This is a genomic window from Paenibacillus pinihumi DSM 23905 = JCM 16419, from assembly GCF_000422505.1.
In the GTDB taxonomy this organism is placed as follows: domain Bacteria; phylum Bacillota; class Bacilli; order Paenibacillales; family Paenibacillaceae; genus Paenibacillus_D; species Paenibacillus_D pinihumi.
On the sequence record NZ_AULX01000020.1, the window covers coordinates 115,344 to 173,014 of the forward strand.

At 50.4% G+C, this 57,671-nt stretch carries 45 protein-coding genes and 2 CRISPR repeat arrays (2 of these 47 cut by a window edge); of the genes, 9 read left to right on the top strand and 36 right to left on the bottom strand.

What is annotated here, in order from left to right:
* Positions 1-666 carry the 5' portion of an LLM class flavin-dependent oxidoreductase gene (locus H583_RS0106385; RefSeq protein ID WP_028559743.1) on the bottom strand. Its footprint begins 393 nt before the window's first position, so the window shows 666 of its 1,059 coding nt (coding positions 1-666); the start codon lies at positions 664-666; its stop codon lies beyond the left edge, outside the window.
* A 127-nt stretch (positions 667-793) separates the two neighbouring features.
* Positions 794-1,504: a TioE family transcriptional regulator gene (locus tag H583_RS0106390; protein ID WP_028559744.1), complete on the bottom strand. Its 711-nt coding sequence runs from the start codon at positions 1,502-1,504 to the stop codon at positions 794-796.
* Between the two features lie 233 nt (positions 1,505-1,737).
* Here H583_RS0106390 and uvrA point away from each other — a divergent pair, with 233 nt between their 5' ends.
* Complete coding sequence (uvrA, locus tag H583_RS0106395) at positions 1,738-4,233, top strand: excinuclease ABC subunit UvrA (protein WP_028559745.1); 2,496 nt, start codon at positions 1,738-1,740, stop codon at positions 4,231-4,233.
* Positions 4,234-4,634: 401 nt separating this feature from the next.
* A CRISPR array of direct repeats spans positions 4,635-5,330; the repeat unit is 32 nt; unit sequence GTTTCAATCCACGCACTCACATAGAGTGCGAC.
* A 395-nt stretch (positions 5,331-5,725) separates the two neighbouring features.
* Here uvrA and thrS read toward each other — a convergent pair.
* The 4 genes from thrS to H583_RS35160 all read right to left on the bottom strand — a co-directional run bounded on the left by thrS (position 5,726) and on the right by H583_RS35160 (position 11,462).
* Positions 5,726-7,639, bottom strand: a complete 1,914-nt coding sequence (gene thrS / locus H583_RS0106405; RefSeq protein WP_028559746.1) for a threonine--tRNA ligase — start codon at positions 7,637-7,639, stop codon at positions 5,726-5,728.
* 404 nt (positions 7,640-8,043) lie between these two features.
* Positions 8,044-9,378 carry a hemolysin family protein gene (locus tag H583_RS0106410; protein ID WP_028559747.1) on the bottom strand — a complete coding sequence of 445 codons (1,335 nt, stop codon included), beginning with the start codon at positions 9,376-9,378 and terminating at the stop codon, positions 8,044-8,046.
* Between the two features lie 113 nt (positions 9,379-9,491).
* The gene (locus tag H583_RS0106415; RefSeq protein WP_028559748.1) at positions 9,492-10,640 is read right to left on the bottom strand and encodes a metallophosphoesterase; all 1,149 of its coding nucleotides are present in this window, start codon (positions 10,638-10,640) and stop codon (positions 9,492-9,494) included.
* Positions 10,641-10,730: 90 nt separating this feature from the next.
* A complete protein-coding gene (locus tag H583_RS35160) occupies positions 10,731-11,462 on the bottom strand; it encodes a TVP38/TMEM64 family protein (RefSeq protein ID WP_051236090.1) in 732 nt (243 codons plus the stop codon).
* Between the two features lie 268 nt (positions 11,463-11,730).
* Here H583_RS35160 and H583_RS0106425 point away from each other — a divergent pair, with 268 nt between their 5' ends.
* Genes H583_RS0106425 through H583_RS0106435 form a run of 3 tightly spaced genes read left to right on the top strand, consistent with a single transcriptional unit; the run spans position 11,731 to position 15,460 of the window.
* On the top strand, positions 11,731-12,825 hold the full coding sequence (locus H583_RS0106425) for an endospore germination permease (protein WP_036708678.1): 1,095 nt from the start codon (positions 11,731-11,733) through the stop codon (positions 12,823-12,825).
* Positions 12,822-14,297 carry a spore germination protein gene (locus tag H583_RS0106430; protein ID WP_028559750.1) on the top strand — a complete coding sequence of 492 codons (1,476 nt, stop codon included), beginning with the start codon at positions 12,822-12,824 and terminating at the stop codon, positions 14,295-14,297. Before H583_RS0106425 ends, H583_RS0106430 begins: the two co-directional genes overlap by 4 nt.
* Positions 14,298-14,299: 2 nt before the next feature.
* Entirely contained in the window at positions 14,300-15,460 is a 1,161-nt protein-coding gene (locus H583_RS0106435) for a Ger(x)C family spore germination protein (protein WP_028559751.1), read from the top strand.
* A gap of 38 nt (positions 15,461-15,498) precedes the next feature.
* Here the strand turns inward: H583_RS0106435 and H583_RS35975 are convergent, their stop codons facing one another.
* The 11 genes from H583_RS35975 to H583_RS0106490 form a co-directional block, all read right to left on the bottom strand.
* Positions 15,499-16,509, bottom strand: coding sequence for a M15 family metallopeptidase (locus tag H583_RS35975; RefSeq protein ID WP_081667017.1), 1,011 nt, complete (start codon positions 16,507-16,509; stop codon positions 15,499-15,501).
* A 149-nt stretch (positions 16,510-16,658) separates the two neighbouring features.
* Positions 16,659-18,332: an ABC1 kinase family protein gene (locus H583_RS0106445; RefSeq protein ID WP_028559752.1), complete on the bottom strand. Its 1,674-nt coding sequence runs from the start codon at positions 18,330-18,332 to the stop codon at positions 16,659-16,661.
* A 94-nt stretch (positions 18,333-18,426) separates the two neighbouring features.
* Positions 18,427-18,759 carry a phasin family protein gene (locus H583_RS32110; RefSeq protein ID WP_051236093.1) on the bottom strand — a complete coding sequence of 111 codons (333 nt, stop codon included), beginning with the start codon at positions 18,757-18,759 and terminating at the stop codon, positions 18,427-18,429.
* 150 nt (positions 18,760-18,909) lie between these two features.
* The gene (locus H583_RS0106455; protein ID WP_036708686.1) at positions 18,910-21,135 is read right to left on the bottom strand and encodes a heavy metal translocating P-type ATPase; all 2,226 of its coding nucleotides are present in this window, start codon (positions 21,133-21,135) and stop codon (positions 18,910-18,912) included.
* A 297-nt stretch (positions 21,136-21,432) separates the two neighbouring features.
* Positions 21,433-22,404, bottom strand: coding sequence for an ABC transporter substrate-binding protein (locus H583_RS0106460; RefSeq protein WP_028559754.1), 972 nt, complete (start codon positions 22,402-22,404; stop codon positions 21,433-21,435).
* A 54-nt stretch (positions 22,405-22,458) separates the two neighbouring features.
* Positions 22,459-23,478: a FecCD family ABC transporter permease gene (locus H583_RS0106465; RefSeq protein ID WP_028559755.1), complete on the bottom strand. Its 1,020-nt coding sequence runs from the start codon at positions 23,476-23,478 to the stop codon at positions 22,459-22,461.
* A 7-nt stretch (positions 23,479-23,485) separates the two neighbouring features.
* Positions 23,486-24,490: a FecCD family ABC transporter permease gene (locus H583_RS0106470; protein WP_028559756.1), complete on the bottom strand. Its 1,005-nt coding sequence runs from the start codon at positions 24,488-24,490 to the stop codon at positions 23,486-23,488.
* A gap of 137 nt (positions 24,491-24,627) precedes the next feature.
* Positions 24,628-26,298: a helix-turn-helix domain-containing protein gene (locus H583_RS0106475; RefSeq protein WP_054706695.1), complete on the bottom strand. Its 1,671-nt coding sequence runs from the start codon at positions 26,296-26,298 to the stop codon at positions 24,628-24,630.
* A gap of 218 nt (positions 26,299-26,516) precedes the next feature.
* A CRISPR array of direct repeats spans positions 26,517-27,418; the repeat unit is 32 nt; unit sequence GTTTCAATCCACGCACTCACATAGAGTGCGAC.
* Positions 27,419-28,152: 734 nt separating this feature from the next.
* On the bottom strand, positions 28,153-29,973 hold the full coding sequence (locus tag H583_RS0106480; RefSeq protein WP_028559758.1) for an ABC transporter ATP-binding protein: 1,821 nt from the start codon (positions 29,971-29,973) through the stop codon (positions 28,153-28,155).
* On the bottom strand, positions 29,970-31,697 hold the full coding sequence (locus tag H583_RS0106485; protein WP_028559759.1) for an ABC transporter ATP-binding protein: 1,728 nt from the start codon (positions 31,695-31,697) through the stop codon (positions 29,970-29,972). The genes H583_RS0106480 and H583_RS0106485 overlap by 4 nt, the downstream gene beginning before the upstream one ends.
* Positions 31,694-32,044 carry a MarR family winged helix-turn-helix transcriptional regulator gene (locus H583_RS0106490; protein WP_036708689.1) on the bottom strand — a complete coding sequence of 117 codons (351 nt, stop codon included), beginning with the start codon at positions 32,042-32,044 and terminating at the stop codon, positions 31,694-31,696. The genes H583_RS0106485 and H583_RS0106490 overlap by 4 nt, the downstream gene beginning before the upstream one ends.
* A gap of 299 nt (positions 32,045-32,343) precedes the next feature.
* Between H583_RS0106490 and H583_RS32115 the strand changes: the two genes are divergently transcribed.
* From H583_RS32115 to H583_RS0106505, 3 genes are read left to right on the top strand one after another with little or no spacing between them, the layout of a single operon-like run.
* The gene (locus H583_RS32115) at positions 32,344-33,819 is read left to right on the top strand and encodes a spore germination protein (RefSeq protein ID WP_051236095.1); all 1,476 of its coding nucleotides are present in this window, start codon (positions 32,344-32,346) and stop codon (positions 33,817-33,819) included.
* Between the two features lie 28 nt (positions 33,820-33,847).
* On the top strand, positions 33,848-35,020 hold the full coding sequence (locus H583_RS0106500) for a Ger(x)C family spore germination protein (RefSeq protein WP_028559761.1): 1,173 nt from the start codon (positions 33,848-33,850) through the stop codon (positions 35,018-35,020).
* On the top strand, positions 35,017-36,111 hold the full coding sequence (locus tag H583_RS0106505) for a GerAB/ArcD/ProY family transporter (protein ID WP_081667019.1): 1,095 nt from the start codon (positions 35,017-35,019) through the stop codon (positions 36,109-36,111). Before H583_RS0106500 ends, H583_RS0106505 begins: the two co-directional genes overlap by 4 nt.
* 153 nt (positions 36,112-36,264) lie before the next feature.
* Here H583_RS0106505 and H583_RS0106515 read toward each other — a convergent pair whose 3' ends face one another.
* The 9 genes from H583_RS0106515 to H583_RS0106565 all read right to left on the bottom strand — a co-directional run bounded on the left by H583_RS0106515 (position 36,265) and on the right by H583_RS0106565 (position 43,758).
* Complete coding sequence (locus tag H583_RS0106515; protein ID WP_028559764.1) at positions 36,265-37,329, bottom strand: LLM class flavin-dependent oxidoreductase; 1,065 nt, start codon at positions 37,327-37,329, stop codon at positions 36,265-36,267.
* A gap of 40 nt (positions 37,330-37,369) precedes the next feature.
* A complete protein-coding gene (locus H583_RS0106520) occupies positions 37,370-37,918 on the bottom strand; it encodes a GNAT family N-acetyltransferase (protein ID WP_028559765.1) in 549 nt (182 codons plus the stop codon).
* A 253-nt stretch (positions 37,919-38,171) separates the two neighbouring features.
* Positions 38,172-38,387, bottom strand: coding sequence for a hypothetical protein (locus H583_RS0106525; RefSeq protein ID WP_028559766.1), 216 nt, complete (start codon positions 38,385-38,387; stop codon positions 38,172-38,174).
* 168 nt (positions 38,388-38,555) lie between these two features.
* Positions 38,556-40,466 carry an ATP-dependent DNA helicase gene (locus tag H583_RS0106530; RefSeq protein WP_028559767.1) on the bottom strand — a complete coding sequence of 637 codons (1,911 nt, stop codon included), beginning with the start codon at positions 40,464-40,466 and terminating at the stop codon, positions 38,556-38,558.
* Between the two features lie 93 nt (positions 40,467-40,559).
* Positions 40,560-41,087: a hypothetical protein gene (locus H583_RS0106540; protein WP_028559768.1), complete on the bottom strand. Its 528-nt coding sequence runs from the start codon at positions 41,085-41,087 to the stop codon at positions 40,560-40,562.
* Between the two features lie 737 nt (positions 41,088-41,824).
* Positions 41,825-42,280: a DinB family protein gene (locus H583_RS0106550; protein ID WP_028559769.1), complete on the bottom strand. Its 456-nt coding sequence runs from the start codon at positions 42,278-42,280 to the stop codon at positions 41,825-41,827.
* Positions 42,281-42,444: 164 nt separating this feature from the next.
* Positions 42,445-42,576: a chemotaxis protein CheB gene (locus tag H583_RS38085; RefSeq protein ID WP_081667025.1), complete on the bottom strand. Its 132-nt coding sequence runs from the start codon at positions 42,574-42,576 to the stop codon at positions 42,445-42,447.
* A 66-nt stretch (positions 42,577-42,642) separates the two neighbouring features.
* Positions 42,643-43,239: a P-loop nucleotide/nucleoside kinase family protein gene (locus H583_RS0106560; RefSeq protein WP_028559771.1), complete on the bottom strand. Its 597-nt coding sequence runs from the start codon at positions 43,237-43,239 to the stop codon at positions 42,643-42,645.
* A 15-nt stretch (positions 43,240-43,254) separates the two neighbouring features.
* Positions 43,255-43,758, bottom strand: a complete 504-nt coding sequence (locus H583_RS0106565) for a CYTH domain-containing protein (RefSeq protein WP_028559772.1) — start codon at positions 43,756-43,758, stop codon at positions 43,255-43,257.
* A 187-nt stretch (positions 43,759-43,945) separates the two neighbouring features.
* Between H583_RS0106565 and cdaS the strand changes: the two genes are divergently transcribed.
* On the top strand, positions 43,946-44,563 hold the full coding sequence (cdaS, locus tag H583_RS0106570; protein WP_028559773.1) for a sporulation-specific diadenylate cyclase CdaS: 618 nt from the start codon (positions 43,946-43,948) through the stop codon (positions 44,561-44,563).
* A gap of 146 nt (positions 44,564-44,709) precedes the next feature.
* Here cdaS and H583_RS0106575 read toward each other — a convergent pair whose 3' ends face one another.
* The 7 genes from H583_RS0106575 to H583_RS0106605 form a co-directional block, all read right to left on the bottom strand.
* Positions 44,710-45,492 carry a carbohydrate deacetylase gene (locus H583_RS0106575; protein WP_028559774.1) on the bottom strand — a complete coding sequence of 261 codons (783 nt, stop codon included), beginning with the start codon at positions 45,490-45,492 and terminating at the stop codon, positions 44,710-44,712.
* 216 nt (positions 45,493-45,708) lie between these two features.
* Entirely contained in the window at positions 45,709-46,587 is an 879-nt protein-coding gene (locus H583_RS0106580) for a radical SAM/SPASM domain-containing protein (protein ID WP_028559775.1), read from the bottom strand.
* A gap of 174 nt (positions 46,588-46,761) precedes the next feature.
* Positions 46,762-47,505 (bottom strand): DUF3105 domain-containing protein, encoded by a 744-nt coding sequence (locus tag H583_RS0106585; protein ID WP_028559776.1) that lies wholly within the window; start codon positions 47,503-47,505, stop codon positions 46,762-46,764.
* A gap of 139 nt (positions 47,506-47,644) precedes the next feature.
* Positions 47,645-48,502, bottom strand: coding sequence for a M56 family metallopeptidase (locus H583_RS0106590; protein WP_028559777.1), 858 nt, complete (start codon positions 48,500-48,502; stop codon positions 47,645-47,647).
* Entirely contained in the window at positions 48,502-48,918 is a 417-nt protein-coding gene (locus H583_RS0106595; RefSeq protein WP_028559778.1) for a BlaI/MecI/CopY family transcriptional regulator, read from the bottom strand. The genes H583_RS0106590 and H583_RS0106595 overlap by 1 nt, the downstream gene beginning before the upstream one ends.
* 107 nt (positions 48,919-49,025) lie before the next feature.
* Positions 49,026-49,535, bottom strand: a complete 510-nt coding sequence (locus tag H583_RS32120; RefSeq protein WP_245585858.1) for an S-layer homology domain-containing protein — start codon at positions 49,533-49,535, stop codon at positions 49,026-49,028.
* Between the two features lie 262 nt (positions 49,536-49,797).
* On the bottom strand, positions 49,798-51,297 hold the full coding sequence (locus H583_RS0106605; protein ID WP_028559779.1) for an IMP dehydrogenase: 1,500 nt from the start codon (positions 51,295-51,297) through the stop codon (positions 49,798-49,800).
* Between the two features lie 306 nt (positions 51,298-51,603).
* Between H583_RS0106605 and H583_RS0106610 the strand changes: the two genes are divergently transcribed.
* The gene (locus H583_RS0106610; protein WP_081667021.1) at positions 51,604-52,587 is read left to right on the top strand and encodes a hypothetical protein; all 984 of its coding nucleotides are present in this window, start codon (positions 51,604-51,606) and stop codon (positions 52,585-52,587) included.
* A gap of 182 nt (positions 52,588-52,769) precedes the next feature.
* On the opposite strand, the gene H583_RS0106615 is transcribed toward H583_RS0106610, so the two are convergent.
* The 3 genes from H583_RS0106615 to H583_RS0106625 all read right to left on the bottom strand — a co-directional run.
* Positions 52,770-54,563, bottom strand: a complete 1,794-nt coding sequence (locus H583_RS0106615) for an ABC transporter ATP-binding protein (protein WP_028559781.1) — start codon at positions 54,561-54,563, stop codon at positions 52,770-52,772.
* Complete coding sequence (locus H583_RS0106620; RefSeq protein WP_051236097.1) at positions 54,560-56,368, bottom strand: ABC transporter ATP-binding protein; 1,809 nt, start codon at positions 56,366-56,368, stop codon at positions 54,560-54,562. Before H583_RS0106620 ends, H583_RS0106615 begins: the two co-directional genes overlap by 4 nt.
* Before the next feature lie 153 nt (positions 56,369-56,521).
* On the bottom strand, positions 56,522-57,671 hold part of the coding region annotated (locus tag H583_RS0106625) for a non-ribosomal peptide synthetase (protein ID WP_028559783.1) (this coding region is incomplete at its 5' end). 3,229 nt of the annotated region lie beyond the right edge of the window; 1,150 of 4,379 annotated nt are visible.

Genomic DNA, 57,671 nt, shown 5'->3' on the forward strand with positions numbered 1-57,671 from the left:
TGCAAGTGCAGCCGCTTTTTTATACAATTGGACAAGCGGAGCAAAATGCGCAGGACTTCCTCCGATAATCGCAAGCGCCAGCGGCAATCCCAGCGTTCCTGCCCGGATGACCGACTCAGCCGTCCCTCCGCTTCCAATCCATACAGGCAGCGGTTGTTGTACCGGACGCGGATATACGCCAAGGTTATGAATAGCAGGACGGTGTCCGCCTCTCCAGCTGACTTTCTCGGAAGCCCGGATAGCCAGCAGCAGCTCCAGGTTTTCCTCGAACAGCTCCTCATAATCTTTCAGGTCAAATCCGAACAGCGGGAAGGATTCGATAAAAGAGCCTCTCCCCGCCATAATTTCCGCCCGCCCGTTCGACAGCCCGTCCAGCGTAGCAAAATCCTGAAAGACCCGCACCGGATCTGCGGAAGAAAGCACAGTTACTGCGCTTGTCAGCCGGATGCGTGTGGTCATGGGAGCCGCAGCGGCGAGTACAACGGCGGGATTCGAGGCAGCGAAATCCTCACGGTGATGCTCTCCTACCCCATATACATCCAGCCCGATCCGGTCGGCCAGTACAATCTCCTCCACAATTTCGCGAAGCCGCTGCGCATGGCTGATGACCTCTCCTGTATGAACATCCGGTGATGTGTCGACGAATGTGCTGATTCCAATTTCCATGCTGTACAATCCTCCTCGTATATGACCATCGCAGGCTCAATGGAAGCTGCTTATTTTCTTTGAAAGAACCGATCATTCTTATCATACCCCATGTACATCTTCCCTGCATTAATGATTTTCCAGTTTCTTACGCATCCAACAATTCGGTCACCTTACACAATTCAACCAGCCGGGCAGCACCGTTAAATTGATCCCGGTTACGCTGGTGAATGCGGCCCAAGGCATCCTCGGTTACCTTTTTTGCTTTTTCAATACTGTGATGCTCTACCGCCTGAACGATTTCCCGCATATGATCCAAAAAATAAACCGTTCTCCGCAGCATGCGGATGAGCAGAATTTGCCGGATATGCACCGCTGTAAAGATCCGGTAGCCATTTTCGGGATCACGGTCAGGCGTTATTAGCCCTTCCTTCTCCCAATGCCGGATCGCCGAAGACTGGACAGCCGTATAGGCTGATACTTCGCCGATGGACATATAGGCTTTCTGCTTTTTGTTCCCTGCGGGCGGGAGATCGGGGTTTTGCAGCAATGCCAGCGTCTGGTCGGCAATAGTCTTTTCATGGTGCAGTTCAGCCTGTTCCTTATTAATAAGCCAGAAGGCGCTGTCCATCTCCCCATTCTGAATATGAACCATGGCCTTGCAGGCAACCGGAACCCCGTAAGCCGGAATCAGGGCACGCAGACAACGGAAATATTCGAGATGCACCCTCGTGTACAGCCGGTATCCGTTGCCGGCGCGCTCCGGGGACGGAACGACTCCCCAAGCCTCATAATGCCGCAAAGCGCTGGTGCTGATATGAAGCTCTCTAGCAATATCGATTGGCCTGTAATATTCCATCCCGTCTCCCCCTTCTATTAGTTATCTAACTATAGCAAATACAACCCGCAGCTTCAAACACTCTAGTAGAACATTAAAGCGCGTCGCAAATGTTATGCCTAGAAACTCAAGATATTTAAATAAAAAAATAAACCAACCTTGGCACTTGCATGAGAGTTGTAAACTTATATAGCAAACTTCTTTTCTGGAACATCAGAATTGAAAACGAGAATGAATGACGGAGGTTCGAACGTATGAATCAAACCATTGAAATTCGGGGTGCACGGGAAAATAATCTCCAGAACGTAACGCTTCATATTCCCAAATACAAGCTGGTCGTGCTGACCGGGCCTTCAGGCTCCGGGAAATCGACTCTCGCCATGGATACACTCCAACGGGAATGTCAGCGCCAGTATATGGAATCGATGGGAATGACAGCGGAGACGATCGCCAAACCGAAGGTGGATGCCATCATCGGCCTCTCGCCTTCAATCAGTGTCGGCCAGCATGTGACGAATCGGAATCCCCGCTCTACAGTAGGCACCATAACCGACATTCATACCTATTTGAGAGTCATTTACGAAAAGCTGGGTGAGCGGCCGTGTCCTCACTGCGGCACACGATTTGTCCCTGGACCGGATCATGAAGCCTCCGGAGCAGATGCTGGAGATGATGATACTCATCATTTCATTGCCTGTCCTCATTGCGGCGGAACTATGGAACAACTAGTGAGAAGGCATTTCTCCTATAACACCCCGGAGGGTGCCTGTGAGGAATGCGGAGGGCTGGGTCATACGCTAACCTTGAATCTGGAAGCGGTATTTGATGAGGAACGCAGTCTGAACGGCGGATGCGTCACGATCTGGTACGATAGCTTCATCCAGCATTACAGCTCCATTCTGGAAGCGGCATCGAAGCATTATGGTATCGTATTCGATCCCGACCTTCCGCTCAGGTCTTATAACCATGTACAACGGGACCTGCTGTATTACGGGGTCGAGAGCGAGAAATTTTCCAGCCATTATCCGGATGCCAATCCGCCCAAGTCCGTGACGGCAGGCAAATTTGAAGGTGTTGTAACCGGGATCTGGAGACGGTATAAGGAAAAAGGCAGTGAATCCGGAGAATCCGCATTGTTCAGCGAGCATGTCTGCCATTCCTGCAACGGGGCGAGACTGAAAAAAGCAATTTGCGAAGTAACCGTTGGCGGCGCAGCCATCTCTGACATTTCCGGCTGGTCGCTCCAGAATGCGGCAGCATGGCTTGACAAGCTCATGGGAGAGCTGCAGCCTGAAGAAAAGGAGCAGGTGGAAACGCTGCTTCATGATTTAACGCTCCATACGAAACGAATCGTCGATGTGGGACTTGGCTACTTGTCCCTCAGCCGGCAGTCCATCACATTATCCGGCGGAGAGGCACAACGGCTTCGTCTTGCTTCCGTTCTCGGCTCGGGCTTAACGGGAGTGCTCTATATTCTTGATGAGCCTACAGCCGGACTGCACCCGCGGGATACAGCCGGGCTGATCCAGGTGCTCAAGCAGCTCCGGGATCTGGGAAATACAGTACTCGTCATCGAGCATGACGTTGAAATGATGCACGCGGCCGACCATGTTATCGATATGGGACCCGGGGCAGGAAGCTTCGGCGGACGGGTTGTCGGGGAAGGCACACTCGCTGAGCTGCTGAATCACTCTGCTTCCGTGACTGGTGCATTCCTGCGCGAGGAAGAAAAGCGGACAGCAAACATGAAGACCAGGCGGACAGGTAACGGAAGCTTTATTAAAGTTCATGACGCTCATGACCGGAATCTGAAGCACATCGACGTCTCCTTCCCTCTCGGCTGTCTGGCGGCATTGACCGGCGTCTCCGGTTCCGGAAAATCGACGCTGCTGTTTGACCTTGTAGCTGCCGGAGGAACCGATGAACAGCTGCGCAGCGGGTGCAGGAGCATCACCGGCTTGAACGCCGTCGACAGCATCGTGACCGTCGACCAGTCGCCGATCGGCCGGATGAGCCGTTCCAATGTCGCGACCTATACCGATGTATTTACAGCAATACGCTCCCTGTATGCCGCACTTCCCGCAGCCAAACAGGCTGGACTGACCGCAAAGCACTTCTCTTTCAATACACAGGGCGGACGATGCGAGCACTGTCAGGGACTTGGCGCTGTGCCGATGGATATGTTCTTCCTGCCGGGCCTTGAGGTCCGCTGCCCGGTCTGCCGCGGCAAACGCTTTAAAGACGAGGTGCTTGCTGTTACCTATAAAGGACTGTCCATCTCCGATCTGCTGGATCTGACCATTGAGGAAAGTCTCCCCCTGCTTCAGGGACAGACACGAATGGATGCCCAAATCGCTCTGCTAAGTGAAGTCGGGCTTGGTTACCTGCATTGGGGACAGTCCATCCGAACGTTGTCGGGTGGTGAAGGCCAGCGGATCAGACTGGCCAAGGAGCTAAGCGGCAAAACAAAACGCCATACGCTTTACCTGCTTGATGAGCCTTCCACAGGACTTCATCCACGGGATACCCGCCAGTTGCTCGTGCTGCTGAACAGACTGGTGGATGCGGGCAACAGCGTTATCGTCGTAGAGCATAATCTGGATGTGATTCGTGAATGTGACTGGGTGATTGATATCGGTCCGGAAGGCGGGCATGATGGTGGAGAGCTCGTAGCCGCCGGGACACCGGAAGCAGTCGCCGCAGTCAGCGCTTCGCATACCGGCAGATATTTGAGACAGGCGCTTGTCTAGCATCAGCCAAGCATCAAGAAGAGGGGCTATCTGGAGAGTCAGTGGGAACTGACATCTGGATGCCCCGTTTTTGTTGAATGTTATCCGGCTTTCAAGTCTTACGAGAACAAACAGATCCATATGATTTTGGATCTGGAATCGTTGATCTCCAAGCACCATGCAGCTCGCGTGCTTGATGAAATTTGAAGCCATCCCGGACGAGCAGTTATCTGCTCATTATATGGGGGCAATTGCAGCGCATTGAAGAAGCAGCTGAAGCTCATCCGGGAAGATTTTCTCCTATGGTTAGCACAGCTTCACTGGAACACGGTGTGGGAAGAGTCAAAGGCAAAAGGCGATTAAATGTCGCACTCACATAGAGTGCGACATCATCATAGAACATTCGTTCGTGTTCCGCAAGGGTTTCAATCCACGCACTCACATAGAGTGCGACGCGTAATGCGAGCAAGTCGCCCATAGAGCTGCGGGTTTCAATCCACGCACTCACATAGAGTGCGACGGGATATTACGCCCAAGAGTTGAATCAATGTTGATGTTTCAATCCACGCACTCACATAGAGTGCGACGTTTCCTACTTTCCAACATTCAATTTTGCCATCCAGTTTCAATCCACGCACTCACATAGAGTGCGACGGTTGAAAACATGCGAGCGAAATCTACTAGGATGGTTTCAATCCACGCACTCACATAGAGTGCGACAATATCGCCCTTTACAATCTTCCTATCCTCCAAATGTTTCAATCCACGCACTCACATAGAGTGCGACGTGAATTCCAATGGAGTAACTTATCATCAGTTCATGTTTCAATCCACGCACTCACATAGAGTGCGACCGACTTGTACTTGTGTCCCATCGGTATAATTATGGTTTCAATCCACGCACTCACATAGAGTGCGACCGCGGCGCTGTTCATCAAGGCGACGATTTTGATGTTTCAATCCACGCACTCACATAGAGTGCGACAAGTTACAATGTACAGTTGCAAGTCTATATAGATGTTTCAATCCACGCACTCACATAGAGTGCGACAGAATCTGTTGCTGCACCTCTGGCGGCAATGAATCGTTTCAATCCACGCACTCACATAGAGTGCGACAGCGAAAATGAGTGGAATTATCCCCTTAAGGGGAGTAATTCCAAGAAAATCTTGCAAAAACAATACATTCAAGAAAATAAAAATCATTGACTTTTTTACTTATCTATGATTTTTATGCATTTTCGACAAATTTCGAGGTGCGAAGGACCCGGGGATTTTATGGGAGCTTCACATTCGCACCAGAAATATTGCATCTCAACTATCTATTTGTTTGATATTCCAATTTAGAGTGATTCTACTAATTTATACTTTATAGGGCTGACACATAGGTGTCAACCCTAACACCGGGCTAATAATATAGACATGGGAACCAAGGCTAACATGTCTTACTCTATGGAAAACGGCGGACTTACTCGACAGTCCCTCTTGTTAAATAACTCGCTACACGAATTCACTCATGTTCTCAAGCGAATCTCTTCCTTAATAAGTTCTACAAACTGCTGGATTTCGATTGAACCAAGATCTCCTTCTCCCCGCTTTCTCAGTGATACGGTAGAAGAATTCTTCTCGTTTTCTCCAAGCACAATCATATACGGTACCTTCTCCAGCTGGGCTTCGCGAATTTTGTAGCCGAGCTTTTCGCCCCGGATATCAATATCGACACGGATGCCGGACTTCTCCAGCGTCTTTTTCACTTCAAATGCATAATCAGCATATTTGTCGGATACTGGCAGCAGCTTTACCTGCACTGGTGCCAGCCAGACCGGGAAAGCCCCGGCATAATGCTCCGTCAAAATCCCGATAAAACGGTCAAGCGAGCCATACACCGCACGGTGGATAACAACAGGACGATGCTTCCCGCCATCCTCGCCAATATAGGAGAGATCGAACTTTTCAGGCATCTGGAAATCCAGTTGAATCGTTCCGCACTGCCAGCTCCGCTTGAGCGCATCCAGAATGTGAAAATCAATCTTGGGACCGTAAAATGCTCCGTCACCCTCGTTCAAAGTATAGGCGACACCACGGTTATCCAGCACATTTTGCAATGCCTGCTCCGCCTCGTGCCACAATTCATCCGATCCCATGGAATCTTCCGGTCTTGTCGACAGTTCAATTTTGTATTCAAAACCGAAAACCCGATACACCTGGTCAATCAGCTCCATAACCTTTCCGATTTCGTCCTCAATTTGCTCCCGGAGTACAAACAGATGGGCATCATCTTGACAGAATGTCCGTACCCGCATCATTCCGCTCAGCGCTCCGGAGAACTCATGACGGTGCACCTGTCCGAACTCGAACATCCGGATCGGCAGCTCCCGATAGGAGTGCAGGCTGTTCTTGTAAACGAGCATATGGCCCGGACAGTTCATCGGTTTCAGCGCGTGCTTCGCCTCATCAACCTGGGCGAAATACATATTGTCCTTATAGTGATCCCAATGACCGGACTCCTCCCAGATTCGCTGGTTCATCATGAGCGGTGTACGAACCTCTTCGTATCCGCGCTGCAATTGCAGCGCGCGGGAGAAATTCTCCAGCTCAGTGCGAACAGCCATTCCTTTGGGCAAGTAAAAGGGCATTCCCGGCGCTTCCTCCGAAAACATGAACAGCCCTAGTTCCTTGCCCAGCTTGCGGTGGTCGCGCTGCTTCGCCTCTTCCAGCAGATGCAAATGCGCCTCCAGCTCCGCCTTTTTCGGGAATGAGGTTCCATAGACACGCTGCAGCATCTTATTGCCCGCATCCCCCCGCCAGTAGGCGCCTGCCACGCTCAGCAGCTTGAACGCCTTGATCCGGCCTGTTGCGGAGAGATGCGGCCCCCTGCATAAATCTATAAACTCGCCTTGCTCATAGATACTGATTTCCGCCTCCTCAGGCAAAGCATGAATGAGCTCCAGCTTGAGCGGCTCATCCAGTTCTCCGAATAACTGAAGCGCCTCATCACGGCTGACAACCCGTCGCACGATCGGAAGATTCTCACGAACAATGCGCTCCATCTCCTGCTCAATTGCAGCCAGGTCATCAATAGACAGAGGCTCCTCAATATCGATATCGTAATAAAAGCCATCCGCGATTACCGGGCCGATCCCAAGTTTGACATTTTGATCTCCATAGATTCGTCTGATCGCCTGAGCCATCAAATGCGCTGTGCTGTGCCGATATATTTCCAACCCTTCCGGGCTATCCAATGTGATGATTTCCACGAGGCCGTCATGCTCGATCTGCTGGTTCAGATCAACCGGCTTGCCATTTATTTTTCCGGCGACTGCGTCCTTTTTCAATCCCACACTAATCGATTCCGCCACGTTGAACACTGTGGTGCCTTGCGGATACCTCCTGACTGTCTGATCTGCCAACATTACATTGATCTCCATGATCTTTGCCTCCATTTCCGAAATATTGGTTATATGTGAACGCAAAAAAACGCACTGTCCCGAAAGGGACGAGTGCGTTCAGCTCGTGGTTCCACCCTAGTTCAACCTGCATACTGCATGCCTCCGGCTGTTCTCCGCAGGTCAGATGCAAGGTCCTCTGGTATCCGGTAACGGGGATAAGACGGTGTTCGCTTAATGCTGTGAAGAACAGATTCACAGGGTTCAACGACACGGCTGCAAAGGGGTAATCTCTCTTCCGTAGCTGGAGAAGCTTTCAGCCTGAACTTCTCTCTCTGGACAGCCCGTGAAGGAAATCATGTCTTTGGTCAATGCCTCGTATGAAATTATGAATTTTATATTACAGAATGAGGATTTGAAAAGTCAAGAAAAAAATCTTATACGTATTATTCCCGTTCCTCTTCAGCGCCTTCCTCTTCGTAGGCCTTAAGCTTCAGTTTTACCTTTAAAATCTGACGATTGTCCATCTCCGCCACCTGCCACTCATGGCCGGAATATCGGATCAGTTCCTCTGACTGGCCGGTCATCATCGTCTCAATCTGAATCCAGCCGCCAAGAGTTTCAACTTCGCGGTCCGGATCAAAGCGTACGCCAAAGCGCTCCTCCAGATCGGACAGCAGTACACGTCCGTTAATAATATACTCCATCTCCCCGGACTGTACGATATCCGGCTGCTCATCTTCATCAAATTCATCCCGTATATCTCCGACGATTTCCTCCAGAATATCCTCCATCGTGATAATTCCGGCGGTACCGCCGTATTCATCAATCACAAGCGCGATATGCACGCGCTTGCGCTGCATTTTCATCAGTACATCCTGCAGCGGTGTAGCTTCATGAATAATATGGATATCATGAATATGGTCCGCAATTACGGTTTCCCGCCCCAGGGCAAGATGAGTGACCATTTCCTTGGCGTTAATCGCCCCGACTATATCGTCTTTGCTTCCGTTTCGGGTGACCGGATAACGCGTGTAATGGTATTCATCGATCAGTTTTAATAATTCCGACATATCCATGGACTGGTCGATCGCGATCATTTGCGTGCGGGGAACCATAATGTCCTTTGCCACACGCTCATCGAAAGCGAATATATTTTGCATGTATGAAAGCTCGGTCTGGTTAATCTCACCGCTCTTGAAGCTTTGCGCCATAATGATTTTCAGCTCTTCCTCCGAGTGTGCCTGTTCATGCCCGGCCGGCTTTACGCCGAACAGACGAAGAAAAATACGTGCGGAGCCATTAAGCGCCCATATCAGCGGGAACAACAGCTTGCCGAATGCAACAAGCGGCCCTGCGAGCAGCAAGGTAACCCGTTCAGCATACTGAATTGCCAGTGTCTTGGGTGCCAGCTCTCCAAGAACAACGTGGAGAAACGTCATGATCGATAACGCAAGCGCATAAGAGATGAAGGTGCTCATTGCCGCCGGGATGCCCAAATCATGAAACAGCGGGTGCAAAATCTTCTCCACGGTCGGTTCACCCAATGTACCCAGCCCAAGAGCTGTAACGGTAATACCAAGCTGACAAGCGGACAAATAATAATCAAGGTCCGTAGCGAGCTTCTTGGCGGCAATGGCCTTCTTGTTTCCTTCGGCAATCAGCTGGTCAAGGCGCGATACCCTTACCTTCACAACCGCGAATTCCGCTCCAACGAAAAATGCGGTCAGAGCAATCAGTACTGCAATTAATACCAGGTTAATCAAGATGGATAGGTCCAATTCGTTCCCTCAATTCGAGGGATTCACCTCCGTAAATTTTAGATCAGGACAAGTTTTGGCATGTCCTGGATTACAACTAATACGCACAAAGACGGGCTGATGTTCCAACTTTTTTAGGAGTCAAAGTTGACGGTAATATCCAGAATCTCCGACCGGCTGCCCAACCGGATCGGAGGTCCCCATGTTCCGAAGCCTGACGAGACAAATACATGCAGTTTGCTTTTGCGCATATAGCCCCAGTCCAGCTCGAAGAGCCTTCTTGTAATCAAGTGGTTCGGGGCAATCTGGCCGCGGTGTGTATGACCGCAAAGCAGCAGGTCGGCTCCCGCCTCCGCTGCCCGCCCGAATTCATAAGGCTGGTGGTCCAGCAGTATGACTGGCCGCGAAAGATCCAGTCCGGACAATAGCTCGGCTGAGCTGAGCCGTCCCTTCGGATCCATCGCTTCCGCCGAACGGTCCTTGCGCCCGGCAACATAATAGCCGCCGGCAAGCTCAACCGTCTCATCCTGAAGCACCTTGATGCCAATCTTATGCATCACCTGGGTGTAGGTCTCAATCGACCGGCCGTAATACTCATGATTGCCGAGTATTGCATACACACCGTGCTTGGCTTTGAGCTGCTTCATCGTGTCGCCGAGATTGTTGCGGAGGAACGGTTCAATGCTGTCATCAAGCACATCGCCCGGCAGAAGAATAACATCAGGCTGCATCGCGTTAATCTTGCGCACCAGCTTCTGCAAATGCCGCTTGCCGACAATATTGCCCAGGTGAAGATCGGAGGCTGCAGCAATTCGCAGCTGCTTCAGCCCTCCTGCCTGCTTGTCCACCTGGACCGTGTGCTTGCGGACTACCGTATCCCAAGCGTTGCGTGATCCGACAGCCATAAGCACAAGGAGCAGGACAAGCACAATTCCCCCTGCAATCTTGATGAACCCGGTCGTATCCGCCCCCGTAAGCCGCATGATGCCATAAATAATATCGGCAGGCACCAGGAGAAGGATGAGAAACTCCATTACGGCAAAATAATAGGAGCCAATTACCTTGAGCAGCCGTGCAGGCGCGCGCAGCGGTCCGGGGTAGCGGACGTATCCGATCAAGTAGGACAAAGCTACTATGCCGAAAACAATCCAAAATAGCGGCATGCTGATGCCGGGCCACCATTCGCGAAGATAGGCCAGAATATGGGCGCCGATATAGCCGTTTATCAGCAGCACGGCCGTCAGCATTATTACAATCGAAGCAATCATTTGTCTGGCTTTCATCCGGCATGTCTCCTGTTCTCTTTTAACCATGAAATAGATTTATAGAATCGGCAATTGGCCATCTATTCCATTATATAGGCAAGCGGACAATCAATCCAGTTGTTCCGGGCTCTGGCGTACTGCTCCCTTGCTTCCTGAAGCCGTGCCTGGCAGAGCTGGCGGCAGCAATTCTATACGCCCCTTCTTGAGCCGCCTTCTGTAATACCAATAGCCAGAGAACAGTATCGCCGCCACAATTACAAGCCCGTAACTGGCTATGCTGTCTGACGCCAGTCCTACCGGGATGAGCGACAAGGCAAAAAAGTAAATGAAATTCCCGATCACAGTGGCCATGATAAATTTGCCGACCGGGACAGAGCTGAGGCCGGCTGCGGCATTGATGATGCTCGTTGGCATCATCGGAAACAGCCTCCCGATCAATACCGCCTGAAAGCTGTTTCTCTCAATCCTCTCTATGAGCTTCCGATTCATGTGCTTTGCGATAAAGCGCTGAAAGCCCCCGCGCACAATGTAGAACGCAGCTACAGCACCTGCAATGCTGGTCATCCAGCTCCACAAATAGCCGTATACAAAGCCGAACATTGAAATATTGACGGAAATTAGCAGGAGCAGCGGAATAATCGTGAACAGATTTTGTATAATCATGAGCACCATCGTAATCGACAGAAGCAAAGGCAGGTTGCCGCCGGCAAGCTGCAGGATGGATTGAATGTCCGCATGAAAAATCAGATTGAGCATGTCGGCATTCCATATGAGAACCGCTGCACCTATAGCAATAGCGGCAGCAGTTAATGTTAAGCATGCTTTCAGTTGAGGTTTCATGGCCGTTCACCCTTTACTTATGCAGATAAGTTATGCGGCTATTAACATAGCATATCAATTTGTACTCTCTGTGAACTTTCCATATTGTTTTGGCTTCCGCCTGGTTGCCATATTGATTCTCGGACCTTTTGGCCCGCCAGCAATGTGCGGATTTCCATTGACTCCGGTAATGCTCAAATATGTGCTGTTTGGGGTCTATTTGCATATTTAAACAAAACTAATGGAACAATATAGCAGTAACAAATACGATTGCAGGAGAACGACATGAATGAATAATGCGATGGGAAAGATCAGCTTCCTGCAACTTGCCATGATTGTCCTGCTTATGAATGGCCTTATGACACATGTCACCATCAACCCGATGGTACTCGAAGCCTCAGGCCGGGACGCCTGGATATCCGTTCTTGCTACCGGGGCATTATATTTGCCATGGTGTGCGCTGCTTGTTCTATTCATGCGCAGCTCCGGCCAGCAGAAGCTTCAACCCTGGCTGGCGGCAAGGACCGGCACGCTATTGTCCTGGATCATCATTCTGCCTCTAATTGTCCAGCTCTACATGATCGGCGGAACAACGGTATTGCATACTGCGGGATGGACGTTAATTAATTACTTGCCCTCCTCTCCGATACTGGTGCTTGCCCTGCTCCTGTGCCTTGTGTGCCTGTACTATGCGATCTCCGGTATTAGCTCAATTGCCATCAGCGCCGGTGTTCTGCTGCCGCTTGTCGTTCTGCTTGGCTATTTTGTGTCCTTTGCCAATAATGATGTGAAAGATTTTCAGCTTCTTCAGCCTGTCCTGGAAAATGGCTGGCAGCCCGTGCTGAACGGGATGCTGTATACGGGAGGCGGCTTCGTGGAACTGGTCCTGATCTTAGCCATCCAGCACCGACTCAGGAAACAAGTGAAGGTCTGGCAGCTTCTGCTGTTGGGGGCGATGATTATATACATTACGCTTGGGCCGATCATTGGCGCGATTACGGAGTTCGGGCACTCGGAGGCGGCCAAGCAAATGGAGTCACCCTATGAACAGTGGCGGCTGGTCAGCCTGGGGAATGACATCGAGCATGTCGATTTTCTGTCCGTGCTTCAATGGCTGGCAGGTGCCGTGGTGCGAATCAGCTTCTCTGCCTTTTTGCTGACCGATTTGCTGCCTCTTAAACGATCATCTATGCGCTACTGGGTGTTGATTCTTATTACGGTCAGCTATGTCATCATTGCCATGTTTCCGATTGATATTTTCGGGTTTTACATTTGGATGTCGCAGTTCTACATCCCGTATTCTTTAGCTGTTGCTGCTTTTATTACAATCATTTGCATCTGCCTGGCGCTATTTTCCAAAACAACAGGGGTGAAGCCTTCATGACAAAATCCAGCAAAAGCAAACAGGAATATAACTGGAACCGGCAGACGCTGGAGGCCCTGTTTGCCCGTACCGCAGATGTAGATATTGAAAGCTACCGACTGAGTGAAAAGGAACAATCTGAGATCATGCTCATTTACAGCAATGGGCTTTGCGATGCCAGCGAAATCAGCAAAACGATTTTGCCCGAGCTGGAGAAACTGGAAGCCACCAAAGGGCTGGAGTCTTTGCATAAGGGAAACTTCTATGGCTCTCTCCCGATGACATCTGTTGATCCGGCTGCACCTCCAAAACAAATTTCGGAATGGATTTTTGACGGCGAAGTGCTGCTGCTTATCCCCTTTACGAATGCCTTGTTCAAGATGAATATCGGCCACCGTCCGGAGCGGAATCCGGAGGAATCGACAACAGAAATTACGATTAAAGGTCCCAAGGACGGCTTTATCGAGGACTTAATGACCAATGTAGCCCTGATCCGAAAGCGTGTGCGCAGCGAATCACTCTGCTGTGAAATCAGCACATTGGGCCGCAGAACCCGTACGAAGGTAGCTTTATTTTATTTTGGCGATATTATTGATCCCAAGGTGCTCAAAGAGGCCAAGAACAGGCTGCAGAAGATTGATATAGACGGGCTTTACAGCATCAATCAGTTGGAGGAGCTGATGGTTGACCAGAAGCTGACACTGTTCCCGCTGCTTGATTTTACAGGGCGTCCGGATAAGGCGGTCAGCAGCCTGCTCGCTGGCAGATTCGTCATCATTCTGGATGGCAATCCGATGGTCCTGATCGGTCCGGGCAATCTGTCCCTGCTCATGAAATCGCCTGAGGATCTGTATTTCAGCTTCCAATACATATCCTTCGCCCGTCTGATTCGTGCACTCAGTCTGCTGATTTCCATGCTGCTGCCCGGCGCATGGGTGGCGCTCTCGTCCTTTCATCCGGACCAGCTACCTTTCCGCTTGATGGCTACCGTCGCTTCCGGCCGTATCGGACTGCCATTTTCCGGCCAGATTGAATTATTTATTTTACTGCTGCTTCTGGAGATATTCCGGGAAGCCGGATTACGATTGCCGAGCTCAATCGGGCAGACGCTCACCGTAGTTGGCGGACTCATTATCGGTGATGCGGCGATACGGGCCGGACTTGTATCTCCAAGTGTCGTCGTAGTTGGCGCCGTCACTGCCGTAACCAGTGTGACGCTGGTCAATCAGTCGCTGAGCGGAAGTGTGAGCGTGATCCGGTTCGGCCTGTTTTTCATTTCAGCTTTTATGGGAATGTACGGATTGCTGCTCGGCATTGTGCTGCTGGTTGGCTATATGAGCCGGCTTAGATCCTTTGGAGTTCCATATTTGGCCCCAATGTCACCATTCAATGCCGCTGACCTGCTGAAATCGGTTTTGAGGCTCCCATGGATATGGATGAAAAAACGACCTGAGACGCTGAATGTTACCGACCCGGACAAAGGGGAGGGGTAACTATGAGCATGTGGGCAAAGCGGCTTCTGCCTGTACTGATCCTGCTCCTGATTGTGCCGGGCTGTGGAGAGAATTCGAAGTCTATACAGAACCTGGCATATGTGACTGCGATCGGGCTGGACTATAAAGACGGGCGCTTCATTTCCTATGCCCAGGTACTGAATTTTAATGATGTGGCGAAAACAGAGCAAACCGACATCGGGCGCAATGTTCCCGTATGGATTGGCCATGGCGAGGGGAGAACCGTCAATGAGTCATTGACTTCTATCTATCCGACCGCACAGCTCAGAATGTATTGGGGGCATGTGAAGGCCATCTTGTGCACAGAAAGGCTCCTGAAGCAAATTGATGTCCTGAGTCACGTCTATGATGCCATTAACCGCTACCGCGAGGTGCGTTACAATATTAACGTATATAGTACAAGGGAATTGCTTCCGATTATCCTGTCTCAAAAGTCCGTTCTCTACTTCTCTCCGCTGGACACGCTGCTCGACAGCCCGGATCAGACCTTTATTCAAAACTCGGTTATTCCGCCGCAGTATGAATACAGGCTCATTTCAGAACTGAATGAGTCCGGACAAACGGCCATGCTCCCGTCAATATCCATCACGAACGGCCGATGGACCGAAGACACGAAGAAGAAGACATTGCTGGTCATCGACGGGGTAACCTTCTTTTTCAAGCAGAAATTCAAGACCTGGCTGTCTGTAGAGCAATTGGAAGGGTTGAAATGGATGAAAAAGGAAACGAAGCGGGCGATTATCAACATTCCTTATAACCGCAATCCGTCTGCTACCCTTGTCATTATCAAGCCCCGGCATAAAATTCAAACGATTGTGGAAGATGATCGGGTACGTTATACCATTCAGGTCAAAGCGCGAGGATATGTCGATGAACTGATTACGGATATGTCAATCCAGAAGATGGAACAGCAGGCCGCCGAGGTACTAAAGGAACAAATTATGACGACGTATGGCCACGGACTTGCCCGGCAGACCGATGTGCTGAACCTCAATTACAAGCTCTACAAGAGCAAACCTGATGTATGGAAACGTATGGACCGGGCCGGCAAGCTCAAGCTGGAAAAGGATACGATCAAGGATATTCAGGTGAAGATCAGGCTGGTTCATACCGGAAAATACAAGGGGACCGTCCATAAATAGACGTCCCCCAGGTTTGTTGCCGCATTATGAGCTGCCCGCTACTCCACATCGAAATCAAAATAGGTTTTGGGAAACGGTTCGCTGTTCAAGGTGTAGTGCCACCATTCTTTGCTGTATGCCCTGAACCCGCTCTCCTCCATCGCTTTCTTCAGCACATTGCGATTGGCAGTTTGCTGCTTGGTAATGAGTGTAGTCCCGTGATGTGAAATCTCTCCCAGGAAATCAAAGCTGCCGCCCATATCGACATCCTCCCCTGTATCCTTGTGGACGATGCCCAAATCGACAGTGCTTCCTCTGGAATGGGCGGACCTGCTGGAGAGGTACCCCATCTTGAACAGCCGGGACTTGTTGATATCCGGATAAAATTCCCTCTTCATGCCGTCATCGCCACTCTCTTTGGACCAGCGGATAAAGTGCGCAACAGCTTTTTCCGGACGGTAACCGTCATAGATTTTCAATTCATACCCGAGCGGAGCAAGCTTCTCGCTGGCCTTCTTCAGTGCCTTCGCCGCCTTCTCCGTCATAATGGCAACCGAGGCTTTGTAGCCGTCAATCCGCTCTCCGACAAAATTATAATCGCTATTATAGCGGATATCATAATGGGCGGATTCGAGCACATCGTCCAGATAGACGAAGCCTTTAGGCAGCTTGTGCTGCTTCACCACCACGTTGTCATCCTGATCCTTGGAAGTGCTGTCCCCTTCTTCCTCTTGCCCCTGATGTTCACCCTCGCCATGGCCTTGAGCCGAGTCAGCATTCCCATTGCCAGCCGTTTCTCCGGAAGGACTCCCGGCAGCCGGTACATCCACGTCGTCAGACGCATGGGACGGCTTGTCTGAACCGATGTTTGCCTGAAGCGTTTCATTAGGGGCAGTGTCAGCGGGGGCAGTGCCGCTGTTCCCATTATTCGTGTTGTGCACACTTTCCGTATCGGCAAATGCCGGTTCCTGCAGTGAAGATGTGCCCGTTTGTGCAGAACACCCGCCTGCGAGCAGCAGAACTGCCAGCCCCCAGGCAGCCAGCAGTCCTGTTTTCCTGATTCCAGTCATTCATTTCTCTCCTTGTCTCCAAATCTATAAAAGCTGAGCAGCTGATATAGATCTATCTATTTTGCTATAAACCATTCTACTATAAAAGTTCGTTCATGCCTAAATAGCCCTGCCGTCATAACTGCCGGCAGGGCCAAATTGAAAATGTATTAGAAGCGGCCAGAGCGGAAGATTGCATAAATCAGCCACAAGAATAAAGCTGTCGCAACCAGAAAGCCCATTTCAAGAATCGGAATTTTCCACAGCAATGTATTTTGGTGCCGCATCGATGAGCCGATTATGAGCCCGCCCATCACAATGCTGAGCGACAGGAGCATGATCGCAAATGACATCCGGTTGCTGATCCGGTCCAGCTTTCTCATCACCTGATCCAGCTCCGGGGTTGACAGCTCCACCCCGATTTTCCCCTTGCGGACAACCGCTGTCATGCTTTTCAAAATATGGGGAGCCTCATAAAACAAGTCCATATATTCCGGTATTCCCTCCAGCCATTTGCGTATGGCGGCTACGGGGTCCAGGCTTTCCTTGAACAAGCGGCGCCCGAAGGGCTCGGCCGCATCGAATACACTGAATTCCGGGTCCAGCGCAGTAACGACGCCTTCCATCTCCAGCAATGTTTTGCCAAGCAGCGCAAGCTCCGGCGGGATCGTAATCCGGTGGCGGAGAGCCAGTGTGAACAGATCATTGACCGCCTCCCCCATGCTGATTTTGCTGAGCGGCACTTTATAGTATTTATCCCGCAGCAGGTCAACGTCCGCCCTCAAGACTGAGCGGTCCGTCTCCTCAGGGATAATCCCCATTTTGGATACAGCCCGGATAATGCCGCTGGAGCTCTGGTTGCGGAGCGAGATGACGAAAGCAGCCATCTGCCGTTTCAATTCTGGGGTTAATCTGCCCACCATGCCATAGTCCAGCAGAGCCAGACGCCCGTCCGGCTGCACAAGCACATTGCCCGGATGGGGGTCACCGTGGAATAATCCTTCAATGAGCACCTGATTCAGAATGAGCTTGGCAAAACGCTCAGCAAGCACACGGCGGTCATGCCCGGCCTCATCGAGCCGCTGCTTGTCATTTAGCTTGATCCCGTCGATATATTCCATTGTCAGCACCTTGCGGGTGGAATAATCCGCATAGACAGCAGGAATAATCAATTGCTCCTTTTTGTAGCTCTGGGCAGCAATTTGCTCCGCATTTCGCGCCTCTGCATCATAATTCAGCTCCGCCAGCAGCGCCTTGCCCATTTCCTCCACCACTTCCGACAGCCGATAGCTTTTGGCCCACTCCAGCCGGGCCTCTGCAAGACGGGCGAATTGCCGGATCATATCGAGATCCGTCTCGATCACAGAACGGATATTAGGGCGCTGCACCTTGACAACGACATCCGTTCCGTCAGGCAGTATCGCCCGGTGCACCTGTCCGATTGAAGCTGCTGCCAGCGGTGCCGGATCGAACCAGGCAAACAGCTCATCGACCGACGCGAGCAGCTCCTGCTCAATAATCATGGCCGCTTCTTTCTCATCAAATGGTGCGACATGGTCCTGGAGCTGCTCCAGTTCGGAAATAATGTCAGCCGGAACGAGATCGGGACGGGTGCTCGCTATTTGCCCCAGCTTCACATAGGTCGGCCCCAGCTCCTGCAAAATTCGGGACACCCGCTTGCCGATTGTCATTTTGCTGGCTTCCCCGGGCTCTTGATGGCGGACAAAGGGAAGCTTCTCGGCAACACCAAGCTCACCCGCGATGTACCCGAAGCCGTTGCGGGCAAGAATCATTCCGATCTGGCGAAAACGGTGAAGCTGGCGGAATTTTTTAGCACCCAGCATACGCTTGCCTCCCTTCCCTGGCTGTAATCGGCTGCTGCTGTCGGACAGGCATTATAAGAGGAAGCAGCTCATTGTTACTACCCCGGACACTTTCTTAATCTGAAATCTGCACATCTCCGGATGAAGAAGGACCCGTGTTGTTCTCCCGTTCCAATCTGGAAATTTGCTGCTCAAGCCGTTCAATGTCTGCGCGGGTAGCGAGATTCAAATCGGCAATCATCGCCTCTACCCGCTCCTTAACCATGTCATCGATCCGGCGACGGGATTCCTCACCCTTGCTGATCAGTTCATCGACAAATGATGAAGATTCGCTGCGTCCGATCTCGCCCTTTTGCACCAATTCGTCGACCAGCTTCTCCACCTGCTCCTTGCTGGTAACAACAATCCCGAGTCCCAGTGACACTGCCTTGTTTATCAGGTCTCTCATTTTGGAATACATCTCCTTTGGCTTCAGTCTGCGGCTCCAATTCTTGCCTTACGCCTATGGATTAGTTTACATATAAAACCAAAAACTATTCACAGAAGCATACAACGGTGCGGGCAGCCTTCCGATCAGAATATGGACAGCATATATGAATTACATCCTTTGCAAGCGCAAGGCATTCCCGACCACTGTAATCGAGCTGAGTGCCATTGCAGAGCAGGCCATCCAGGGCTCCAAGAATCCGAGCGCTGCAAATGGGACGGCTATTCCGTTATAAGCAATGGCGAGCGCCAGATTCTGCCGGATGTTGGACATCGTCCGCCTGCTCATGCGGATGGCCTCCGCAATTGCGGTGAGATTGCCTCCAAGCAGACTGACATCGGCAGCTTCCTGAGACATGTCCGAACCGGTGGACAGCGACATGCCCACATCTGCCGCGGCAAGCGCAGGCGCATCATTCAACCCGTCCCCGACCATCAGCACACGTTCGCCCTTGCTCTGCAGTTCCCTGACAATACCCAGCTTGCCGGCAGGCGGAACCTCCGCGTATACGCTGCTGATTCCCAGCTCCTCCGCAACGGCATGGGCGGTGCGGGGATGATCGCCGGTTACGAGTGAAGCTTCCAGTCCCAACTTGCTAAGCCGTCCAATTGCCTGCTTGGAGGAGCGTTTCATTGCATCCCGGATCGCCAGCAGTCCGAGCAGCCTGCCGTCCGCCGCCACATAGAGCACCGTCTTGCCGGCAGCCTCCAGCTTGCCCGCCGTGTAGGGCTTGACTGATGCACTTCCGGAGCCGGCATGACGAAGCGTCTGCTCCATCAGCTTCCAGGAGCCAATCACAATCTCCTGCCGGTCGACCACTGCCCGGACTCCATAACCGGGCAGTGCCTCGAATCGGTCCGCAGGCATCAGGCGAGCTCCGTCAGATTGTGCAGCATGGACAACCGCCCGGCCAAGCGGATGCTCAGAGTGCTGCTCTGCGGAAGCCGCTAATGCGAGCAGTCTGCGCTCCGTAGTCGCTGCGGCATGAAGATCGGTCACTTCAGGCATCCCTTGCGTGAGCGTGCCTGTCTTGTCCAGCAAGACAGCAGTCACTTGGTGGAGAGTTTCCAGCGAGCTGCCTTCCTTGAACAAAATCCCCTTCTGCGCCGCTCTCCCGGAGCCGACAAGCACCGAGATCGGAGTAGCCAGTCCAATCGCACACGGGCAGGCAACAATCAGTACCGTGATCATCCGCTCCAGGGCTGTCCCGACATTGCCCCGGTCAATGAGTATGATCCAGAACAGGAAGGTCATGGAAGCAAGTGCAATCAACAGAGGGACGAACATATCCGCCACCTCGTCCGCCTTCCGCTGAATCGGAGGCTTCGAGCTTTGGGCATCCTCCAGCAGACGGATGAGTCTGGCTACGGAGGAATCCATCCCTGCACGTTCTGCCCTTACTCTCAACCTGCCGCCCTGGTTCATCGTTCCGGCAACAACCCTGTCTCCAACCTGCTTCTCGACAGGCACCGCCTCTCCGGTCATCATCGATTCATCCACACTGGATTTACCGTCCACGATCAGTCCGTCAACCGGAATTCTGCTTCCCGGCACAATTGCGATGCTGTCCCCCGCTTCCACTTCATAGGGAGCTATACGGAGCGTCTCTCCCTCTCTCTCAATCTGAATGCTTACCTGCTGCATACTATGCAAGTCCATTAGGGCGTTCATCGACTTTTTGCGGGCAGCAGCTTCTATTAACTTGCCAAGCAGCACAATTGTAATGATGATGGCTCCGGTTTCAAAGTACAAATGGTAGGAGGCGTGCGCAGCCTGCTCCGTCGCAAACAACGGCGAAAGAACGTGGTATAAACTATAAAAGTAGGCACTGGAAGTACCTAATACAATTAATACATCCATATTGGCACTGCCGCCTCTGACCGCCTTTAATGCTCCTTTGTAAAAGGGCAAGCCGATGATAAACTGGACAGGTGTTGCTAAAGCAAGCTGAATCCACGGGTTCAGCAACAGTTCCGGTACATGAAGCTGCCCGGAGATGCCGCTGTGATGAAGCATGACCCAGAACAACGGCATCGTCAGCAGCACGGACAGGACAAAACGCAGCACGCCGCTTGCTGCACCGGCATTAGCAGCGGGAACGGAATTGATTTCCTGTACACCAAATCCGAGCTTCTCCACCTTCCTCCTGACCTGCTCCCTGTCCACCTGATCCGAATCCATCACGACATACGCACGCCCGATTGCCAGATTGACTCTTGCCTCGTTCAGTCCTTCCAGCTTTAGCAGCGCTTTTTCTATTCTGGCGGCACAAGCCGCACAAGTCATTCCGGTTACCTCAAAGGTGTAATGATCAATATGCTGCATCTCCCTAGCCATCCGTTTATCGCCCCCCGCCGCTTCGTTAATGATCCGTGCCCATGCTCTTGAACTATCCTATGCATGTCCGAGTCTGGCTAGTATGCCTCTTTTGAATCAGCGATGAATTGAATGCTGCAAGTGAAGTGCAGAATTCAAAGACAAACAAGTGTAAACGGCTGTACGTTTTTAACAGGCACAGTGTCGTTCCCCCCGAAAATAGAAACATTTATAAAAGTGATACTTAGAAACTCATAGATCAAAAAAAGCGCCCTTCCCGCTCAGTCTCAAGCGTGGAAGGGCACTGCAACAACATTTTTATTTGGTGAACAATTTCTCCGCATCGTCCAGAGCCATATCATGGCCGATCGATGAATAATCCAGCCATTTTTGACCGTCCAGCACGTAGACATGTTTATTTTTGACCGCCTTGAGGTTTTGCCAGACCGGATTTTTCTCCATCTCGTCAAAGTTTCGTTTGGCTTCGTTGCCCTTGCTGATAATAACAAAGATTGCATCCGCATTGTAATCTGGCAGTACTTCTTTGGAGATCACTTCATACGGCTGATCGGCAGCAATTTTCTCTACCCCGTCCGCCATGTTCAGCTTCAAATCCTCAAACATGATCGGCCCCAGAGGCCGGCGTGTACCCATGACACGCAACTCTTTTGCTGTCATGCGGATCGCCATCACCTTCGCATCCTGGCCCAGCTCGTTATGAATCAGCTTGCTGACCTGTGCGGCTTTTTCCTCATAATGCTCGATAAACTGATCAGCCTGCTGTTCACGTCCGACATGCTCCGCTATCCGCTTCAGATGATCTCTCCAAGTTCCGGAATCCATATCTATCGAGATGGTTGGCGCAATTTTCTCAAACTTGGATTTGTCATTGCCGGAATATACGTCATCGATATAGATAATATCCGGCTTCAAGCCCAGTACTGCTTCCATATCCGGGTCCGCAACGACACCAAGCTTCGCCACCCCGTTAAGACGATCTGCTACATGCGGAAGGAAGTCCTTCACATCTCCGCCTATGACCGAGCCGACCGGCGTAATTCCGAGCGCCAACAGGTTATTCGTAATATGAATCGACATCGAAGCAATTTTGGCATCCGGCGAGTGAACCAGCAGGTCTGACTTTCCATCGCCGCTCTCCTTGCCTGTATTGCTGGTATTTGAAGCCCCAGTGTTAGAGGCGCCTGTTTTGGAAGTATTAGCTACTTGTCCGCACGCGGACAGCACACTGATTATCATGATGGTCATTAAAGCTATCATCCATTTTTTCATGTTTTTTCGTTCCTCCGTATGTACATCTAATCTTTGTTGTGTGGTGCTGATGTATCAGGTTTTCGTTTTAAACAGCAAATAAAGGAAATAAGGCCCGCCGATTGCAGCCACGACGACGCCCGCAGGAATCGCATTGGGTTGAAAAACGGATCGCCCGATCGTATCCGCAAGAACGAGAATGACAAGGCCAACCATACCCGCTACCGGTAAAAAAAAGCGGTGCTGCGGTCCTGCAAGACGTCTGGCGATGTGCGGCGCAGCCAGACCGATAAACCCGATCCCGCCGACCATCGCAACACTTGCACAGGAGATGGCAACTGCAATAGACAAGAAAATAATCCTGTCCCTGCTGACCGGACTGCCCACGCTAGCCGCTGCATCATCCCCCATCGCGAACAAATCAAGTGTTCTGGAACGGGAATAGACGAATGGTACGAGCAGTACGATCCACGGAAGCAGCGCCCATACATGCTCCCACTCCCTTCCCCAAACGCTCCCCGCCAGCCAACGAGCTGCGAACGCATAAATATTCGGGTCCAATCTCAGGGACAACAACAGCGTCAGCGAGCTGATTCCGGCAGCTACAGCAATGCCGACCAGGATGAGCCGTGCCGGTATAATTCCTCTGTGTCTGTCATAGGCAAACAAGAAGATGATCACCGCAGTAACTGCCCCACCCATAAACGTGAACAGGGGAATCAGCAGTGCAGCTGGCCCCTCCATGGAACGGAAGAAGGAAACGAACAGCATCAAACCCAAGGCTGCTCCTGCATTAATTCCAAGAATTCCCGGGTCTGCAAGCGCATTGCGCGATACGCCCTGCAAGATTGCTCCTGAAATTCCAAGTCCGATCCCAGCGAGCATTGTCACTATGATACGCGGCAACCGATATTCAAACATCACCAGGTTCTCATCAGACGAGCCCCCGCCCAGCAAAGTCCGCAGCACTGCCAAGGGCGTCAGTCGGAGCGAACCTGTATTCAGGCTGATTGCAATGACAGCAATCGCGATAACCAGCAATGCGGCGCTGGCAATCAATGCCCGTCTTACCCGGCTCCTGCTCAGTTGCTCTATGTTCACGCTACAGCTCCCTCCTTTCCTTGCGTGCTAAATAAAGAAAGAAGGGGACGCCGACCATCGCGACCATCGCCCCGATTGCGAATTCACGCGGCGGGTTGACCATTCTTGATGCAAAGTCCGCCCAAACCAGCAGAATTGCGCCGAAAATTGCTGAAAGCGGAGTAATAAGCCTGTAGTCCACCCCGATCAGCCTGCGGACAATATGCGGTACGACCAGGCCGACAAAACCGATCGCCCCAGCCACAGATACAGAAGCTCCGGACAAAATGACTGCAGCAGTCATGCCCAGCAGCCGGATTCGTCTTGTTTTGACGCCCAAATTGACAGCAGACTCCTCGCCAAGTGACAAAAAGGTAATTGAACGCCCCATCGTCACTGACCATGCGATCGTAATCAGGATGACAGGTACAAGCATCCGCAGATGCTCCCACGTTACCCCGGAGACTCCCCCTGCGTACCAGAAAGCCAAATCCTGGCTGAGTTCAAAGTAAATCGCAACACCCGTGCTCATGGAATGCAGGATTGCAGCGACAATTGCCCCGGCTACCGTCAACTTGAGTGAGGTCAGACCGCCTGGTGTAGCAGAGCCAAGCATGACGATGAACAAGGTAGCCAGTGCCGCCCCGATAAATGACATCACCATTAGGCTCGAATAGGAAATACCGGGCAAAAAGGCAAAACTCAGTGCAACAACGAAAGCCGAACCTGCGTTCACGCCGAGAATTCCCGTATCCGCCATCGGATTTCGGGTTACACCCTGCATGATGGCTCCGGCAACAGCAAACGCCATTCCGGTAAATGCTGCCCCGAGTACACGGGGAAAACGCAAATCATGGACAATTTGATGTGAAGACAAGGCGGCATCATATCGAAATACGGCCTCCCATACTGTTTCTAACGTCAATTCCTTGGCCCCGTATGATGTAGCCAAAAAAATGGTTGCCAAAAGTGCTGCAATGGCAGCGATAAACCACAGACATACTGCAAATGCTCTATTCCTTTTCATCATGCTCTGGCTCCCGGCTGCCTCCCTCACAATTACGATGAAGCTGATAATCATTATCAATATTTATTATAGCCAACTCTGTACTCCGGTACATGGCGTATTCCAAGATTGAAAAATGGACAATTCCCAGACTTCGATTACAAGCTGTCTGAACGGGTGAGCAGCTGCCCGATTTCCTCGAGTTGCTGATTAATTCCGATTGGCGCATAAATCTTCCATTTGCCCCAGTCAATAAAATAGACTCTGCCCCTGCGGACAGCCGGATGACAAACCCAGGCTGGATTTGTCCGCTGCCACTGGCGAATTTGCTCCTGGTCCTCCCCGTTCTGCACGGCTATAAACAGAAAATCCGATTCATAGTGGAGCAGTTCATCCGGGGTTATAGCTGTCCAGGTATGGCCGGTACCGGCTGGATGACCCTTTAATTGCTCACGGACTCTGTCCGGAGGTGTCAGCTGCAATGACCTGTAAAATACATGCCCGATATTTCGCGCTCCATAGACACGCAACTGTCCGTTGCGGTATAGGCAGAGAGTCACAACACCACCCCCTGTTGTGAAGCGTATTTTGTTCCTGATCTGTCCGGCCTTATGTTCATGCTCATCCAGCCATTGCCGCGCAGCCTGCTTCCGGTCCACCAGCTCGGCAATTTCCATCAGGTGGGTGTAAATATCCTTAGATGCCCAAGGGATTGCCACGATCGGGGCAATGTCGTTAATTTGCTCCCGGGCTTTTGACAGTACATTGTCCTTGCACAAAATGAGATCAGGCTTTTCATCCAAGAAGGCTTGCCTTGTAATTGTCCATGCTTCGGAACCATGTTCCGGCAAAGCCAATGATTTGGTAATAACCGGCATATGGGGATGCGCCTGGGCAGCGCATGGCCGAATGCCGAGGGTGTATAAGTGATCGGTATATGGGAAGGACAATGAAATGATCTTCAAATCTTTCTTTTTCACAAACATGCGCGGTGAATACCCGCTCGTCCCTTTGAAACGGCGGCTGAAATAAAACTCGTCCCCGTAACCGACCTCTGCTGCAATGTCACGAACAGGTTTATCCGTAAGCAGCAGCATTTCCTTTGCTTTATTGACTCTAAGATGGGTGAGATAGGTAATCGGAGTTTTGTCCATCGCTTGCTTAAACACTTGTGAATAGTATGTAGGATGGAGCTGTGCCAGTTCTGCCAGCTTGTCCAACCGGATATCCTCCCGGTATCTCGACCGCATGTAATCCAGTGTAGTGCTCAGACGAATTTCCATTTCATTATGTCGTGCAGGTTCGGCATACCGGATAATCCCATCCAGCATATCGTGCAGATATTGCTGTGCCAGGAAACGGTTTTTCCCGTTTGTGCTGCTGCCTTCCGCGATCAGCAAAAATAACAGCCGTTTGAACCAGCTCCCTGCGATTTTCAATTGGCCTTGAACAGGAAAGCCCCGTTCCCGCTCATACAATTTGGAGACAACTGAGTTGTCACTCAGACGGTACAAGTTAAACATGACCCCGTACAGCTCCGCATTTTGATCATGATCAAAAGTCAGCTTCAACTCCGTGCCAGGAGGATAAATATGCAGAGTATCCCGTTCCAGTCGGGATAGAGCGCCGTTTATGATCAGTTGTCCTTCCCCTTTTGCTGCATGCAGCAGCATATGACAAGTGAGCGTCAACCCTTCTTCTCCCCAATCCGGGGCAGTGTCCGATACCCAGGCCGCTTCAATATCATATAGCGTCCCCTTCAAAAATCCGCCATCCCTTGCTGTCTCCATGTTGTGAGTCATCCTTCCATTTGCCGGTCTGGCAGCCATATGAAAAACACCACCTGGTGAGGTAGTGTAATAAGTGCGTTCAAGAATTAAATTTGAATTGATGAGTTAACTTGATAATTATTATCAGTGATTAAATCTATTCTACTTGCAGTGTGAGAAGATTTCAAGTTCTAACTCATGGAAGTAGGGGGATGGGGAGCTAAGGGATGAAGGTTTTTTCAATTGCCCAGTGAGGTCAGTATCTGGAAATGAAAACAGTTTCAATACACACACTCACATAGAGTGCGACTCGTGCCCCCGATACAAACACATTAGCCAGATTGGCAGTTTCAATCCACGCACTCACATAGAGTGCGACGAGACACACATATGATTACGGATGGATTGGCGAGTTTCAATCCACGCACTCACATAGAGTGCGACATATAGCTTTAATTAAAAAAACTATTGGTAATACTGTTTCAATCCACGCACTCACATAGAGTGCGACATAGCGAATCCTGCGAAATTCATAACGATACTGTGTTTCAATCCACGCACTCACATAGAGTGCGACTTAATATGGCTGCTTGGAGGTAAGACCGGAATGCCTGTTTCAATCCACGCACTCACATAGAGTGCGACACTCATTAACAAACCAATCAGTCTGATTCACAATGTTTCAATCCACGCACTCACATAGAGTGCGACAGGGAAGGTTGATCATGACGGAGGACGAGATTGCAGTTTCAATCCACGCACTCACAAAGAGTGCGACTATGCGCTTAATACGCTGAAGAGCATGATGGGTGTTTCAATCCACGCACTCACATAGAGTGCGACTGTTTCCCCAAGCTTGAGCAATAACCTCGGCAAGCCGTTTCAATCCACGCACTCACATAGAGTGCGACGGGCAATATTCAATGGCAAAAGCACCGAAAAAATGTTTCAATCCACGCACTCACGTAGAGTGCGACCGTTGACCCTTCCATTCTGCAAATGGGGCATCAAAGGTTTCAATCCACGCACTCACATAGAGTGCGACCTGAGCATTGAAGGTGTGGAACAGAACCTTACAGCAGTTTCAATCCACGCACTCACATAGAGTGCGACGACATTCTCAGCGTAATAGAGGCGAAGAGGACACAGTTTCAATCCACGCACTCACATAGAGTGCGACAGCGAAAATGGGACAGAATTATCTATTTTAAGTGATAAAATGCTTCATCTCAAGAAAAATGATGCAGAAAAAATATGATGCAGCTATTGACATTTAACTGAGAGTATTAATTTCTATTGATTTCGACAAATTTCGAGGTGCGAAGGAACCGGGAAAATCATGGGAGCTTCACATTCGCACCAGAGAATTCAAAAGAATTCCGCAGGTTTTTTCTATCCCTCTATCTGGTGATGTACTTCCAATCATAAGTGATGAAAGTCTATAATACAATCTCATTTTTGCATGAATTCCGATTTTTCCAATGCATCCCAGGTAAAGTTTCTTTCAGTCCCTTACTAGTCATTAATAAAAAAATAGCCAATACGGTTTTGTAAGCTGAACAGTCTTTGATGCAGCGAATCACGCTGGCAGAGAGATGAAGGGTTCTGGAGAAACGAAGTGGTTGCCTTTAACGACCGGTTTCTTACCCTATAACCTATTAATCAGAGAAATCGGTCTTTAATAAAATATAAGAGCGATCATATCAATTACAGATCGTCTTATATTTCTACACGAAACGATACTGCCTAATAATTATAGGCAGATTCGTTTACGCTGGGCAAACAGAAGAACCCTTCAACTCGGAGCCCACCTCAAACTGACGCCCCAACCACGCATTATAAATAACCATCAGTGAACATAAGCCAGCAAATAAAAAAGACCGGACAGCAAATCACTGCCCGATCCAAAATCATTTAAACCGCCTCGTCCTGCCCCTCCGAAAACTGGCTGTTATGCAGATCGGCGTAGAAGCCTTTCTGTCTCAGCAGTTCCATGTGCGTCCCCTGCTCGATAATTTCCCCCTGATTCATGACGAGAATCAGATCGGCGTCCTTGATCGTGGACAAGCGATGCGCAATAACGAAGCTGGTGCGGCCCTGCATCATTTCGTTCATCGCCTTCTGAATGTTCATCTCGGTCCGCGTATCGACACTGCTCGTCGCCTCGTCCAATATCAGAATGAGCGGATCAGAGGTGATCGCGCGCGCAATGGTCAGCAATTGGCGCTGCCCTTGCGATATATTAGAGGCATCCTCAGTCAGCACCGTGTCATAACCGTCCGGAAGTGTGCGAATGAAGTCATCGGCATACGCCCTGCGTGCGGCTTGGACAACCTCCTCCTCTGTCGCCCCTTCCTTGCCGTAGGCGATGTTGTCCCGGATCGTCCCGTTGAACAGCCATGTATCCTGAATAACCATCGCGAACCTGCTGCGGACCTGCTCACGGCTCATATCCTGAAAGTCCGCTCCCCCAAGCTTCAGCCGCCCGCCATTAATTTCATAAAAGCGCATCAGAAGATTGATCATGGTCGTCTTCCCCGCTCCTGTAGGACCGACAATCGCAATCGTCTGGCCTTCCTGAACCTCCAGATTCAAATTCCGGATAATTGGATTTTCCGGATCATAGCCGAAGCTCACATTTTGGAAAGATATGCTGCCGTGAAGCTGGTTTGGATCGACAAGTGCAGGAAGCTCGCTCGCCTCTTCCTCCTCGTCCAGTACCGCAAATACCCGTTCCGCTGAGGCAAGGGCGGCCTGAATCATGTTGGCAATGCTCGCCGCCTGAACCATTGGCTGATTGAGTTGTTGAGAATACTGGATGAAGGCCTGTACATCCCCGATCCGGATATTGCCGTTCAGCACAAGAATACCACCAGCTATACTGACCAGCACATAACCGATATTTCCGATAAACATCATCATGGGCATCATAAGCCCTGACATGAATTGAGCCCTCCAGTTCGTCTCATAGAGACGTTCATTGATTTCGTCAAAGGTATCGAGTGCTTTTTCCTCATAGCCGTACGCTTTGACAATCTGGTGGCCGCCGTAGATTTCTTCGATATGTCCGTTGACCTGTCCCAGTGTCGCCTGCTGGCTGATAAAGTATTTCTGCGATCTCGTTGCGACAAAACGGATAACGATCGCGCTTAGCGGAATCGTCACGCAGACGACGAGTGTCAGTAACGGGCTGATGAACAGCATCATGACAATAATCCCGATAATCGTAATGACAGACGTAATAATCTGTATTAGCGCCTGCTGCAGGGAGTTATTGATATTGTCTATATCATTTACCGCTCTGCTAAGAAGATCTCCGTAAGGATGCTTGTCAAAATAGCGCAGCGGCAGCCGTGTCAGCTTCTCATTGACCTCTTTGCGCATCGTTGCTATAGTTCGCTGGGATACGCCGGCCATCAGGTACTGCTGGAGAAAAGTGAATAATGCAGAGACGGTGTACAAGACGAGCAGCCAGATCAGCAGCTTACCGAGAAAAGCGAAATCAACGCTTGTCCCCTTCATAAAACTGTCAAAAATCGAGGAAGTAGCTTCCCCGAGCAGCTTCGGGCTGATTACACTAAACAAGGTTCCCATAAAAGCCATGACAGCGATGATGATAAGCATATTGCGCTGCGGCTTCAAATAGCCGAGCAGCCTGAACAATGTTTTCTTGAAGTCCTTCGGCTTATTGGCCCCCGCAGGGAACGCCGGACCCGGTCCTTTCTTATTCGTCATGCGGTCTCCCCCTCTGTCTGCTGGGAGGCTACAATTTCCTGATAAATCCGGTTCCCTGCAAGCAGTTCATCATGCTTCCCGATACCGGCTATTTTTCCCTCATCCAGCACAATAATCTGATCGGCGTCAACGACGGTACTTACGCGCTGGGCAACAATAATAACCGTTGCGTCGCCTGTCTCCTGCCTGAGCGCCGCTCTAAGCCGTGCATCTGTCTTGTAATCCAAAGCCGAGAAGCTGTCGTCAAACAAATAAATCTCCGGCTTCCTCGCCAGCGCACGGGCAATGGAGAGCCGCTGCTTCTGGCCGCCGGACAGATTGCTCCCCGCCTGGCTGACTTCGGCCTCGATACCGCCTTCCTTGGAGCTTACAAATTGTGAAGCCTGCGCAGTCGCAATTGCGGCCTCAAGCTGCTCCGGCGGGATATCTCCGTTGCCAAAACGGATATTGTCCGCAATCGTACCACGGAACAAGGCGGCCTTCTGCGGAACATAACCCAGCTTGGCGCGCAGCTCCTTCTGGCTCATCTCCCTGATGTCTACCCCGTCTATGCGTATTGACCCCTGATCCGCATCATAGAAGCGCGGAATCATCTGCAACAGGGTTGTTTTCCCGGATCCTGTACTGCCGATAATCGCCGTCGTCTCACCCGGACGGGCAACGAAGGATACGGATTCGACCGCGGCCTTTTCCGCCCCTGCATAACGGAAGGTAACGTCTTTAAATTCCACGACACCTTTTGCAGCTCCGGCAAAGCGGCCCTTTTCGGGATCACCAATTTTGGAATGCAGGTCAAGCACCTCATTAATCCGCGTAGCGGATGCCTGTGCCCGGGGAATCATAATAAAGGCCATGGAAAGCATAATCAGCGACATCAGGATCATCATCGCATATTGCAGGAATGCAATCATGTTGCCGACCTGCATCGCGCCCTCGTTCACCCGGATTCCTCCGAACCAGACGATGGCCACATTTGTAAAGTTCATCACAATCATCATGACCGGGAACAGCACTGCAATAATCCGGTTTACCTTGATCCCCGTATCCCGGTAATCCTCATTTGCCTCGTCAAACCGCTTCTTCTCATAATCCACCCGGTTGAACGCCCGGATTACACGAAGGCCTGTCAGTGACTCCCGAAGGAGCAGGTTAAGCCGGTCCGTCTTCTTCTGTAGTGAACGGAAGATTGGAATCGCCGTTCTCATAATCAGAAAGATCAGGCCTGCCAACACCGGCAGGGATGCCAGAAAAATCAGGGACAACGTGGCGTCGCGCGATACAGCCAGAATGATTCCGCCTACCAGCATAATAGGAGCACGGGTCATCATCCCCAGTATCATATTGACGACATCCTGAATTTGACGGATATCATTGGTGGTGCGGGTGATCAGGGACGCCGTCCCGAAACGGTCGAATTCCTGCAAGGACAAGCTACCTACGTGGCCAAACAGTCTGCGCCGCAAGTCTCGGCCAAACCCGACTGATACTTTGGAAGTCAAGTAGGTGACGGCTACTGTCAGTGCACCCGCGAGCAGCGAGCATACAATCATCCAGCCTCCGGTTTTAAAAATAAAGCCCATGTCATTATTTACAATCCCTATATCGACAATGCTTGCTGTCAAGGTTGGCAAATACAGCTCCAGCAAAATACCGGCAAGCAAGCTGACCAGTATAAGCAGAATGGATCGTCTATAGGGTTTTAAATTCTTGAACAGTTCAATCAAGTTTCATCCTCCTTTTCCCTCTCCGCGAACTTCTCATCAAAATAATCAAAAGCAAGGTTGATCAGCCGGGCAAGCTCGCGGCTGTCTTCCTCTCCAAGACGCTCGCATAGCCCGGCAATCATCTTGACAAAATGTTCCGTCACTTCTTCAGCGGCTGCTCTACCCTTGTCCGTCAAGCAAATATTAACAATTCTGCGATCTGCATCATCCTTGATCCGGACAATCAGGCCATTCTCCTCCATCCGGTTGAGCTGCTGGGTGACAAACGGAGAAGACACCCGCATTTCTTTGCTCAGATCGAGGACCTTCATTCCTTCCGGTTCCGCCTCTTTGAGAAGCATCAGCATCCTTGATTCATGAATTTTATAATCGCCTTTGTTGGCTTTGGCCTCAACCCTTTTTTGACGAAGGCGGCTAAAAGATTTTAATAATTCGTCGACCGTACTTGAAATCGGGATCTTCTCCTTTCAGCCTGTAGATAGATAAGTAATTTACTTATCTATTATATGCATTTGAATTCCTATTTTCAAGTGGGCAGCTCAAGTCCAAATCATGTATAAAAGAAGCGGGGCTTCCGCAATCTAAGCACAAAGCCATGCATTTCCATACGAGGAATGAACCGGACAAAGCAGCAAGGGAGGCCTGTATGACAGAGAAGAACGGAAGCAATGAACGCGGCAGGCACAGAAATAAAGAACTCCCGGCCCTCGATGCCTTGAAAAGAAATATCGAGACCGAGCTTGGAAACAGCTCTGACATCAATACCAGGGAATGCATGATCGGCAAGCAAATGAGCCCTGCAGTTCTCGTATGGATTGACGGGATCGTCAGCTCCATCGATTTGAATAACAACGTTATTGCCCCGCTCATCTCCGGCACTGCGGAACTGGAGATGATTCCGGATGACAGGCAAACGCTGAAGATATTGAGCACGTCCATTATTACGGCTACTGAGGCAACCACAGTTACATCCGCTTCCCAGGCCGTAAACCTGCTGGTTAACGGGTGGACCGTACTGCTGATTGAGGGCTTTAGCACGATGATCGGAGTCAATACACAAGGCTTTGAGACACGCAGCATTGAGGAGCCAGCCTCGGCCAGTGTCATCCGCGGGCCGCGTGACGGCTTCGTAGAATCAATTACGGTCAATACTTCGCTCGTCCGCCGCAGAATCCGCAGCAAACAGGTGCGGGTCGAGAGCCGGACACTAGGCGAAGTGTCACATACGAAGATTGCATTGCTCTATGTCGAGGATCGTGTGGACAGAAAAGTGCTTGAAGAGGTTCGCAAGCGCATCAGCAAAATTGATGTTGATGCCGTGCTCGAATCGCATTATATCGAGGAAATCATTAAAGACAGCCCCTGGTCCCTGTTCCCTACAGTACATAGCACAGAGCGCCCGGATGATGTCGCCGGGGTCATACTTGAGGGGCGTGTTGCCATTCTCGTTGACGGCACCCCGTTTGCACTCGTCTTGCCCTGCACGCTGTTTCATCTGCTCAAGACAACCGAAGACTTGTATCTGGCGTATCCTATCGCTACTTTTGTCCGCTGGATCCGTATTGTCGGTTTTTTTGTTACACTGCTTCTTCCGGCTACTTATGTCGGTATTCTGACCTTTCATCCCGAAATGGTTCCGCCGCAGCTCCTGAGCAGCATTCTTTCAGCAAGAGACGGCGTCCCATTCCCGATCCTGATGGAGGCGCTCATTATGGAACTTACCTTTGAGGGCCTGCGGGAGGCCAGCATCCGGATGCCCCGCTCTATCGGTTCTGCAATCAGTATCGTCGGTGCGCTGGTAATCGGGGAATCTGCCGTACAGGCGGGAATTATCTCCTCCCCTTCTGTCATTGTCGTAGCAGGGACGGCGATTGCGTCATTTATGATTCCATCGAATTCACTGTCCGGGTCAATCCGTCTTTTGAAGTTTATGATGCTGATGTTAGCTTCCATATTGGGCTTATACGGCATTATTATCGGATTGTTTATCATCGGTATCCATTTATGCTCCATCCAGTCCGTTGGACTGCCCTACCTGACCCCATTTGCGCCTTACAAAAAAAACGAGGCCATCCGTGCGCTATTCAGAATCCCGTGGTTCCTGCAGCGCAACAAACGATAATTACATCTCATGAACAGGAGGAGTTCTAATGTTCTTCCGATTGCTCAAGGGCTTCCTTCTCCTCACTGTTCTTTCATTGCTAAGCGGGTGCTGGAGCCAGATCAATTTTGACCAATTGACAGTCGTATCTGCTGTAGGCCTTGACCTGAACAAGGACAAGCATCTTGAAGTAACTGTACAGCTTGTCAATCCGACACTGCCCATTTCGGCAGGAGGAGGAAACCAGCAGAGGCGAAGCATCGCAACCTACAGTGCACCCGGCAATACCATTGAGGAAGCGCTGGATTTGATTCGCCAACAAGCGAAGAAGAGTCTCTTTTTTCCGCAAACCCGGGTTATCATGATCGGAGAGAAGTTGGCCAGACGCGGAATTCGAGGGGTCATGGATTTCTTCTGGCGCAACCAGCACCAGAACTTCAACAGCTATGTGATTATTTCCAAAGATCCTGTAAGGGAGGCGCTTAGCAGCTCACAAGAGCTGCAGGCGGTATCCGCGGACGAATGGAAGGCTTATTTGACAAGCAAATATTACAAAAGCTTCAGCGGCTCCATCGAAATGTACCAATTTCTTCCCCGTCTTGATCTGGTCGGCTATCAGGCTGCAGCCCCGGGGCTGCGGGCTGTAGAGAGATATGGTACCAATCAACGGATTATGGCGATTGAGGAACTGGCAGTTTTCCGCAACCATAAGCTTGCAGGGTGGATGAGCAATGAACAGACCCAAATGGTCAACTGGCTGAGCGGCATGTCCCAGTCAGGCCCTGTCCAAATTAAACTTGAGGACGATATCATCATCAGCTTCGATCTGGACCCGATCGTTGTGCGGCTGACGCCTGTTTTTGATGCCGGACGGATTACAATGCGGGTTAAAATGGTCGCTGAAGCCGGAATTATTACGTCTACAAAGGAACTGGATTTATCGAGTCTTAAAATGTCCAGCAAGATTGTCCAGAAGCTGACTGATGATCTTAAGATGCAGATCGAGCAGACGACATACAAAATGTTCCGGACCTATGGGACAGACGCCATCGGATTCGGCGAGGCGATACATCGTAAAGCGCCTGCACAGTGGAAAAAGCTAAAGAAGGATTGGAATAGCGAGCTTGCAGGGATTCAGGTCGAGACGGATGTGAAGGTCATTATGATCAAGTCAGGCTTGATGATTGAAGGTATTCTTACGGAGGATGATGAGGAGAAATGATGAAGCAGCAGTCGATTTCCAATAAACAATTTTTCTTTATTGTCTTTGTATCCATTACCTGCCTGACCTTCTTTTCGGTCCCAAACCAGCTTGCTTCACAGGTAAAACAAGATTTGTGGCTTTCGATGTTGTTCGGAATGCTGCTTGATATTTACGTCGCTTATATTCTCTATAAGTTGAGCAATCAATATAAGGGACAGTCCATTATCCAATACACCGGCAGCATTTTGGGCAAAGCAGCGGGAAAAATAATTTCCCTCTGCTTTCTCCTGTTCTTTCTTGGCGTTATGATAACTTCCATGTGGATATACTGTGACTTTATGTCGCGTTCATTGATGCCGGAGACGCCCCAGATGGTATTCTCCTTGACGATGGTATGCTGCGCCGGCCTCGCCACATGGCTCGGAATCGAAGCGATTGCACGACTAAGCCAGCTTATTGGCATCGTCATTCTGGTGACCTCCATCGTGCTGTTCATCTGCTCCTTACCGTACTTTCAAATACAGAACCTCCTCCCGCAGCTGGAGGACGGCATCATGCCGCCGCTCCGTGGAGCCATCTATCCAGGGAGCTGGTTTGGAATCTGCATTACAGTCGGCGTTCTCATCCCTCATCTGGCCAATCCGAAAAAAGCTTTTCGGATGAAAAGCCAGGCTGTGATGCTGGGCGCCTCTATCATGACCATATATTTAATGTATAGTATTGCAGTCATGGGACCGGATATGGCGGGCAAATTCGAAAATCCGCTCTATATTTTCTCACGCATTACAAATCTGGTTATTTTCGAGCGTGTCGAGGTGCTGCTGCTGCTTATTTTTATCTCCGGCTCGTTCATCACAATCTCCATACTCTATTTTGCGCTTACGGAAGGCATGGCCCAGTGGGTTGGCTCCAAATCCCCGAAGATATGGATTATCGTGTTTGGCATCATTGTCATCTTTAGTCCGTTCTTCCCTTTTAGTCATAATAGTCCGGTTGTCAGCAACTACTTGAGCTACTGGTTCCCGGTTATTGCCCTATGTATCGAAGGCGGACTAACCACAATGCTGTTTATCATTGCCATGATCCGAAAAAAGAAAGCTGACGGCTGACCTCAATATTGCCGGACAATTGATTCTGGTCACCATACAGAGCAATTATAGCAGAATGCTGCTTCCCGGCGCTTTGCTTGAAGCGAATCGGTGCCGGATCCCTATCAAATACGGCCTGCATGAACCTCATGCCTGTTATCGTGCTAAGCTGCATTATTTAACAGCAAGCGTTGCACTGGCTTCCTTTTCCCAGACTGTACTCTTGATTTGCTGGCGCAGCCTTGGTGCAACCTCCTCTGCGAACCGCTGCAACTGCTCCAATTGCTCGGCCTCGGACAATCCGTCCACGCTGATGCTGAGCACTTGATGGCCGAACGCCTCATGATAATTCATAATTTTCTCGATTACGCTTTCGGGACTGCCGACCAGTGCCGGACCACTGGCGATATTATCCTCCAGGCTGCGAAATGGTGACTGATTGTGCTGTGCTGAAGAGGTCGCATGGAAGGCGTCGTAATAAGGACGAAACCGGTTCCGGGCTTCCTCCGGTGTATTTGCCAAATACAGGCTGCCGGCCCCCGCTCCCACAACTGCCTGGCTTGGATCATGACCGTAGTAAGCCAGCCGTTCCCGGTAATGGTCAATGAGCGCTTTATACTTGGCCTGCGGATGAAAGGTATTGGAAGAAAAGATCGGCTCCCCGTAGCGGGCTGCAAGTTCCGTTGACAAGGGGCTGGAAGCACTGCCGTGCCAGATTGGAATAGCGGACTGATAGGGACGGGGCTGTGTCGTCACCTGATGAAGCGGAGGCCGGTATTGTCCCTCCCAGGTGACATCTTCCTCCTGCCATAGGCGCTTGAGCAGTGCATACCGTTCCGCGAGGGAATCCCACTGCTCCTCCTCGGTAATGCCGAATAACGGATAATGCCTCGGATCATTTCCCTTCCCGATTATCAATTCCAGCCGTCCTCCGGACAAGTGATCCAGCGTTGCATAATCCTCGGCAACCCGTACCGGATCAAGAACACTGAGTACTGTTACTGTGGTCAGAAGCCTGATCTTTGAAGTCTGGCCCGCTATAGCTGTCAGTACGACTGCCGGTGAAGACGACAGGAATGGTGCGCCATGGCGCTCTCCCACCCCATACGCGTCGAAGCCGAACCGCTCGGCGATGACAGCCTGGTTCAGGATCTGCCGGAATTTCTGTTGCTGGGTAAATGATTCTCCTGTTACTGCATTAGGGAGATTCATAATAAGGCTGAATAGCGCAAATTTCATCTGAACAAGGCTCCTTTCTAACGGGAGTAAATACGCCAGTCTAACGGCTTGCCGCCTGGCCAGTCCGCTGACGGGAAAAGCGCTCATAGTGTCCGGAATCCACAATTTTGCGCAGCAAGTGCATTGTCCCATCCCCATTGCCAGGGTCAAAAGCATGGATTCGCTCGTACCCTCTCCGTTCATACATTGGGAGCAGCCATGGATGCTTCTCTGCTGTCGCCAGCGTAACGGCCGGGGCTCCAAGCCTTTCACGAATAATGCGCTCCTCCACCCACCCTAGAAGCTGCGCGCCATAGCCCTTTCCCTGATAAGCAGGATCAACTGCAAACCACTTGAGAAACGGCAGTCCGGATAACGCTGTCATCGGATTGTCACCTATGGCGAGCGTGACGGTTGCGGAAATACGATCTTCCACCTCCAACACATAGCATTCATTTTCGGCGATATTCTCCTCTACCAGCTCCAGATTGGCATGTGCCGCCGGCCAATGCAGCTTCAAGTCGCGTATGGTGACATAAGCATCATAAATAACCTCCACCAGCCGCGGAGCATCCTTTTTCTCAGCAAGCCGGAATATGAATTCACTCATCACATTCACCCCGTTTTATTAATTTTTATAATTCCTATAGAAATAATATGATTTATAATGATATCAGCATATCATCCTTTATTATTCAGCGCTAATTGAATTCTTCTATCCAAATATTGAAGTTTTGACCAACAAAATCAGCCGGAAACCCGCTAGAGCAGGTCCCGGCATAATTTACAGTCCAATATATGTTCATCTTGCATGTATTATCGTTTAAAAATTCAGTTTCATGACCACTCATGGCGTCTATGAATCAATTGCTCTTGGAGGATGAACGAGAGCAGTTGTAGGCTACAACAGATAATATGATCAGCATAAAGGGCATCAAGGCAACCTCATGACCCTGCCGCTCCTGCACATAGGAATATGCCGCCCCTGCGACCAGCACAGCCAGTACCCCCGTCGTCCATAGAGCCAGCCTAATCTGGCCGCTGCTGTATTTACGGGATAATTTCTCAAGCCATTTCATGTGTACTCCCCCTTCTCCAGCCAAGGTTGATTGCTTTTTGTCTATGTCTATCATAACGGGTTTATTTGTACTCAATGTGAACGCTAGTTTACAAATCATTAGCAGACTGTTAATGATGACGCTGGTGCAGTCATAATTGGGGAATGCGAACCCCCGTGGCGGACCACTTTATAAAAATGCTTGAATCTGCTCTCTGATTGCTTTTTCTTCCAGCCCGCCGCCGAATATGGATACGGTACCGGAATCCTCGCTTGAACGGATCAGCCTTCCCATTCCCTGCTTGAGCCGCAGCAGCATATAAGGCAAATCCACCTCTTCGAATGGGCTTGCCGAATCCTTTCTCCGGGCAGTGAACACTGCATCATTCGGCGGAAAAGGCAGCGACCAGATGATGACATGCGACAGTGACGGCCCTGGAATATCCAGTCCCTCCCATAAGGTTACGGCACACAGCACGCTGCGCTGATCGCGCTGAAAACCGGCGATCAGATGGCTGATTTCAGCCGAGCCTTCAAAGAAATACTGCCTGGAATGATATTCAGGATGATCCTCAAGTACGCTCCGGAACCACTTCAATTCCTCAAACGACGGGAACAAAATAAGCACGCCATCGTCCGCCGACGAAAGCAAATCCAAAACCTGCTTCATCTTGCTCAGGTCCGGCTGCTCCGGATAGATGCCAACCTGCATCTTCTCCTTGTACGGATAAGGGGAAGCCACTGAAAATGACAGGAAGCTGTCGATTCCAAGCCCCTGGGCGATATAGTCAAACGAGCCGTTCACGGATAATGTAGCGGAAGAAAATACAACAGGCATCGCCCTGGCGAAGACTCGCTCACGCAGTACTTCCTTGACCTTTTTCGGCATAATGACGAGCGTCATGCCTTCCTGATCCTCTGCAAGCCACGTAATCAGCTGCTGGGGCTGGGCATACAGGGACAAGGCATGTCCGATCATTTCCAGATGCTCCTCCACAATTTTGAGCTGATAGCCGTCGAGCGAATACAGTCCGCTCTCAAAGACAAGTTCCTCTTCAATATCGCCGATAAGCTGACGGAAATGCGAGATGGCTTGCATGACCTTATCACTCATTATGATTTCCCGGCGGGCTGAACCTGGAACGGACCGGCTGTTAGCGGCCAGCAGCTCGAACAGCAGCTCGCTTTGTTCGATGGACGCCTCTACAGCCAGTGCCAGCGATTCACGAATTTCTCCCTGCAGCAGCCGGACTACGATGCTTTCGAACAGGTGGTGCTTTAATTTATAGGTCAATGCATTTTGCGTCGCAGTCTCCAAGAGATGTCCCTCATCAAAAACGACAGAACTGTGCTCCGGCAGCAGCGGGAGCTGTCCTTCACGCTTGCGCGCCTCATACGTCCAGACATGCTCCATATAGAAATCATGCGAACAAATAATCAAATCAGCCGATTTGCGGTAATAGTCGCGTGAAATCGTCTGGCCGCAGCGATGGCGCTGAGGGCATATCAGACAATCCTGGAATACATCCCAGGCGATCCGGCTCCACTGCTCATCTGTCAGCCCCGGATAGTCCTTGCGGTCACCATACGGGTAAAAGGCCTGCAAGGCGGCAGACTTGTGCACAAAATCAGGCAGCTTGGCATACAGGTCCTGATACATATGCGCAGTCTCGTCTTCATCCGCAACAGCGTTATCCAACTTGTTCAGGCATATATACTGATCCGGCGATTTGCCAAGCCGTGCATCCACCTGCAGATCCAAATGCCGGGCCAGCTTGGCAATATCTCCTTCCGGCTTAACCAGCTGTTCAATAAGGGATTCGTCTGCACAGGCAATTATAGCCGGCTTGCCGGTGTATCTGGCATACGTGACCGCATACAGCAAATATACTAGCGTCTTGCCGGTCCCTACGCCAGCTTCGGCAAAAATCGTTTGTTTGCTGCTGAAGGCTTTTTCCAGCTGGAACGCCATATAGATTTGCTCATCGCGTGTCTCGAAGCCAGCCTCCGGCAAAATGTCATAAAAAACATCGGAAATCCAGTCGCCCGCCTGCTGAACGAACGGCTGGCCCGGGTCAAATTCAAAAGGGTATGTTGTCAATCCGGTTGTGCCTCCAACTCATAGTCAATTCCTTGTCCATTATACAGCAACCGGATACGGCTGTCGCCGTCAATTCCACAATTGCGGAGCTCATTATTGAACAGCAAAATCCCAGCGGCTCCGATGCTTCTCCAGTTTCGGATGCAGGGGCTGGTCATCTGCTGACACTACCATCCTTATATTGGAAATCCAATCATCGAAAGAAGCATAGGATGCGAACAGATTGGCAGTCTCCGGTGTCAAATATAAAAAGTGCGGCCCTTTATACAATTCTGTCAAATGGCGCAGCGCAAGATCGATTGGTGTATACTTCTTGCGCCTGGTTTCCCAATTCTCAAGAATGACCTCACCTTCATGACCGCTATCCTCTATCCACTCCTCCAACCGTTCACGTCGCTTGTACAGAGCACTTACCGGGTCCTTGGTCATCCGTCGCGCCGTCTCCTCATGAATCGGGTACAGGACAAGATCAGCGAATCCGTGGAGATTGGCATGACGCAAAGCCTGTTCCAGCTCCTGCCTCCCCGTCTCCTCGAATGTATCGTAAAAAAACAGCGTGCCTTTCTTTATTTCTTTAGGCGGTTCATAGCCGAAAGGTACCGATTGCGGTCTTGGTTTCATAGATTGCTCCTCCTTAAGTAAGGATCAGCTTCGCGTACCGTTGTATTATGGTGTACACCGGTTGCAGAAGCTGTACCGTTAGGTTTGGAAACGATGATGCTGCAGTTAACGGCGTATAATTGAATCCTTATTCGGTGTTAATATTGCCCAATATTACGATTTTTAAAGAATGGGGTCAATGGGTCCGTGATTACACAAGTGGGAGGAGCAGCATATTCTGCTCTGGAGATGACTGGCTCAAGTCATTTACATTTTCAAATGTTTACACCATGTATACCTGCATTTAATCCTCCGTTAACACTAAGGCTTTATAGTAGATTAAAATATACGAAAGGAGGAACTTGAGATGTACTATGATGAGGACCGCGTCCCTTTTGATGAAGAAGAGCCGCAAAACAAGGAACAGTCAAAGGAAAAACAGAACGAAGGCACCCCTGCCAATGAGTCATAATTCCTGCTTCATCCCTTCATTTCCCCGCAAGACGGCTTTCCCTGCAATCCGTTGACCGGATAAACCTCAAATATCCTTCAGCAGTATATACCTCTCTTTGAACGAAACGAAAGCATGACAAACAGGCTCCCGGCCATCTTTTCGCCGAGAGCCTGTTTCAATTATGAGCTTCCCGTCTGCTACTTGCGCAGAACCATTCAACCCCACCCAAGATAAACCCGACTGCCAGGATAGAGAAACCGCCGTCAGCTCCTGTGCCCGGTTTTTAATTCATGCATGCTCTGCCTTACTGTTCTCTGATATACATGATATAGTCCGTATTCACAGTTGTAACACCTGCACGGGAAAGAAGCGACATGATCTGGCCCCGATGATAGCTTCCATGAAGAGCTACATGAGTCAAAATATCAAGTGTCTTGGTACGAAAAGCGGCTCCCGTAGTGGTCGTGAAGGCAACCTCCTGCTCCAGCGCCTCGTCTGTAAGTCCTTCGATCAGTCCGGCATACCCCAACTGATTCTTTTCGAGCTGCCGCACGCATTCTTCCAGTGAAAGGACAGGCCATACTTCCATTCCTGCCGTTGACGCCCCTTGGAGACGGGCAAGCCAAATCCGCTCCGCGCCAAGCACGTGGGCCAGCAGCTTCAACGCTTGCTCAATGTCCGGAGCTGATTGCAGAGCCTCCGTGATCCTCCGGTTTGCCCAATTCACGTGAGCAAACAATTGACTAAGGTATGCTTTCATGTTGTCCTCCCGGCCATCTCTGGCAACCTAACTATATATGATCCATTATGGCTCTATTGTAACAGAAGACACGAACAGAGAGAATGAATATTTCATCGCATGAAAAAAAGCTTTCATACAGCGGCTCCAGGCCACAAATGAAAGCTTTTTTTAGAGACAAGACATTATCTCCTCCCCCATTCTGGAGAGGGCAACTGCTGCTGTACAGCGCCAATCTTGCAGGCGGCCTTGGGCATACCATATACGACGCAGGAGGCCTGATCTTTGGCCAGCGTCAGAGCGCCGCTGCGGCGCATTTCCAGAAGGCCGCTTGCACCATCGCTGCCCAATGAACAAGGGATTCCATTTTACATTCCACCCGATTATGTACCGCTATTACCGTACAACAATTGCTCCAATTGCTCAATGTTCTGCCCTGTAAGAGGAAGTGAGTTATCATAATAGATTACTGAATACTCCGGCAGCTTCCAAGCAATTTGCCTTGCTGCCAGAGAATGGCTGAATGTCTCCCAGTTCGCCAGCTTCCAGTCGTCAAGCTTGGAGCCGCGCTGCTGAATTCGGCTGCGGTAGGCTGCCTCATCGGCCAGGGTCACCACGACTGCTTTTACCTCTACATCCTGCAGAGATGCGCCGATTGCAGCCAGTTCACTCTCGATCCACTCAGCCTCCCCTATCTCGCGGGTAAAGGGACCGATGACGAATACATCATTGCCCACCGCCACATTCTCCAGTGCTGCATCCATTGTGATCCGGTAGCCCAGATCACGGCACAGTCTCTTGTACGCATCAGAATCCCGGTCATCAGGATCAAGCCCTGCTGCCGTCATCACCACGATAGCGGCCGGCCTGAGCAGCGTGTCCATATCGAGCAGCACAGCACCGCGCTTGCGTGCAATGGCCTTGGCAAGCGTAGTCTTCCCCGCACCGGCACCTCCGACAAAGAAAACGAGCTTCCCCATGGCTATGCCCCCTGTCTATACCGGATTGCGCTGCTGCAGCTCACGCCATACCGTCTTGTTGCTGTACTGCCGTTCTTCGCTAATATCCCGTCCGAACCACTCCGGGGCATCGAACTTGCGGGCTGCCTCCTCGGAATCAAATTCGATCTCCAGTACGGTAAGCTCAAGCTGGTCATAGCGGTCAATTTCCACCGTTTTGTTATCCCATTCTGCGGTTATCCGGTTTTTGGTGAGCGGAACCGCTCCACTTGCCTCTGCCAGCTGCTCGTAGATGGATTGCGATATGGAATACTCAATTTCTTCTCTGAGCAGTCCATTTCCCCGTTTGAACGTATGGGTATATGACATCAAGCCTGTTTGAAGATCGGCAATTCTGCGGACACGCACCTCCTGATCCGGATCGATTGCCAGATAGGTTTGTTCAATACGCTGCTCGGAATGGATGTTGAGAATCCCTCTGCTTTCAAGCGTATCCACCGTTTCCTTCAGCAAAAACTTTCGTTCAATTTCCAGTGCCATGCTTGTCCTGCTCCTTTAACTGATTTACTGGCAGCGAAGGCTGCATTTATTTTAGTGTACACCATTTTAAAGCCGACAGCTATTTCCTGCTTCTATTCATGCTGCCGGGATGCAAGGATCGTTCCTGAGCTGGTTATACTATGGAAATCCGATCCGCCAAAATGTCCAACCGAGGTGCTATACACTTATGACGCCCATGCAAGGAGATTGCGATTCCACCCCATTGAGGCAATCACTGAAAACCCAGCTTTATACGATAAACGATCAGCTTCTGGCGATGATTCAATCGCTGGATGACGAGGAGCACTGTCTTTTGACTGAATTTGAAGCGGTGAGAGCGTCCTTTGTCCAGGCTGAATCCAAAGCCGCACTGTACTATTTGAATTGTTATCTTTCCCCCTATACGGATTGCTACGATGAGCTGTCCCGCTTTATATACAGCATGTCTGCCCGGAGACATGGCGCATTAATCGCTGTGGAGCGTAAAGAATCCCTTCTCCCGCTGCTGCATAACGGCACCGAAATCCGGGCGAGGATAAGCCGCTTTTTACTTGAAGCGATCTTTTATCCCGGCAATCCGCTTCATGACGGGGCGGTGCTGATCCGCTCGAACGAGATCGTATCTGCCAAAAATATTTTGCCTGTATCAGACAGTTTAAGCGTAGGAGAAAGCTATGGCACCAGGCACCGAGCGGCAATCGGCCTGTCCGAGACAAGTGATGCAATCGTACTCGTCGTCTCTGAGGAAACGGGCAATGCATCATTTGCAGTGGAAGGACAGCTTTATCCACTGACCGTCTCATAAGTTTCCGGGGGTTGCAGATGTTCAAGAGGAAACACAGAAAGCTGCCGCCTTCATGATGAAGATGAAGAAACGGCAGCCGTAAAAAATGTCATTTAAACATCCGCACTACATGCTTTCGCAGAGGGGGCGTTCTTCTCTCTCATTGTCTACCAGACATTCGGTACGGTTGCTGTAGAGCAGCGGCGCAGCGACCGGTACGTAATGAGTTGGATACCCTGAGCATGAACGGTTCTTCTGACTTCCGGATGACAGAGCACGGCCAGCTCTGCTTCGCGCATCTCCGTCCAGTCAGAGATATCCTTGAGTACCTCGTCACTGTAGCCGGGATGGCAGGTAAGCTCTGTCGTGCCTTCTTGCAAGGATTCCAGATAATGCAGCAACCGCTGCAAGCTTCCTGGCTGATGATACGTATCCAGAATAATCCGGTTGGTCATTAACGGCCGTGGACTTAGCGCCAGCAGCTCCGGCTGCTGAATTGTTCGAAGTGGCACACCCTCCCTCACAGCAAACCGGGACATGACCCGGTATACTGCGGGATAGTGCTGATGCAGCAAATGATGGGCATCCAAGTGCGTCGCCTGAAGTCCGGTACGGTTGAAGCGCAGCCACTGCGCTTCCAGTTCTGCCTCAATGTGCGGCTCATGATCCAGACTTGCAGTCCCGATAATGCGGAACGAACCGTCTTCCCGGATCAGGGAAGTGACAGCTGAGGGATCCGCGAGCGGGTAGCCATAGGTCAGGTTGAAGTGCAGCCCAATCCCTAATGCCGGAAGCGCACGCGCGAGCTTGACCGCATCTTCCAGACCCGGCATATTGACCATCATGGATGTGCTGCTTACTCCGCCCTTCATATAAGCCTCGATAATGCCCCGGTTCACCGCCGCGGTCAAGCCAAAATCATCTGCATTGATGATCAAATATTTAGCCATTCCATTGCCTCCCGCTTCGATCATCTATTATTCAATGCGTCTGTCTGTATTTATGAGCGGGCTGATGTGGAATACCGTCAAAAAACGCCTGACATAAACCTCTTCCTGCCCACCAGCCACAAAGACGCGGATCGGATTGACTATAAAAAAGAAACCCTTCCGCAAAAGAAAGGTTCCGATGTAATGCCGAGATATATACTAGCTAATGAATGAAATTCAAGCTCCAAACCGCTTGCGGTAACCGCATTTGCGGCAAAGTTCCTCCACAGCTTCTCTTCTGGAAAATCCTTCTAGAATCCGCTTGGCACGTCCGCCTTCAATAATATCTGCAAAAGGTTGTACGTTAATGTTGCCAAGATTGATGACCCCTTCCCCGTCCAGACAACACGGGACGACGGTTCCGTCAGACAAAATGCCAGCCTGATTGCGCAGCCCATAGCAGAAGCCTTTGCCGTCATCTTCCTCCGCATCAAGCGACGGCCACTGGAATTCGTAGTCCTGGTTAATGTAGACCCGGTCGGCAATTTTGGTCCCTTTGCCCGGCTCGACCCTTTCTTCAATCCGGTAGTCCAGTCCGAACTCCCTTTCAATGGAGGCAAGCAGCTCACGGTTCCGGTTCCGCTCAGCATTGGTCGCATTGTCCATATCGAGGTTCCATAGCCTGAGCGATATGATCATCTTGGTCTGCTCCATGGCCTCCCTGACAAATGATAGTACATTTGCAATATAGCCTTCCTTGTCCGTTGAGCCTTCATGGCCATCAAAGCTGTGCAGCGAGAAATTCATCTGGCGGATTGCAGGTTTATTCAAAATTTTATCTCTTACCTTGTGCAGCAGTGTGCCGTTCGTCGTAATGTTGACCTTAAAACCTTTCTCATGGCTGATATCGAGCAACTGGTCAATCTTCGGGTGCATGAGCGGCTCACCCTTGAGATGAAAATAAATATAGTCCGTGTACGGCTTAATCTGGTCCAGCCGGTGTATGAAGGCTTCAGGCTTGATAAAATTGGCCTGGCGCTTGGTTTGCGGGCAAAAGCTGCATGCCAGATTGCAGACGCTTGTAATTTCAATATAAAATTTCTTGAATCGTTTCATGTCGTGCAGACTCCAATCTAAGCAATATCCATATGTACCATCTTACCATTAATAGATGTCCCGGGACATCTATTAATTTAAATCGGCATGAGAGCGTTCTCCACTGCAACGCCAGCCTGAAAGCTGTCTTCTTGAACTATTCCCGCATTACCCGCTTATCAAATCACGCAATAGCTACATCGTACCGCCACCCCGGCGGATTTCCGGTGGAATGGTTTCAGGTCCCTTATTAATAAACTTGTAGATAAAGGTTCCAATTTTTTTCGGATCACGATCCTTCAATTCCATAGTTCTCGTCCATGCGGTAACGACAAGCTGATCGTCCTTTGGTATTTCGCTGTTCGGCACCGTCAGTATTCCTGAACCGGCCTTCGTGAATTTTGCCCAGTATTTCATTTCCTTTAGAACCGTCTCGTCTGCATCCGGACGGTAATAGATAATAATGTCTCCATGTTCCAGATTGTGAACAAGCATTTCATTCGTTGGCTTTTCCTTATAAAAGCCAAATTTAAGATCATGAGGGCTGTGGGTGCCGGAAGTCGGTATTTTCATCTCATACTGAACAGGGTCATTGGAATGATCGGCCCCGTAATATTTGTCCTCCGTCACTTCGATTGGCGCATTGAAATTCAACGTCTCGATATCCGGACCTGTTGTCACATTAACCAGCTCAATAATCCCGCTTACTGCGGTAAGCAATGCCAGTCCGTGTGCAGCACGTTTGAATGTTTTGTATTTCTTCTGCAGCGCTGCTTTCTCTTCTTTCTTCAGCTTGCTTGTATTGGATTGGTTGACCCTGGCCGCATAAAAATAAAGCGCAAGCGCAGCAAGCAGCAGGGCAATCGTCAAATATAGCCAAACAGACGGCCCGGCAGATCCGTGATGCATTTCCAAATGATTCTCCAATGAATTGTCCATAAAAGTAGAGACTCCTTTTTAATAATTTTAACACTACAATATGTAGTGCGTGCAAGTATAAATGACGGCTTTCTTCAACACGGAAGAAAGCCCGTCTTTCATTGTACACCGCGCATTTTATTACTACAGGTTGACCACTTCAAGCGACTGCCAGAACCGTCATGGTCAAAAACATCAGCAGCATGGAAATGGAGATAACAATAGCTTCAATTTCAAGCCTGACTGGTATATTCTCCTCAGGATTTAGCAGCTGCTGCAGCCTGTAATTGACCGAATAGCCTGAGAAGCAGACGACACCCGCTGCTGAACTATCGGGCATTCGTGTCTTGATCAGCTTCAGCAGAGCGCTGCCTAGTCCAAGCTCCGAACCCATCCGGCGAATCGCATAATGGTCAGCCAGCAGTTCACTGAGAATCTGGTAGTTCTGGTATGACCATCTGGTGAGCGGGATGAACCATAACCCTTGTGAAATAAGCTGGAGTACAAACAGTTTTCGGGCATCAAAATTTTGCTGGTGGAACGTCTCATGCTCAATAACAGCCTCAAGCTCGCAAGGGTCCAACATACGCAACAGGCCAGTGGACAATACAATGCAAGGATTCCGGAAGCCTGCGGTAAAAGCCAATGGCTGCTCCTGGCTGATCACCCGAAGCGATCCCCTCTTACGTCCAAAGCGGCTGGTAATTGTCTCCGTAAGCTCTTCAATGTGCAGTTGCTGCAGACGGATGCCGAATTTTCTGGTTAATATATACTGCTGCACCAATCTGAACAGCGTCATCAGAACCGTATAGATAATCAAGCCGTTCAGCGCCACCACGACGCCTGTATACAAGATCGAATTTTCTTTAAACAGGCTGGTGCAAAATTTGAAAATATTCATATGAAGATTAATGCCAAGCAGCAGATGGGCAGCATACATCAGCATCTGGGTCCATACAAAGACTGCGATCGAAATACTCAAGACAAGCGCAAAGACGGATTTTTTCTTCCACCACATTATCGGTTATCCTTCTTCAGACGTTGGATTTTGGCCTCCAGCTGCTCCAGCAGACTCTGGTCCACCTCGTTCAGTACATCTATCATATGGTTAATGACAACACCACCGAACTCGTCGAACAGATTTTCAGTCAGCCGCTTCGACTGCTCATGAATAAATTCTTCCTTGGACTGGATAGTACGGAACAACGAAACCCGGCCCTGCTGGCGCTTAAGCAATATCTTCTTGTCTACCAGGCGGTTCATGACCGTCATGACTGTATTGAAATTAACAGCCTTGTCCTTTTCCAACTGCTTCTGAACATCCTTGATGCTCAGTTCCTCGGCTCCCCACAGCAGCTCCATAATTTTCGCTTCAAGCGGGCCAAAAAAACGGTTAAGTCCGATTTCATCATACTTAAATTGTTTGATCGTCATTTCCGCCCCCACTTTCACTACATATTATAGTGTAACTGGACTTGCCTTTCAAGATGGACATTTGGCAGCCTTGCCCGCCATTCAGCCTGTCAAACCTGTGGCTTATCTTATTCAGACTTGGAATGAGCCTTCAAATATTCCAAACCATTGTAGAGCATGCCCGCCGTTTCCGCACGTGTGATAGACTCCTGCGGGTTGAACTTGCCGTCCTTGTCCAGCTTATTGATGTTCATGACCAGCGATCTTTGGATCAGCCCGCTGTGCTCGACTGCAATCTGGTCTCCGTCCGCAATCTCGGCAGGAACGATATTAATCATTGGAAGCTCCCCGCTCTTCTCAAGCGCCTGCATGAAGAACACGGTGAACTCTTCACGGGTAAGCGGCTTCAGCGGATCAATACCCTTCGGAATTTCCACTCCGTTGTAATGGGCGTTAATGAAGGCTTGAGCAAACCATGCATCGTCCTTGACATGCTCAAAGATGCCGCTGGCGGTTGGCGCCTTCTTGAAATAGATTGCCGCAAGGCTCAAGTGGGTTGCATTGGTAATCAATTGAATGCCCTCGGCAGCAGTTATCTTCTGGTCTGGTGAAAATTGGGTTGAAGATACACCCTTCACAATCCCTTGCTCTGGAGTGATACAATTTGTGCTTTCGCAGCGGATTGGTCAATATCTGTAAAGGTTGCATTACTAGAAAGCGAAAACATACAACCAACTGCATGAACGGGTGAGTCAGGAATAGACTATAACGGGCTGTGATAATGAAATGAGCGGCGGTGAAGCCTCATTAAGGCCTCCCCGCCGCTCATGCTTTTTCTATATCTTATTTGTATTTCTGATGGCTATTGTATCATCATACAGACGCATTCTTGAGAACAGCCTACTCGTTGGAACGGCTGCTTTCCTTCATAATGACATCATGCGCTCCGCCTTCTACGAGGCTTGTTGCCGATACAAGGGTAATCCGGGCATTTTGCTGAAGCTCGGCAATGGAAGCAGAGCCGCAATTGCACATGGTAGACTTGATTTTGTAGATCGTTTTATCAAGGTTCTCACGCAGCGAACCCGCGTAAGGGACGTACGAGTCAACCCCTTCTTCAAATACAAGGCCCTGCTTGCCGCCAGCGTCGTAACGCTGCCAGTTGCGGGCACGGTTGGAACCTTCGCCCCAGAACTCTTTAACAAAGTTGTTGCCGATTTTCAGCTTCTTCGTCGGACTCTCATCGAAGCGGGCGAAGTAGCGTCCCATCATAACGAAATCAGCGCCCATCGCTAATGCCAGCGTCATATGATAGTCGTGGACAATACCGCCGTCCGAACAGATTGGCACATAAATGCCGGTCTCCTCGAAATATTGGTTTCTCGCTTCATTAACCTCAATCAGAGAGGAAGCCTGCCCGCGGCCAATCCCCTTCTGCTCTCTCGTAATACAGATAGAACCGCCGCCGATACCAACCTTAACGAAATCAGCGCCTGCCTCAACAAGGTACAGGAAGCCTTCACGGTCTACGACGTTGCCTGCACCAATCTTCACGTCAAAGTTAGCTTTAACGTATTCGATTGTCTCCTTCTGCCATTCGCTGTAACCGTCGGAAGAGTCGATAACGACCACGTCAACGCCAGCTTCAACCAATGCAGGCACACGCTCGGTATAATCCTTGGTGTTAATACCCGCGCCTACAATGTAGCTCTTGTTGCTGTCCAGCAGGCTGAGCGGGTTTTCTTTATGGGAGTCATAGTCCTTGCGGAATACGAGATATTGCAGTTTCTGCTGCTCATCGACGATCGGCAGACAGTTAAGCTTGTGCTCCCAGATCAGATCATTGGCCTCTGGCAAGGTGATGCCGGAATTGCCGTAAATGAGGGAAGAGAACGGCGTCATGAACTCTTGAACCGGCTTGTCCAGCGAGTCACGGCTGATCCGGTAGTCACGGCTTGTGACAATTCCGAGCAGTTTGCCGCGCGGTGTGCCGTCGTCAGTGATGGCTACTGTAGAGTGATTATTTTGCTCCTTCAGATCCAGCACATCCTTGAGTGTGTGCTGTGGAGTCAAATTCGAGCGGCTCACAACAAAGCCTGCCTTATGCTCTTTTACTTTGCGTACCATCGCTGCCTGATCTTCAACAGACTGCGAACCGAAAATAAATGAAATCCCTCCGCATTGTGCCAGTGCGGCCGCCATATTATGGTCGGATACGGATTGCATAACAGCAGATGAGAACGGAATATTCAGTGCAATATCCGGCTGTTCGCCCCGTTTGAATTTCGTAATCGGTGTCTTTAAATTCACATTGTTCGGTGTACATTCCTTTGTCGTCAAGTTAGGAATTAACAAAAATTCGCTGAATGTGCGCGATGGTTCCAAATAATAGTGAGCCACTGTAGTCCATCCCTCTCCCATAAATAATATTTTGTTGTGTTGCTTTTGACGGTCCCCTGTTCTTACCGCGTAAATTTTTTCATTATAGACGAACTTTTGCATATAAGCAACCGCCATAATTCGTCATGAATCGCCATTACCGTCCAAGCAAACGCTTTACTACGTCATATCAGCCCAAATACTCTTTCTTTCATGCCCATTCGGTGGACATGTTATCATATTGGGTTTCATAACATGGGTTTACCATTTGTATAAATTCTTTCCCGCCAGAGAATGCTCTTAGAAAAAGCGATAAGGAGCAGTATGATGACGACGAAACATATGGTCATTATCCATGGCCGTGACAAGAAGCCGACGGAAGAGGAAATGACACGTCTTGTACGTACATCCCTCATTGCCGGGTTGCGAAGAATTGACGAAGAAGCTGCTGCTGCTGTTGAAAGCGAAAGGATCAAGCTGACCTTTATCTATTACGGTGACATCAACAATGCTATTCTGATCAAGCATCACTGCGAGCTTCAAAATATTATGCAGGAAAAAAACGGGAACTGGTATGTATATGACGGCTTCTACGACCGAAATCTGGAACGGCTGCTTAATGTTCCGACAGATAAAATGACCAAAGAAGACTACGAGCTCTTTATGAGCAGCGCCGGACCCATAAAGTATTATGATGACCTGGCCCGGCTGGGCAGTCCCGTTCTCTCTTTTTTCGGCGGCGGTTCCACGGCGATCAAGGCATTGCTGCCGGATCTTGGGGCCTATCTGCTCAGCCGGGTCGTCGGATCACAGATCCGGGAACGGCTGCAGTGTCCACTCCGAAACATTATGGGCAGAAACGAGGATGTCGCGCTGATTTCACATAGCATGGGCTGCATGGTATCGTATGATGTGCTATGGAAGTTTTCCAGAATGAGCGAATACCGCTCACTTTGGGACAAGAAAGTGAATCTGTGGATGACACTTGGAAATCCGCTGGGTGAACCGGCAGTATTAAGCAATCTGTATGACGCCGATGAGCCAAAGGACGGTCGCTACCCGACAAATATTGTGGACTGGGTCAATATTAGCGCGCAGGATGACTACGTGGCCCACGACGGGGATATCGCAGATGACTTCCGGCCGATGTTGGGTCAGAAGCTGATACGCAGCATTGAGGACTACCCCCGGATTTATACGTTTTGGCAGGAAAACTGCGGCAAGAGGAACCCCCATAATCTATTCGCCTACCTCAACCATCCCGTCGTTGCCAGACGGCTGGTGGACTGGATTCATACCGACAAATTCTGATGGATGGCAAAAGAAAAGACTTCACCATGCACAGGGGTCAATCCCCTCTTATGGCGAAGTCTTTATTCAATGCAATTGCATGTTGCGGATATTTCCCAGGGAATCCTATTCTTATTCTTGCAGCCTTCAATTAGACTTTTAATCTACTATCCGATAGCAGATCTATGCCATGCCATCTCATGTTAAGCTTGACCATGCAGACCGGCATAATAAGCACCATGTTGAAGCAGACTGAGATGCGTACCGCTCTCTGCTACGATGCCTTCCTTCATGACGAAAATAATATCGGCATTCTCCACGGTCGATAAGCGGTGAGCCACCATGATGGTCGTCCGGCCCTCCATCAGTTGCTTCAATGCCTTTTGCACCCAGTGCTCCGACTCGGTATCCAGAGCTGATGTCGCTTCATCCAGCAGCAGGACGGGAGCGTTTTTCAGCAGTGCCCGGGCAATCGCTATGCGCTGACGCTGCCCGCCTGACAAGGATGATCCCCTTTCCCCCACCGTAGTCTGATACTGATCCGGCAGCTCTTGGATGAAGTGATGAGCATAAGCGGCTTGCGCCGCGGCCACAACCTCCTCATGAGTAGCCTCCGGGTTGCCATATCGGATATTGTCTTCAATTGTCCCGCTGAACAAAAATGCTTCCTGTGGCACATAAGCAATCAAACGGCGAATTTCCTCCAGTGTATATTGCCCGAACAATTTACCCCGAATCCGGATTTCGCCGCTGTCAATCGGGTAGAACCCGAGCAGCAGCTTGATGAGTGTACTCTTCCCGCTCCCGCTTGCACCTACGATAGCGGCAACTTGCCCGGGCTGCACCTGCAAGGATACCTTGCAAATAGCCGGTTCACCGGAGGCATAGGAGAATTCAACATCATTCAGTTCTACCATCACTTCGGCTATGCCCGCCTTGTTCAACTCTCCATGATTGTCCGCTGCTATGGATGCCGTTCCGGCAATAGTTCCACTCTTTAGGCTCAACCGCTCCGGCTCTTCTTCCTCGTTCAGCAGCTCATTAACCCGCTTTGCACCAGCCAATGAATTCTGGATTAGCGACATGGTTGAACCGACGTTCATAAAAGAATGAGTCAAATTAACTTGCAGAACAGCCAAAGCGGCTACCGCCCCCATCGTCATCAAGCCATAAGCGTATAACAGGCTCCCTATAACAATAATGCCGCAGAAGGTAATGTAACTAACCAAATGATTGACCGCAGCCAGCATTCCCTTCTTGTGGGCGATACGGCTTGAAAGCTCCGTTACTTCCCCATTCAGCGTTTCATACTGTTCATAAATCGGCCGGATGCGAAACAGCTTCACCAACTGAATACCTGCCAAAAAGTCGGAAAACTTTTCTGTCATCCTTGCTGTCACCTGCAAATGACGATCGTATAGCGCCCGCACCTTATTCACAAATCGCGTGCTAATATAGAAGGACAAAAGCAAAATAATCAAGGAGACTAAAGCGAACTGCCAATGTATGGTGAACATCAATACGACCGAGCCAAGGCTGATCATAATTTCAAGCAGCATGCCGAACAGAATGCCGCCATACGTCACTTCCAGAGTTGACACATCATTGTTCAGCCTGGAGAGCAATTCACCGTTATGGGTCCGTTCAAGCTTGGACACCTGCATTTTACCCAGCTTTCGGTACAGCCGCTCTCGTACATCCATTAGTGTGAATTCCACACTGCGCTGGAACAGATAAGTGAACGGCGGGGAAAACAGGTTCAACACTAGCATAGAGCCGCCAAGAATATACAAGCCCTGGTACATCAGTGAAATATCTTTCGTTTCCGCATAATGGACCAGACTTTGTACCACCAGGCTAAAGGATAGAATAAACAGCGTATTTACAACGCCGCTTGTGAGCATGCCGATGTAGTACTGCAGCTTGCGCTGTCGGTTCATAAAATTCATCATGCCTGCAGTTTCTTTCCCGTATGCAATCAATTCGGACAGCTTCATGAGCAGGCCACCTCCTCCCGTCCGGATGGTCCTGAAGTGAACTGGCGATGATAAAGGCTGGCATAAGCGCCGCCCTTGGCCAATAATTCCTCATGCGTTCCGGACTCGGCAATACTGCCGCCTTCCATCACCCAAATTTCATCGGCATGCTGAATGGTGGACAGCCGGTGGGCAATGACGATCGTCGTCCGGCCTTTCATGAGCATATCCAGTGCTTGTTGAACGAGGTGCTCGGATTCCGTATCCAAAGCGGATGTCGGTTCGTCAAGCAAAAGAATAGGCGAATCCTTCAAAATAGCGCGCGCGATCGTAATCCGCTGCCGCTGGCCTCCCGACAGCAGGCCCCCCCGCTCTCCGACCTCTGTCTGATACCCGTCAGGCAGCTCCATAATAAAGGAATGCGCATGAGCAGACTTGGCTGCTTGGACAATATCATCCAGAGAGGCATCTGATCTTCCATAGCCGATGTTGTCGGCAATCGTACCGCTGAACAAAAAGGCATCCTGTGTGACGACGGCAAGTGCAGACCGCAGTTCATCCGGGTTCCAATCGGTGACAGCCCTGCCGAATACGCGGATTATACCCCCATCAGGCTGTATTTCATAAAATCCGCAGATCAGCTTGATTATCGTACTCTTGCCCCCTCCGCTGGCACCGACCAGCGCCACGGTTTTCCCTCTTTCCACTGTGAAACTCATGTTTCGGAGCAGCAGCGGCGAATCTTGCTCATAGGAAAAACTGACCAGATCGAACCGGATGGGCGTTGTGCTTGGACCAACTTCATCATCAGGATCGCTTTCCATACGCTTTCCTTGCCTTTCTGCAGGCTGCAAAGCGACATCATGTACCCGTTTCAACGCTCCGCCCATTTCGAACGTATGTGTCACTAGCGTTGGAATATTTTGCAGCGGCTCAAGGCATAAATTAAGCAGGTAAAGAAACGTAATCAGTTCCCCTGTGCTGAACACGCCTTTCGAAATCAAATAGCTGCCATATAAAACTGCGAAGACGACCGGGCTCATCATCAGTGTGAACAAGACAGGTGTAATGATGGCCTCCCTTTTGCTGACGGCAAGCCTCTTATGAAGCGTGAGCTGCAGTAGCGATTCATAGGAACGGAACAGCAAGCCTTGCAGCAGATAGCTTTTAACCAGGACCATCCCGTTTAGCGTATCCTGTGCGATCGCATTCATTTGACCTGTGCTCGCCTGGGCTTCCTCCGTCAGCTGCTGCAGCTGCTTTCCGATCCATTGTGATACGAATAATGAAACCGGGACAAGCAGCACGCTCAGCAGCACCAGCTCCCATCGTATCCACAGTAAATAAGTAAAGCAGCCGATAAACAGCAGCGGATGATAAAACCATTGCGGCAAATCGCGAATGATAAACTGGCTAATGAGCTGCATGTCATTCGTCAGACGGGATACCATGTCGCCTGAATGCTGCTTTTCAAGGTAGTGAACCGGAAGCCTGCCGATATGCCGCATCATATGATTGCGCGCATCTCTCATCGCTCGTGCGCCCGCTTTTTCAATGCCGTACACCATCATGTATTTCGCCGGCACTCCGACCGCAATAACAACAAGCACCATATACACAGTTTGGACAACGAGACTGCCGTCCCCCTGTTCCGCCTTGGAAGTCAACTGCTGAATCAGACTGCCAGTCCATATTTCAATCGAAGCCGCGGCAACGGCACATAGAATCCCGGCTATCATCCAGCCCGTATGTTTCTTGGCGAACGATACAAGCCATAACACCGACCTCCACAGGGCAAACGTCCCTTTTTCTTTGCGCTGGACCACTCTACTTGTCTCCCCTTTTGTTCCCCATGTCACGGCAAACCGCTCACAAACCGCCCCAGTTGGCTCAATTCTTCATGCTGCCGCTCTGAAAGTTGCGGTTTGCGAGCATGGTGTGCATTCCGTTAATTTTCCTTCATTAGGCAATATTGGAGTTTACGCTTGATGGGCAACCAGTGTTTGCTCAAGAATGTGCTGTACGATCGATTGAATGACGGTGACGTTCATCTCCAAGTATGGAGACGTCAACACATCTTCATGGGTACCGCGAATGCTATACTCAATATAACTTCCGCAAGTTGCCTCCTCCCATGTAGCAACCCGGACTCCGTCTGCACGATTCACTTCGGACGGTTCCGCTATTAAGGCATGAATGTTCGCGCTGATTGTGCCCGTATTTATTAATTCGGTGGCATACGACCAGTAGGCGCGCATTTTTTTCTTGACTTGATCGCGCAAAAGGGGCTGATGAACGAGCAGTTCCTTCAGTTCATGCACACCTTCAATCATCTGATCCATATCACTATCGAACTCGTCCACTTCAAGCGCCATCAACTTGCGCAAAGAATCAATCATGATGACATCCGATACCGGGCATCCCCTTTGCTCCAGCGCCCTGGCAACTTCATAGGTCAGGTTGCCGCCCAGGGAATAGCCAAGCAGCACATAAGGTGCCTCCGGCTGGACTGCAATTACGGCATCCGCATACCGGGTGGCCAATTCCTCCGGGGTGTAGGCGTCATCGATAAAATCGATGCCATGGAGGATGCAATGATGTTCAAGCTGCTTCGCCAGTTCCAAATAACTGAGCCCATAGCCCAGGCCCGGAGGGAGGCAGAATACATTGAGCTTGCCGCTTTCGTTTAATTGCATAAATGGATTGCCTGATCTCCCTGCCAGCCCGTATTTCATCATCTCGAATGCCATGGCTTCAATGGTCGGCTGACGGAACACGCTGTGTATTGGGATTTCGACTGCAGTCTCCGTATAGACGCGCTCCACCAGCTGCATCAAACTTAAGGAATGCCCTCCCAGTTCGAAGAAATTATCCTTCACGCCGATCTGTGCAAGTCCGAGCACCTCTTGCCATATACGGGCGAGCAGCGCTTCCTGCGGCGTGCGCGGAGCGATGTGCTCAGTTGCGCTCTGCACATGGGCTTCCGGTGCCGGAAGCGCCTTGCGATTGACCTTGCCGTTCGGGGAGAGCGGCAGCTTGTCAAGCGGCATGAAATAAGATGGGATCATATAACCCGGCAGCTGCTGCGTGAGTGCGCTCCGGAGCTCTCCCGCTGTGATCTGGCTGGCC

What these genes read in the sequence shown, in the direction of transcription:
- H583_RS0106475 (WP_054706695.1), bottom strand. Translation starts at nt 26,298, where the DNA reads ATGGCTGCCAGACCGGCAAATGGAAGGATGACTCACAACATGGAGACA.
- H583_RS0106390 (WP_028559744.1), bottom strand. Translation starts at nt 1,504, where the DNA reads ATGGAATATTACAGGCCAATCGATATTGCTAGAGAGCTTCATATCAGC.
- H583_RS0106585 (WP_028559776.1), bottom strand. Translation starts at nt 47,505, where the DNA reads ATGGACAATTCATTGGAGAATCATTTGGAAATGCATCACGGATCTGCC.
- H583_RS0106460 (WP_028559754.1), bottom strand. Translation starts at nt 22,404, where the DNA reads ATGAAAAAATGGATGATAGCTTTAATGACCATCATGATAATCAGTGTG.
- H583_RS0106490 (WP_036708689.1), bottom strand. Translation starts at nt 32,044, where the DNA reads ATGCTGATGCTTCTCAAAGAGGCGGAACCGGAAGGAATGAAGGTCCTC.
- H583_RS0106615 (WP_028559781.1), bottom strand. Translation starts at nt 54,563, where the DNA reads ATGAAGCTGTCCGAATTGATTGCATACGGGAAAGAAACTGCAGGCATG.
- H583_RS32115 (WP_051236095.1), top strand. Translation starts at nt 32,344, where the DNA reads ATGACAGAGAAGAACGGAAGCAATGAACGCGGCAGGCACAGAAATAAA.
- H583_RS0106435 (WP_028559751.1), top strand. Translation starts at nt 14,300, where the DNA reads ATGAGCATGTGGGCAAAGCGGCTTCTGCCTGTACTGATCCTGCTCCTG.
- H583_RS0106505 (WP_081667019.1), top strand. Translation starts at nt 35,017, where the DNA reads ATGATGAAGCAGCAGTCGATTTCCAATAAACAATTTTTCTTTATTGTC.
- H583_RS0106520 (WP_028559765.1), bottom strand. Translation starts at nt 37,918, where the DNA reads ATGAGTGAATTCATATTCCGGCTTGCTGAGAAAAAGGATGCTCCGCGG.
- H583_RS0106455 (WP_036708686.1), bottom strand. Translation starts at nt 21,135, where the DNA reads ATGGCTAGGGAGATGCAGCATATTGATCATTACACCTTTGAGGTAACC.
- H583_RS0106425 (WP_036708678.1), top strand. Translation starts at nt 11,731, where the DNA reads ATGAATAATGCGATGGGAAAGATCAGCTTCCTGCAACTTGCCATGATT.
- H583_RS0106550 (WP_028559769.1), bottom strand. Translation starts at nt 42,280, where the DNA reads ATGAAAGCATACCTTAGTCAATTGTTTGCTCACGTGAATTGGGCAAAC.
- H583_RS0106540 (WP_028559768.1), bottom strand. Translation starts at nt 41,087, where the DNA reads ATGAAACCAAGACCGCAATCGGTACCTTTCGGCTATGAACCGCCTAAA.
- H583_RS0106580 (WP_028559775.1), bottom strand. Translation starts at nt 46,587, where the DNA reads ATGAAACGATTCAAGAAATTTTATATTGAAATTACAAGCGTCTGCAAT.
- H583_RS0106595 (WP_028559778.1), bottom strand. Translation starts at nt 48,918, where the DNA reads ATGACGATCAAACAATTTAAGTATGATGAAATCGGACTTAACCGTTTT.
- H583_RS0106610 (WP_081667021.1), top strand. Translation starts at nt 51,604, where the DNA reads ATGACGACGAAACATATGGTCATTATCCATGGCCGTGACAAGAAGCCG.
- cdaS (WP_028559773.1), top strand. Translation starts at nt 43,946, where the DNA reads ATGACGCCCATGCAAGGAGATTGCGATTCCACCCCATTGAGGCAATCA.
- H583_RS35160 (WP_051236090.1), bottom strand. Translation starts at nt 11,462, where the DNA reads ATGAAACCTCAACTGAAAGCATGCTTAACATTAACTGCTGCCGCTATT.
- H583_RS0106430 (WP_028559750.1), top strand. Translation starts at nt 12,822, where the DNA reads ATGACAAAATCCAGCAAAAGCAAACAGGAATATAACTGGAACCGGCAG.
- H583_RS35975 (WP_081667017.1), bottom strand. Translation starts at nt 16,509, where the DNA reads ATGACTGGAATCAGGAAAACAGGACTGCTGGCTGCCTGGGGGCTGGCA.
- H583_RS0106560 (WP_028559771.1), bottom strand. Translation starts at nt 43,239, where the DNA reads ATGGGGAAGCTCGTTTTCTTTGTCGGAGGTGCCGGTGCGGGGAAGACT.
- H583_RS0106515 (WP_028559764.1), bottom strand. Translation starts at nt 37,329, where the DNA reads ATGAAATTTGCGCTATTCAGCCTTATTATGAATCTCCCTAATGCAGTA.
- H583_RS0106500 (WP_028559761.1), top strand. Translation starts at nt 33,848, where the DNA reads ATGTTCTTCCGATTGCTCAAGGGCTTCCTTCTCCTCACTGTTCTTTCA.
- H583_RS0106590 (WP_028559777.1), bottom strand. Translation starts at nt 48,502, where the DNA reads ATGTGGTGGAAGAAAAAATCCGTCTTTGCGCTTGTCTTGAGTATTTCG.
- H583_RS0106445 (WP_028559752.1), bottom strand. Translation starts at nt 18,332, where the DNA reads ATGCTGGGTGCTAAAAAATTCCGCCAGCTTCACCGTTTTCGCCAGATC.
- H583_RS38085 (WP_081667025.1), bottom strand. Translation starts at nt 42,576, where the DNA reads ATGCGCCGCAGCGGCGCTCTGACGCTGGCCAAAGATCAGGCCTCCTGC.
- H583_RS0106470 (WP_028559756.1), bottom strand. Translation starts at nt 24,490, where the DNA reads ATGAAAAGGAATAGAGCATTTGCAGTATGTCTGTGGTTTATCGCTGCC.
- thrS (WP_028559746.1), bottom strand. Translation starts at nt 7,639, where the DNA reads ATGGAGATCAATGTAATGTTGGCAGATCAGACAGTCAGGAGGTATCCG.
- H583_RS0106480 (WP_028559758.1), bottom strand. Translation starts at nt 29,973, where the DNA reads ATGACGAATAAGAAAGGACCGGGTCCGGCGTTCCCTGCGGGGGCCAAT.
- H583_RS0106525 (WP_028559766.1), bottom strand. Translation starts at nt 38,387, where the DNA reads ATGAAATGGCTTGAGAAATTATCCCGTAAATACAGCAGCGGCCAGATT.
- H583_RS0106565 (WP_028559772.1), bottom strand. Translation starts at nt 43,758, where the DNA reads ATGGCACTGGAAATTGAACGAAAGTTTTTGCTGAAGGAAACGGTGGAT.
- uvrA (WP_028559745.1), top strand. Translation starts at nt 1,738, where the DNA reads ATGAATCAAACCATTGAAATTCGGGGTGCACGGGAAAATAATCTCCAG.
- H583_RS0106415 (WP_028559748.1), bottom strand. Translation starts at nt 10,640, where the DNA reads ATGAAAGCCAGACAAATGATTGCTTCGATTGTAATAATGCTGACGGCC.
- H583_RS32110 (WP_051236093.1), bottom strand. Translation starts at nt 18,759, where the DNA reads ATGAGAGACCTGATAAACAAGGCAGTGTCACTGGGACTCGGGATTGTT.
- H583_RS0106575 (WP_028559774.1), bottom strand. Translation starts at nt 45,492, where the DNA reads ATGGCTAAATATTTGATCATCAATGCAGATGATTTTGGCTTGACCGCG.